The organism is Collinsella sp. wc0583 (genome assembly GCF_046116915.1).
Taxonomy (GTDB): Bacteria; Actinomycetota; Coriobacteriia; order Coriobacteriales; family Coriobacteriaceae; genus Collinsella.
This window is the reverse complement of the sequence record NZ_JBJXBN010000005.1, coordinates 114,474-172,144: the sequence shown is the minus strand read 5'-3', so window position 1 is coordinate 172,144 and position 57,671 is coordinate 114,474. Positions and strand designations below refer to the sequence as shown.

Below are 57,671 nucleotides of genomic sequence, written 5' to 3'. Positions count from 1 at the left end.
TTGGCGACGACCTCGTCAATCGCCACGTCCTCACGCTCGCCGGTAGCACGGTCCTTGAGCTCCACCGTGCCATTCTTGAGGCCGCGCTTGCCCAGAACGACCTGATACGGGAAGCCCATAAGGTCGTTGTCGGCAAACTTAAAGCCGGGACGCTCGTCACGGTCATCGACGACAACCTCGATACCCTCGGCGCACAGACCCTCGACGATTTGGTCGCAGACGGTAGCGCACTCCTCCTTCTTGGGGTCGAGCGGAATCACCGCGACCTCGTACGGGGCAACGGAGACCGGCCATACGATACCGTGCTCGTCGTTGTGCTGCTCCACGACCGCAGCAAGCGAGCGGGACACACCAACGCCGTAGCAGCCCATGATGAGCGGCTTCTCCTTGCCATCCTCGTCCATAAAGGTGGCGCCCATGGCCTCGGAATACTTAGTGCCCAGCTGGAAGACCTGAGAGACCTCGATACCGCGGGCAGCGGAGAGCGGCTTACCGCAGTGCGGGCAGGGATCGCCGGCAACGACGGTCACCAGGTCGGCCCACTCGTCGACGGTAAAGTCGCGCTCGGGGCAGGCGCCGGTAAAGTGATAATCGACCTCGTTGGCACCGCAGGCCCACTGCTTGGACTCACGCAGGCTCTCATCGCAGACCAGGCGAATACCCTCGGGTAGGTTAACCGGTCCGATAAAGCCCTTATGCAGACCGTAGGTCTGGAGCTCCTCATCGGTCATCATGCGATAGCCCTTGCCAAAGACGTGCTCAGCCTTGCAGTCGTTGAGCTCGTGATCGCCCGGAACGATAGCCACAACCGGCTTACCCTCGGCGTCAATGAGAGCCAGGGACTTGCGCGTGCCGTTCTCGGGGAACCCAAAGAACTTGGCAACAGCCTCGATGGTGCCCATGCCCGGAGTCTTGACCTTGGTGAGTGTGCCGTCGCCGGGGCCCTCGGTCACAACGACCTTGGTGCTTGCAGCCTCGTCATCGGCAGCAAAGCCGCAATCGTCGCAGTAGACCAGCGAAGCCTCGCCGGCGTCGGCCAGCGCCATGTACTCGACGGAGGTATCGCCGCCGATCTCACCGGAGTCGGCGACAACGGGCAGGGCCTTGATGTAGCAGCGCTCGCAGATGTTGGCGTAGGCCTGCTTCATCTTGTCGTACTCCTCCTGCAGGCTCTCCTGCGTGGCAGAGAAACTGTAGGCGTCCTTCATGATGAACTCGCGACCGCGCATCAGGCCAAAGCGGGGACGGAACTCGTCGCGAAATTTATCCTGGATGTGATAGAGATTCACCGGCAGCTGCTTGTAGGAACGCAGCTCGTTGCGCACCAGGGCAGTCACGGTCTCCTCGTGCGTGGGACCGAGCACGAACTCGCGTCCGTGGCGGTCATCAAAGCGCACGAGCTCCTTGCCATAGGCATCGATACGGCCGGACTCACGCCACAGCTCGGCATCGACCATGATGGGCATCATGAGCTCCTGGGCGCCGGCAGCGTCCATCTCGTCGCGCACGATGTTCTCGATCTTGCGAATCGAGCGCCAAGCAAGCGGCAGATAGGAATAGAGACCGGCGGCCTCCTTGCGAATCATGCCGGCACGAAGCAGCAGGCGATGGCTCGCAAGCTCGGCGTCGGCCGGATCCTCTTTGAGCGTCGGAGCATACAGCTTAGACATATACATTGCTCGAGTCATTTATTTCTCCTCAATAAGCTTGTCGACCTCGGCCATAAGCGCGTCGACAATTTGGTCCTCAGCTACTTTACCAATGATCTGGCCGTGCGAAAAGAGCAGGCCCTGACCTCGTCCGCAGGCAACGCCCAAGTCGGCATCAGAAGCCTCGCCGGGGCCATTGACCGCACATCCCATCACGGCGATCGAAAGCGGCGCGGAGTAGTTCTTAAGCCGCTCGGTGACCTCCTCAGCGATGGGAATCAGGTTGACCTGGCAGCGAGCGCACGTGGGGCACGAGACAATCTCGGGACCACGGCGACGCAGACCCAGCGACTGCAAAATTCCCCAGGCGACAGGCGGCTCCTCGACCGGATCGGCCGTAAGCGAGACGCGCATAGTATCGCCAATGCCCTCAGAAAGCAGAATACCCAGGCCCACAGAGCTCTTAATGGTGCCCTGGAGCTTAGTTCCGGCCTCAGTCACGCCCAAATGAAGCGGAACATGGGGGATTTCGCGCGACAGGGCACGATAGGTGTCAAGCGTCGTGGACACGCTATGAGCCTTGGCGGAAAGAACGATATTGGTAAAACCGCGGTCCTCAAAATGTTTGACGAAACGCTCGCTCGACATTACGAGCTTTTCGGGCTGCGAAAGGTCATCGCGTTCGGCGATATCCTGCTCAAGCGAACCCGCGTTCACGCCAATGCGAATCGCGCACCCAGCGGCACCCGCGGCATCGATCACGGCATCGACCTTGGCCCAATCGCCGATGTTGCCGGGATTGATGCGCAGCTTGGCAGCACCGGCCTCAACGGCACCAATGGCGAGCTTATGGTTAAAGTGAATATCGGCAACAATCGGCACCGGAGACTCCGCACAAATCATGCGAAAGCCCTCGAGCGCAGCCTCGGTGGGCACGCTCACGCGCACAACATCACAACCCGCCTGGGCAAGCGCGCGCACTTGCGCAAGCGTCGCCTGGGCGTCAGCGGTATCGGTGCAGGTCATGGACTGAACCACAACCGGAGCGCCGCCGCCTATCTGCACGTCGCCCACAAAAACGGGGCGCGTCAGCTCGCGCGGCAAAGGATGAGACAAAGACAATCCAAACACTCCCCTACAAAATAAATCGAAGGACGTCGGAACGAAGCATATAGACAAACAGCAGCGCAAAGAGCGCGATGCCGACATAGCTCACGATCGTCTGCACCTTAAGCGGCAACTCGCGACCGGCGACCTTTTGGATGATCTCGATAACCAGCTTTCCCCCGTCGAGCGGCGGAATGGGCAGCAGGTTCATAAAGCCCAGCGAAAACGAGATGAGCGCGGCAAACGTCAAGAACGTCGCAGGGCCGGCTGCCGCCGCCTGAGAAGACATGACGCTGATGCCCACAATCGAGGAGGACTGATCGAGTATCTCCATCGTATGCTGCGGCTGCAGCAGGCGCAGCACGCCCTCAGCAGTCTGCTGAACATAGGAGAACGACAAGCGCGCCGACGTAATGGGGTCCAAATGGACCACTTGCGTGGAGGCATAAACGCCCAAACGCTCGTCCTCCTTGAGCGCAACAGAGGTCATAAATTTCTTGCCGTCGCGCTGGTACTCAATGGCGATATCGTCCTGACCGGCAGCCTTGCCGATGGCATCATACACATCCATCCAGCTGGAGCACGACACGCCATCGACACTAAGAATCGTGTCGCCGGCCTCGATACCCGCCTTGGCGGCTATCGAGCCTTCTTCGACCTGACCAATCACATTGCTATCGACCGGCACCGATACGCCGGCGATAGAGTAGATGCTCATAAGCAGCAAAAAAGCCGTCAGGATATTGACGAGAATGCCCGCGAGCAGCATAAAGGCACGCTTGAGAAAACCCTGGCCCAGATAGGTATGCGAACGCTCCTGCTCAAGAAACTCCGAAGCGGCGACCGGCAGCTCCCACACATCGCCCTCGGCAGTCGCATGCTCTCGATCGAACCGACGGCCGTCAAAGGTGGTATATCCTGCAGCGTCGCGCGGCAGCGTCTGGTACCTAACCGGATAGTAGCTGGGTGAAGGCTTCTCCCCTTCCTCGTACCAAGGCGCAATGGAACCCCAGCCCAAAAGCAAGGCACAAGCCTCGAGAACGTCCTCCTCGGGCAGCTCCAGCTCGACGGAAAGGTCTGCAACCGAAACGCGACCATGACGATAGATTGCCGCAAGCACACAGTCGGCGCACGAGACATCGGTCGGGTCCATACCGCAGATAGCGGCATAACCACCCAGCAGCAGCGGCGTCACGCCAAACTTGGTACCGATGCGACGCGACGTATGATGAATGTCAAAGCGGCACGGCAGGCCCAAGAAAAACTCAGTGACGCGCACGCCGCACGCACGGGCCGCCAAAAAGTGGCCGCCCTCATGCAGAAACACGAGGACGGATAGCATCAAAAGGCCCCAAAAGACCGAGGAGAGAACGCTCAGAACAGTATCCATAAAACGAAAAGCAATCCTAACGATTAAGAGCGGGTTGCAGCGAGCACCTCGGCGGCCTTGGCGCGAGCCCACGTATCGACATCGCGAAGCTGGTCAAACGATGCGACCACCTGCGTATCGTGTGCGTCCATGCACGATTCCACGATACGGTCGATATCGGTAAACGTACAGGCATCGTGCAGGAAGGCATCGACGGCAACTTCGTTGGCGGCATTCAGCACACACGGCATGGTGCCGCCCGTTTTGCCCGCACGCTCGGCAAGCGCGAGGCAACGGAACGTCTCCATGTCGGCCGCATCGAAGGTAAGCTGCCCCAACTCACGAAAATCGATTCGAGGCGCCGGAGTATCCCAACGCTCAGGATACGAAAAGGCAAACTGGATGGGAATGCGCATATCGGACGCACCGAGATGCGCCATCACGGAGCCGTCGGCAAACTCGACCATAGAATGAATCTTTGACTGACGCTGAACGACCACGTTGATAAAGTCTAGGTCGCAACCGAACAGATGCATCGCCTCGATACGCTCCAGGCCCTTGTTCATAAGAGTAGCGGAATCGATGGTGATCTTAGCGCCCATGGCCCACGTGGGATGTGCCAGCGCATCGGCGCGTGTCACGCGATTGAGCTCGTCGCGCGTACGGCCAAAGAACGGACCACCCGAGCAAGTGAGCCAAATGCAGTGAGCCTCGCGCGGATTCTCCCCCAGATAGCACTGGTAGATGGCAGAGTGCTCGGAATCAACCGGGATAAGCTGACCCGGCTGCGCCAACGGCATCAGCAGGTCGCCACCGACAACGAGGGACTCCTTGTTAGCAAGTGCAAGACGCTTGTTCGAGGTCAGGGCAGCATGGCTCGCTTCGAGACCGGCGGCGCCCACAATAGCAACAAGCACACAGTCGACATCATCGCGACGTGCGAGCTCACAAACCGCCTGCGCACCAACACCAAGCTCCGTGCCCTCGGGCAGCTCCTGCAGTACAGCGTCCGCACCGTGGGCAGCATCGGCCACGGCAACAGCCGGAACCGAAAACTCACGGGCAAACGCAACGAGCTCAGCGGTACTGGAATTAACGGAAAGCGCCGTCACCTGCAGACGGTCGGCATGTTGACGGCAAACATCGAGCGCCTGGGTGCCGATAGAGCCTGTACAACCCAAAATTGCAACCCGCAGACGCCCATCGGGGCCGTACGTCGTCTGAAACGCCATTACAGCACGCCTCCGATCATCAAAAGCAGCTGCGCGGTAATGCAGCCAAAGATAAGCGAGTCGCTTCGGTCGAGCATGCCGCCGTGGCCAGGAATCAGATTGCCGGAATCCTTGACGCCCACGCCACGCTTGATGCGTGACTCGATGAGGTCGCCGATAACGCCCAGGATGGACACGACCACGCCGCACAGCAGCGCATAGGGCAAGCTCAGCTTATAGAAATGCGTCGCCCACAAAATGAGCCAGATGAGAACCGAGCCCAAGATGCCGCCGACAAAGCCCTCCCAGCTCTTTTTGGGAGAGATCTTGGGGACCATCTTGTGCTTGCCGATACGGCTGCCCACGATGTAGGCAAACGAATCGGAGACCCAGAGAGACGCGCAAACACCCACCGAAAGCAGGGCGCCGGCAAAACCGGGCACGGCATCGCGCAGCAGCACGATGGCCGACAGCATAAAACCGGTGTAGATGGGACCCATGAGTGTCACAGCCACATCGGATATGCGGGTACGCGACGAACAGACATACCAAATACCCACCGCAAGCATCAGAGCAAAAAGCAGGGCATTCAACAGCAGCGAGTCGCCCAACGCCGAGAGCGGAAAGAGCACGGCGGCAGCGATACCCAGGCGCTCATTGGCCACCTTGCCATCGAGCTTCGTCATGCGGAAAAACTCATAGCAGCACAGGCCGCTCATGACGGAGACGAAGATGGCAGTGGGAACGATACCCAAAACCAGGCAGAGAATAAATACGACAGCGTAGACGATACCTGCGGCGGCGCGGGTAATAAAGCCGGCCAACCACGAAGTCGCAGCCGCGCCGCTCTTGGCGGAAGGCGCCTTGGGAGTTGACGCCTTGGGACGATCGGACACGATTAAGCCTCCTCGGTCTTGCTCAGTCCACCAAACCTACGGTCGCGGCCCTGATAGGCCAAAATGGCGTTGACAAGACCCCAACGATCAAAGTCGGGCCAATAGGTATCGGTGAAATAAAACTCGGAATAGGCAACCTGCCACAGCAGATAGTTCGAAAGGCGAAGCTCGCCGGAGGTTCGAATCACAAGCTCCGGATCGGGTAGCCCAGCGGTATACAGGTGCGAAGCAACCATATCATCGTCGATAGCGGCCGGATCGATCTTTCCGGCAGCGGCATCGAGCGCGATCTGACGGACAGCACGGGTGATCTCGGCACGGGCTCCGTAGTTGACGGCAAGTGCCAGCGTCATGCCGGTATGGTCGGCACACTCGGCAAGACCTCGCTCAAAGACATCGCGGGTCTTCTTGGGCAGTGCGGAAATATCGCCCAAAAAGACAACGCGCACGTTTTCGCGCTTAAGCAGCGGCAGCTCATCGATAAACGTCTTAGCAAACAGATGCATTAAAACGTTGACCTCATGCTGCGGACGATTCCAGTTTTCGGTGGAAAACGCATAGGCCGAAAGGACGTCGACGCCCAAACGCACGCATGCGGTAATGATCTCGCGCAGGGAGACGATACCGGCCTTGTGTCCCTCGGTGCGGGCAAGACCGCGCGCCGTGGCCCAGCGACCGTTACCGTCCATGATGCACGAAATATGATGCGGAATCTTATTGAGGTCAAGGTCGGAAAAACCGACGCCCGCAGGGGCGTCGGCAAAGTACTCGACCAGTTTTTTCTCGTCGTATTGCACCTTAGATCTCCATGACCTCGGCTTCTTTTTCCTTCAGAAGCTCCTCAACCTTGGCAACATACTCATCGGTATACTTCTGGACCTTGGCCTGCTCGCGACGGACATCGTCCTCGGTGAGCTCTTCGTCGCGCTCGAGCTTGTTGTTAAAGTCGCGACGGATGTTGCGAATGGAGACCTTGGCCTGCTCGGCATACTCGCGGCACTCCTTGACGAGCTCGCGACGACGCTCCTCGGTGGGAGCCGGGAACGGCAGGCGCACGACGGTACCGTCAGAGTTGGGAGTAATGCCCAGATCGGAAGCGCTGATAGCCTTCACGATTGCGTTGACGAGCGCCTTGTCCCAGGGCTCGATAAGCAGCATGTGAGCCTCGGGGGTCTTAACGGCGGCAACCTGGGTAACCGGCGTGGGAACACCGTAGTAATCGACCGAAATGTCGGACAGAATGTTAGCGTTGGCGCGGCCCGTGCGAACCTTGGAGAAGTTGTGCTTGAGGGACTCGAGCGACTTGTCCATGTGGGCGGTGATGTTCTCTGCCATGCTTAATCCTCCTGATAGACGAGCGTGCCGACGGGCTCACCCGAAAGCGCGCGCTTGACGGTGTCCTCGCCATCGATGTTGAGGACCAAAATCGGCATACGGTTATCCTGGCACAGTGCCGTAGCCGTGGAATCCATAACCTGCAGACCGCGGACGAGAACCTCGTGATAGGTAATCTTGTCAAAACGGACGGCATCGGCACACTTGACGGGATCCTTGTCGTAGATGCCGTCAACCTTGGTGGCCTTAATCAGAATCTCGGCACCGATCTCGCAGGCACGAAGAGCCGCGGCGGTGTCAGTCGTAAAGTACGGATTGCCCGAACCGGCGGCAAAAATAACGACATTGCCCTTGGAAAGGTGGTTGATGGCGCGACGGCGAATATAGGGCTCGCAGATCTCGTTCATCTGGATAGCGCTCATCACGCGGCAGGGAACATCGTTATGCTCGAAGGCATCCTGCAGGGCGAGCGCATTCATTACGGTTGCAAGCATGCCCATGTAGTCGGCCTGGGCGCGATCCATGCCACCGGCAGCGCCGGCCATGCCACGGAAAATGTTGCCGCCGCCGACAACGACGCCGACCTCATGGCCAACGGCGAGCAGCTCCTTGACCTGCTTGGCAAGATGGTCGGTAACCTTAGGGTCGATGCCATATTGACCGTCGCCCATCAGTGCTTCGCCGGAAAGCTTAAGAAGCACGCGTTTATATCGGATGTCGGACAAAGCGATCCTCCTTTAATTAGACTCTCAATATGATAGCAAAGGCTCTGATAAGAGCCATGAAAAAGCAGGCTGTGAGTAAAACCCACAGCCTGCTCATTACCAGCTACAAGAGCTTATTTACTCGCCACGGACCAGACGGTCGAACGCAACGACGGTAATGGTGTCACCGAGCTCCTTGGAGACCTGCTCAGCGTACTTCTTGATGGTGAGGGAGCTGTCCTTGATGAACTCCTGCTCGGTGAGCACGGACTGCTTGTAGAACTTCTCCAGACGGCCAACAGCCATCTTCTCCTGGATAGCCTCGGGCTTGCCGGACTCGGCAGCCTGAGCCATGTAGATCTGCTTCTCGTGCTCGACGGTCTCGGCCGGAACCTGATCGCGGGTAGCGCAGATCGGGGCGACGGCGGCAACCTGAAGGGCGACGTCGTGAGCAAAGGTCTTGAAGGACTCTGCCTGAGCGGTCTCGGCCTTCTCGAAAGCGAACTCGACGAGGACGCCGATCTTACCACCCATGTGGATGTAAGAAGCGAGAGCGCCGTTCTCGACCTTGCGGGCGGCGAAACGAGAAATCTTCATATTCTCGCCCATGATGTGAATCATCTCGGTAAGCTCGGAGGAAACGGTCTCCTCGCCCATCGGCTTCTCGAGCAGAGCGTCGACGTCAGCCGGCTCGGTGGTGGCGACAACCTCAGCGACCTTGGAAGCAAAGCCGGTGAACTTGGCGTTGGAGCCGACGAAGTCGGTCTCGCAGGAGAGCTCGAGCAGAGCGCCGGTCTTGCCATCCTCGGAGACGAACGCGGCGACAGCGCCCTCGTTGGTCTCACGGCCAGCCTTCTTGGCAGCCTTGGCGAGGCCGTTCTTGCGCAGAACGTCGACAGCGGCGTCCATGTCGCCGTCAGCCTCGACGAGAGCCTTCTTGCACTCCATCATCGGGGAGTCGGTCATCTCGCGGAGCTGCTTGACCATAGCGGCAGTAATCTGGGCCATTGTGGTTCCTTTCAAAGAGATGAAAAAGACTTAAATAGGACTGATTTACTCGGCCTTGGGCTCGGCGGCCATCTCGGCCTCGGAGACCTGCTCCTTGCCGGAGCCAGCGAGGCAGGCGTCGGCCATGAGCTCGCACATAAGGGTGACAGCGGAGATGGCGTCATCGTTGCAGGGGATGCCGTACTCGACCTCGTCGGGATCGGAGTTGGTGTCGATCAGGGCGACGACGGGGATGTTCAGGCGCTGGGCCTCCTTGATGGCGTTCTCCTCGCGCTTGGTGTCGATGACGAAGAGAGCCTGGGGCAGACCCTTCATGTCGCGGGCGCCACCGAGGTTGGTCTGGAGCTTAGCGAGCTCCTTGCCGAGCACTGCCTGCTCCTTCTTGGGCAGCACTGCCATGCGACCGTCCTCGACCATGGCCTCGAGCTCCTCCATGCGGTTGATGCGGGAGCGGATGGTGACGAAGTTGGTCAGCATGCCGCCGAGCCAACGCTGGTTGATGTAAGGCATGTTGGCGCGCTCAGCGGCGTTCTTAACGGCCTCCTGAGCCTGCTTCTTGGTGCCGACGAACAGCACGTTGCCGCCCTTGGCGACGTTCTTGACGAAGGTGTAGGCCTGATCGGCGTCAAGGATGGTCTGCTTGAGGTCGAGGATGTAGATGCCGTTGCGCTCACCGAAGATGTACGGCTTCATCTTGGGGTTCCAGCGACGGGTCTGGTGACCGAAGTGGCAGCCGGCCTCGAGCAGGGTGCGGATATTAATCTTGGTAGCCATATTAAACCTCCTGTGGTTTGCCTCCGCGCGGGGTCATCCTCCAAAACCAACCCGGACATGTGCTACCAAAGCCCGGGCACCACGGTATGAAGTAGCCGCGCGTGCGTGATAAAAACCTGTTGCCGTGAAGCAACCCGATGAATGATAGCAGGATTGCCTCTTCCTGCCAACCCGCAATCAAAACCACACACCTCGGTGCGCGCGGGAGGCCCTTCTCCTACTCGCCGCGGGGGTGTGCCTGACTCACGGCGCGCTTGAGTCGGTCGGGCGTGAGGTGCGTATAGATCTGCGTCGTGGACAAGCTCGCATGCCCCAGCAGCTCCTGAACCGAGCGCAGATCCGCGCCGCCCTCGAGCAGGTCGGTCGCAAAGGTGTGGCGCATCGCATGCGGGGCGATGTCGGCAGGAATGCCGGCAAGTGCCGCAAGCATGTGGAACCGCCTCCTCAGCATGGCGGCACTCATGCGGTTTCCGCGCGCCGAGATAAACAGCGGATGCACGCCGTTCGCACTATCGACACGCTTTGCCTGCACAAGGAGATGTGGCCTCCCCTCCTCGATATAGCGGCGAGTCGCCTCGAGAGCGCGCCGATAGAGGGGCACGATACGCTCCTTGCTCCCCTTGCCCCAAAGTCGCAACGTTCGCTCGGACCAAGCAATGGACTCCACGTTGAGCGCCGCGAGCTCGGAGATTCGCGCGCCGGAGGCATAGAGCAGCTCGAGCATCGCCGCATCGCGCAGCCCCGCAGGCGTCGAGATGTCGGGGGCCTTGAGCAACGACTCGACTTGCCGGGTCGTCAGCACACTGGGAAGATCGCGCGGCAGTTTGGGCGAGGATATCGCCGAGACCGCATCGCCCTCAACGATTCCCTCGGCAGCCATCCACCGATAGAGCGAGCGAATGGCAGACAGATGCGCCGCAAGGGTCCGAGCCGCCACCTGGCCACGCGACAGCTCGGCCAAATAGGAACGAACGGTCCGTACGTCGGCGGCGCGTGCGTCGACGTCCTCGCGTTCGCACCACGCGGCGAAGCGCTCGAGTCGCGAGGCGTAGGCGGTTACCGTATTGGGGGCGAGCCCTTCGACACGTGCAATGTAGGCAATGAACGAGTCAACGGCATCGTACAGGTCAAAAGCTATGACCTCTCGCCTCCAAACAGATCGGAGCGCGTTTCCAGATAGGCATCCAAGGCCTTGAGGGCGCGATCCGCGTAGGCCTGGTAGCGATCGCGCTTGCTGCGACGCTTGCCGTCCTCGAGCGGCGGTACGAGGCCAAAGTTAACGTGCATGGGCTGGTAGCCCACCGTAGCCGGATCGGTCGCATAGCCCACGAGTGCGCCCAGGGCGCCCACACGCGGCAGCTCGACGCCCACGACACCGATAGCCTCGGCATAGGTATTGAGCGCGGCGAGCAGACCCGTCGCCACGGCCTCCATGTACCCCTCGGTACCGGTAATCTGGCCGGCAAGACGCACGCTCGTGCCGGGCACGGCAAAGGTGCCATCGAGCACGTGCGGCGCATCGACAAAGGTGTTACGGTGCATGACGCCGTAGCGGAAGAACTCAGCGTTCTCCAGGCCGGGAACCATATGGAAGACGCGCTTCTGTTCGCCGAAGGTCAGGTTGGTCTGGAAGCCAACCAGGTTATAGGCGGTCTTCTCCTTGTTCTCGGCGCGCAGCTGAATCGCCGCCCAGGGACGGCGACCGGTGCGCGGGTCGGTGAGCCCGACGGGCTTCATGGCACCAAAGCGGATGGCATCCTTGCCCGTGCGCGCAACCTCCTCGGCAGGCTGGCAGGCTTGGAACAGGTCCCCGCCCTCAAAATCCTTGAGCACCACGCGATCGGCCGTGGTGAGCGCCTCGATAAAGGCCTCGTACTCTTCCTTGTTGAGCGGGGCATTCAGATAGTCGCCGCTCCCCTGTTCCTCGTAGCGCGACTGCGAGAACAGAACGTCCATATCGAGCGTCGAGGCATCGACGATCGGTGCGGCCGCGTCAAAGAACGCCAGGGCGTCACCGCCGACGAGCTTCATGACCTCCTCGCTCAATGCCGGCGAGCACAAGGGGCCCGCGGCGATAACCACATGGCCCTCGGGGATCTGGGTGACCTCACCGTGGACGACCTCGATATTGGGGCGGGCGGCAACCTCGGCCTCGACGAGCTCGGAAAACTTGACGCGGTCGACCGCCAGGGCGCCGCCAGCGGGAACGGCCGCGCGATGAGCGCAATCGAGCAGCACCGAACCCATGCGCTCGAGCTCGGCCTTCAGCAGGCCGGCGGCGGAATCGGGACGGGTCGACTTAAACGAATTGGAGCAGACGAGTTCCGCCAAGTGATCGGTATGGTGGGCAGGAGAGCTCACCTGCGGGCGCATCTCGCACAGCTTTACGGCGAACCCGCGATCTGCCAGCTGAATCGCGCATTCCGATCCCGCCAGACCGCCACCGATAACCGTCACCTGATCAAACAGCATCTGCAAACACCTTTCTAATTGACACGTTTTCCATTGTGACCGAAGGGCGTCTGGGCGTGAAGGGCAAACTTGGAGGGCGCATACCTTCCATCCATCATGCGCTCGATGAGGCCCTCGAGTTCGAGCGAGCCCAGGAGCTTGAGCACACCGACGGCATCGAGGGAGACGAGTGTGGCGATGTCTTCGACCTTGAGCGGCGAGGCGATGAGCGCATGCATCACGGTCTGCTGCGTGGGGTCCAGGTCGGCGATGCCGGGCGCATCGGGACGCGAATAGCGCAGGGTACCGTAGATTCGAGAGATGGCCATCTCGATGGACTCCTCGTCAATAATGCAGCAGGCCCCGTTGGCAATGAGGTAGTTGGTCCCGCGCGACTCGGGAGACAAAATGGAGCCCGGCACGACAAGCAGCTCGCGTCCCAAGTCCATGGCGGCCTCGGCTGTAGAAAACGTTCCGGATGGCATGCCGGCCTCCGATACAAAGAGCGCCTGCGACAGCGCGGCGATCACGCGGTTGCGGCGCGGGAAGGCAAACTTGCGCGGCCCCATGCCCCACGGCGAGATCGACACGACCGCGCCGCCCGTATCGATCGTGCGCGCGATGAGCCCCGCACTCGAGCGCGGGTAGACCACGTCGGCGCCGGTCCCCAGTACCACGACATGCCTGCCCCCGGCGTTGACCGCGGCCCAACCCGAGGCCTGGTCGCAGCCGACCGCACCGCCCGAGACCACCGTCACCCCCGCCTCGACCGCAACTTTCGCGGCCAGTTCTGCCACGGCCAGGCCGTACGGCGAGGCCTTGCGAGCGCCGATGATGGAGAGCGCCGGCGTCGAAAGCACCTCCGGGTCGCCACGCACGAACAGCGTCTGGGGTACATCAGAGAGCTCCAAAACGGTATCTGGATACAACGCATCACCGGGATGCAGCTCAAAAGTCTCCTCACCCATCACTGATCCCTCCTTCCCTGGTACATCGCCGCCTCGAGCACGTGGTCTTGCGTCACCCGCTCGCTTTCTGCGACATCGGCAATCGTGCGCGCGATGCGAACCAGGCGCACGATGCCGCGCCCCGTGAGATGAGTGCGTTTCGACAGGCCAAGTACGCATTTCTCGGCGGCCTCGTCAAGTGCAAAGGTCGACACGACGCCGTCAATGGACCGTGACTCATCGTGCTCGGCCTCGGCATCCGCATCATCCATACGGGACTCGCGCCAGGCACGAAAAGCCCGACCGCGGACAACGTAGTCGCGCAGCTCGGCCGACGACATGCCCTCGGCGCCCTCGATAATCACCTGCGGATCGGGGCGGGTCACATCGAGCATCAGGTCGATACGGTCGGCCAAGGGACCGCGCAGCTTGGACCGGTAGCGCTCGACCATCGATGCCGAACAGCGACACGGGACCTCGCGATCGCCCAAAAAGCCGCAGGGACAGGGATTGCTCGCCGCAAGCAGCTGAAAGCGCGAGGGAAACGTAAAGGCGCCATCGACGCGCACGATCCTGACATAGCCGCGCTCGATTGGCTGACGAAGCGTCTGCAACACACCGGTGGGAAACTCGGCAAGCTCGTCCAAAAAGAGCACGCCGCCATGGGCAAGGCTGATCTCGCCCGGATGCACCGGGCGCCCCCCGCCAATAAGGCCCGCTGTCGAAATGCTGTGATGGGGACTTCGAAACGGCCGATGCCCCGCAAGCAGGCCATCGATATTCTCACCCAAGACCGAATGGATACACAGCGCCTCTTGCTGATCCTCGACGGAAAGCTCGGGCAAGATACCCGTCATGCGGCGCGCAAGCATGGTCTTGCCCGATCCCGGAGACCCGATCATAAGCAAGCCCAGCTCCCCTGCCGCCGCAAGCGCTATGCCGCGCTTGGCGACCTCCTGCCCCAACACGTCGGCATAATCGAGCTCGGGCTCAAAGGTGGCCTCGAGCACTTCAGAATCCAGATAGTGCCGAGCTGCCTCGCCCATACCGTGGGCAAGCTGCGACAGATGATCGATAAAACCGCAATCGACCCCCGCAAGCGGAACATGCTGGTCGGACCTGCCGGCGATAAAAGAAAGCCCCATGTCGCGAGCCAGCAGCTGGAACGCCACCTCGCCCTTGACGGGAAACACCGTGCCATCCAAGCCGAGCTCGCCGGCAATGAGGCAGCGGTCGAGATTGTCGCGGGGAATCTGCCCATCGGCCGCAAGCACCGCAATGGCTATCGGCAGGTCAAAGCCGCTACCGGTCTTTCGGATATCACCCGGCGCCAGATTGACCGTAATGCCCGAGCGCGGTATCTCGAATCCGGCAGAGCGCATCGCGCAGCGAATGCGCCCACGCGACTCCATGACCTCCATACTCGGGATGCCGAGCATCTGGATGCCCGGGATGCCGCCCGCAAGCGAAACCTCGACCGTGACGGGAATCGCCTCGACGCCGCGGATGCAGGCAGCGTGGACGGCAAAGGTCTCGAACGCCATCACGACACCTGCCAATCGAACGCGTTGTACTGGTGCTCGATCTCGGCGATATGCCCGCCGCGAATGGTGACGCCCACGGCATCGAAGCGGATCGCCTTGAGCGGATAATGCTCCATGAGGTAGCAGCTCGCGATGCGACGGTAGCGCCGCTGCTTTTGGGCATTCACCGCCTCCTCAGGAAACACCCGCGTGTCACAATCCAGCGCAACACGCCTGGTCTTGACCTCGGCCATCACCACCACATCATCAAGCTCGTCGAGCAGCACCAGGTCGGCCTCGCCCTCCGAGCATCGATAGCCTTGTTCCAGCAATGCATAGCCGCGCTCGTTAAAGTAATCGATAGCGATAAGCTCGCCCAGCATACCGAGCTCGCGAGGACTGAGCCACTTGATAAACTCAGGCGTGATCGACCCACAATCGAGCTCCCCTTCTTCCCAACGCTCCTTGAGCTGCTGCGTCTTGCTCATTTTGCCTGCGGCACACATGGGGTCTCCTTTCCCACTCCCTGCATTGCCTCGATAATGAGGGCAGGTTTCATGCGGGTAAGTACCGGAAGCAAACCGAAAACCAACCAAATGCCGACAAATGAGGGGCCGCGCGCAACAATAGCGTTGCACGCGGCCCCTACCAGCAGGTTTATAGAACCCTTAAGGTCCCAGTCTCCACAATTGGCCTAAAAAAGGCGCTCAGTCTGCAGAAAGTTTCCGCAAAAGCTCACACGGTGCAGCGGAGAAAGACCATGTTTGCGAATGGCCTCAATGTGTTCGGGGCTCGCATAGCCTTTCGATTCGGCCAAATGGTACTCGGGATACTCGGCATCGTACTCGACCATCATCTCGTCACGCGTGACCTTTGCCATGATGGATGCCGCGGCGATACAGGCGATCTTGGCATCGCCCTTGACCACGTCGCGCTCATGGGGCACGGCGCCCAGGGGGTTGCCGTCCATAAGCACGCAATCGGGCTCAAGCCCCGTATCGGACACCGCACCCGCGACAGCGGCTCGAATGGCGCGGGCCATGCCCATCTCATCGATATCCGCAGGAGCGATATGGCAAAAGCCGATAGCAGTCGCCACCTCGGCAATCTTCACCGAGAGCAGCTCGCGGCGCGCCGGCGTGAGCTTTTTGGAATCATTGATGCCCCAGATGCGCGGCTCCATCGGAAGACACACGGCACACACGGTCAAGGGACCCGCTACCGAGCCACGGCCCACCTCGTCGACGCCCACGACCACGCCATCACCGCCGAGCTCATGCATAAGCTCGTACATGCCGTTGACGCGCTCGCGTTCGGAAAGTTCCTTGGCATGGCGCTTAAGGGCACGTTCGCAAGCCTTGATCACCTGCTGGCGCGGATCCTCGCGATAATGCTCCACGAGGGCGGGAATCTCCTCGAACGTGGCGCTCGCCAGTTCGCCGGCAACCTGCGATGCCGAAACCGAGCTCGTCATGTTGGCCATATCGGGGCCTCCTTGTATGCAAATCAAATAAAAAGAAGGGCCACCCGAAGGTGACCCTTTTGTCCAAACGAGTGGACAGACGCTGCGATCTTCTTAGCGCTTCTCGGGGATGCGAGCAGCCTTGCCCACCTTGTCGCGGAGGTAGTACAGCTTGGCGCGACGGACGCGACCATGACGGACGACCTCGAGCTTGGCGATCTTGGGGCTGTGAAGCGGGAAGGTACGCTCAACACCGACACCGAAGGAAATCTTGCGGACGGTGAAGGTCTCACGGGCACCGGCGCCGGCCATGCGGATGACGTCACCCTGGAAAACCTGGATGCGCTCGCGGTCGCCTTCCTTAATGCGGTAGTGAACCTTGACGTTGTCGGCAACGCGGACCTGCGGGATGTCCTCGCGGATCTGCTGACGCTCGATTGCGCGGATGTAATCCATGTGCAATTCCTTACTCTTCTAGAGGTGCCGTACCACCTTGGCCGGCACGTAGTTGAACAAACGTATTCGAGTATACACGCCACGACCTTGGCTGCAAGAACTATTTTGCCCGTGCGCAAAAAGACAAAAACACGCACTCTTTCTGCACTTATGCGCCGTCCGCAGCATCAGTCGTCGGCGTCGTCACGGTCGTTCCGGGCGCGATATAGCCGTATTCGAGCAGCACCGAAAGCGCATGCTGCTTCCAGGTGGCAAGCTCGTCGTCATTATAGTTGTCATGGACCCATTGACTCATCGCATCTTCGGCGTCTTGGGGCACCAGGTTCTGGCTGTCCGCCATCAGGTACAGGATGCCCAAGATGTCGAAGTCCTGCTTGGTCATCTCTTCCTTGTTTGATGCGCTGATGAGGCCGTGATCGATGCCGTAGCGGCAGATATCGGTCAAAACGGTAACGAGGCCTGTAGGAATCGGCGAGGCATCCTTCGCGGCAGCGGGCGCGGTGTCGTCAGTCAATGCAGCGGCATCGTCGCTCGCCGGAGCAGACTCGGCCGCGTTCGCATCGGAAGCGGCCTGCTCTCCCTGGGCAGGAGCCGTGCTATCCGTCGTTGTCGAAGAATCCCCTGCGGATGCGGCAGCCGTAACGCTCGCCGGTGTCTCCACGACGGTCGTCATCGGGTCAACGGGCGCGGGGTCGGCGACAACTTCGGCCCAATCGGAATACACGCCGTCAATAAAGGCGCGAACATGGAAGGTGCCCGGCTGCGAGATGGTCATCGTGCCGTCTGTCGCGACCGAAATGCCCTTGCTCTCGAGCTCCTGGGCCTCCCAGCTGCAGACCCTATCGACCTCCTTGCCCGTCGTGTCATATACCGTAGCCGTCAGGCCTTCGATGCCGTTGAGATTTTCCTCGACGCCGACGACGGTCTGTGCCGAGCCCTCGAGTTTGATGCTGCCGTTAAACGGCTCGGGCGCCACGTCACTAATCTTATATTTGTAGGCCGCGGCGTCGATCTCGTCATTGGTCGAGACATGCCCGTTCACGTCCACATAGGTGTCCTCGGGGATAAAGTACTTTACGTAGGCGGTGCCGGCCTTTTTACCCACCACGACTTGTTCATGGGTGACAGGGTCGGTCTGGATCTCGATGACGTCAGACTTGCATTCCTTGCCCTTTTTATCGACCACGCGCCAGTCGCCCGACGACTTCACAAAGCCGTAGTAGTCAACATCGTCCTCGTCCCTTGCGCGCACGCGATAGGAAGAGATGGGGTCTTCGTCTCCAACCGTAAGCCTTCGGGTCTTATCGGTCTGCAGCGACACGAGAATCTTGGAGATGGGCTTAATAGGCTGCGGTGTGCCCAACTGCGTATCGACCGTCACCGACTCAAACGACAGATTGGAACCCGTAATGGACATGGGATAGGTCGCGGCCATGTCATTGAGCACGTTGCACGTGCGCGGGGCGCCGCCGTTGCGCGAGGGCACCTCGCGATCGGCCAGGACCGAATTCCAATCGATGGCGCGCACCATGTGGTTGTTGGTGCGATACGACCAGCTCGTCACGTTTCCGGCGGTGGTATCGTACCCGTCGTCGCCACGATGGGCGATTGAGCGCAGGAACAGGTTCTGCACGGCATCGGTCGACTGATCGCCAAAGGTGGTGTAGAACGAGCGCTGATCATAACCGGCGGTATGGAACTCCTGCACGGCGGCGTTATCGTCGTAGCACTCGCCGTTCATGTTAAAGATGATCACGTCGAACGTCACGCCCACCGGCTGGTCATAGTCCTCGGACAGCGTCGTGGTAGAACTCGTCTGCTTGCTATTGACCTGCGTGTGCGCAGGGATCGTCATATTGACGGTAACCGACTGATTGTCCGTTGTGGTGATCGACTGTTCCTCGGTCTTGCTCGCCTCCCACAACTGGGACATCGTGGTTTCGGCCGAAAACGACGTCTCGATCTCCTCGCTCGCTGTTGCGGGCACGCCCAGCGACTCCTTGAGGCTCACCGATGCGCCCCACGAGCCGCCTTTGGAATACGATGCGGATTCAGAAGTGCTCGTGCCGACCGTCTCCTCGGTACCACGGGCGAGCGTGATGCTCTGCGAGGCGTCCTCATAGCCGACGTTAAGTGCCGAGGTAACGAGCTCCTGCTCAGTCTAAGAATCGACAAAGGAATAGCCCGGCGCGTCCTCGGGCGCACAGTTAAGCTTGTTCACGCTGTTGAGCTGCTGAACTCTAAAGTTATAGAACGCGATGCCAAAGCCATTGAAATCGTACTGGTAGGTGCCGCCGAGCTTGTCCACGCACGCGATGGTGGCATAGATGACGTCCTGCTCAGTCGTGTCTTTCGACAGTCCGTCGAGCGGCACGTATTTACGGAAATCGGAGCCCTCCAGCTTGTGACCGATACAGCCGGCGATATCGTCGGTCAAGCGCTCGTAGACCGCATTGAGGCTTTTTGCAGATGTCAGACCACTCTACTTCGATTTGTCGGCACCATCGGAATGCTCACCGTTGCCGCCCGAAAGCGCATCATAGAGATAGATGTAGTGACCCTTACCGAAATCCTTCTCAAAGCCCTTGCCGGCGTGGTCCCAATACAAAAAGTCCCCGGAGTCGTCGCCTCCACCATAGCCAAGGATGTTATAGGCTAGCGATGCCCAGTTGGGCAGCACCTTTTTGACGGCGGCCGTGTAGAACGAGACGTTGTCGTACATCGAGGTACGGCCCTCGAGCTTGCCGTCATCGATATCTACAAACGTGCAGTCGCGATCGTTGACTGTAATGGTGAGCGGGTTGACCACATCGCCATAGAGCTCGTCGCGCGAATCATCCTGAAGGGCGAAACCGGCTGTCGGCATCCCGCAAAGCGCCGTGACCGCAACGACCACCCAGCACAGGGTCATATGTGCTCCCCGACGCGCTCGTTGCAAATACCTGGTGAGGTTTTTCATCGCAGTCCTCCCGTCAGTTGACAATGTATTGAATCAACGTAAAACGCCGCCGCGTCCACAGGGGTCGCGACGGCGCGAAGGGGGGCGAAAAAGGCGCAAATGGAACGCGACTCGGTTAAGCGGAACGCTTAGCCTCGAGCTTGGCCTGGGCGGCAGCCAGGCGCGCGAGGGGTACGCGATAGGGCGAGCAGGACACGTAGTCCACATCGGCCACGTTAAACAGGCCCTTGATGGACTTGGGGTCGCCGCCGTGCTCGCCGCACACGCCAAAGTGCATATCGGGGTTGGTAGCACGACCCTTCTCGACGGCCATGCGCACCAGCTCGAGTACCGCCGAGTCGATGGTCTCGAAGGGGTTGTCCTTCAGGATCTTCTTGTGCATGTACAGAGGGATGAACTTGGCCTCGGCATCGTCACGAGAGAAGCCGAAGGTCGTCTGAGTAAGGTCGTTGGTGCCAAAGCAGAAGAAGTCGGCGTGCTGCGCGATCTCGTCGGCAACCATGCAGGCACGCGGCAGCTCGAGCATCGTGCCCACGGGAATATTGAGCTCGACGCCCTCCTCGGCGGAAACCTCGGCGATCACGCGCTCGATGACTTCGCGAGTCTGAACGTGCTCGGCCGTAATGGAAACGAGCGGAACCATGATCTCGGGGCGCGGGTCGACGCCCTCCTTGATAAGTCGAGCAGCAGCCGTGGCCACGGCGCGAACCTGCATGAGCGGCAGATCGCTAAAGACGACGGACAGGCGCACACCGCGCAGGCCGAGCATGGGGTTCGACTCGACTATGCCGTCGATACGGCGCAGGCGGGCACGCAGGGCGGCAAGCTCTTCCTCGCTGGCGCCAGCGGCTTCCTTCTTGGTGATGGCGACCTCGAGCTCACGCGGATTATCCAGGAACTCGTGCAGCGGCGGATCGAGCAGGCGAACGACCACATCGCGACCGGACATGGTCTTGAACATCGCCAGGAAGTCCTCGGTCTGAACCTTGAGCAGGTCGGCGAGGGCCTGCTGCTTCACGGCCTCATCGTCGGACAGGATGAAGCTCTGGATGATGTTCTTGCGATCGCCCAGAAACATGTGCTCGGTGCGGCACAGGCCGATGGCCTCGGCGCCAAACTCGAGCGCGAGCTCTGCGTCCTCGGGATTGTCGGCGTTGACGCGCACATGGTTGGCGTGGCCACAGGTCTCGTCCAGACGGATCTCGTCGGCCCAGGACAGGATGGTGTCCAGGTCGCCGGTGAGCTCGGCCGAAACCAGATCGGCAGCGCCGTCGACGACGATACCCTGGGTGCCGTCGATGGAGATGACATCGCCCTCATGCAGCACGCGGTCGCTGCCCTCGATGCGCACGACCTTCTCGGCGGCGTCGATATGGAAGCGCTCGACGCCGCAGACGCAGGGCGTGCCCATACCGCGAGCGATAACGGCGGCATGGCTCGTCTTGCCACCATGGCTCGTCAAGATACCCTCGGCAGCAACCATGCCCTTCAGGTCGTCGGGGTTCGTCTCCCAGCGAACCAGAATGACCATGTGGCCCTCGTTGGCGCGCGCGACGGCATCGTCGCTCGAAAACACGATCTCGCCCACGGCGGCACCAGGGCTGGCGTTGAGGCCGCAAGCCAGAGCCTCGTACTTCTTGGAGGCATCGAACTGCGGATGCAGGAGCTGGTCGAGCTGCGCGGGATCGATGCGGCTCACGGCCTCCTCGCGGGTGATCAGACCCTCCTCGACCATTTCGATGGCGATGCGCAGGGCGGCGGTAGCAGTGCGCTTGCCCACGCGGGTCTGGAGCATCCAGAGCTTACCCTGCTCGATGGTGAACTCGATATCGCACATATCGCGGTAATGATCCTCGAGTGTCAGGAACACGCGCTCGAGTTCCTCACCTGCAGACTCGAGGCCCGGAGTGGCTTTGAGGTCGGCGATGGGCTCGGTGTTGCGGATGCCGGCGACGACATCCTCGCCCTGGGCATTAACCAAAAAGTCACCATAGAACTCCTTGGTGCCGTCGGCCGGGTTGCGCGTAAAAGCGACGCCGGTCGCAGAGGTCTCCCCCTTGTTGCCAAAGGCCATAGCCTGCACGTTGACGGCGGTGCCGAGCTCGTCAGAAATGCCATGCTGCTTGCGGTAGATGCAGGCGCGCTCGTTCATCCAGCTGCCAAAGACGGCCTGGATGGCAAGGCGCAGCTGGAGCTCCGGATCGTGCGGGAAGACGGGCTTGCCATCAGGGACCTCGAGCTCGGGATACAGGGCGGCCTCGACGTTGTCGGAGAAGATGCTCTTAAAGGTCTCGACGAGCTCCTGCAGGTCTTCGGCCGAAAGCTCGGAATCGACACGAACGCCGGCGACCAAGCGGGCCTGAGTCAGGGCGTTCTCGAACAGGTCGGCGTCAACACCCATAACGACGTTGGAGAACATCTGGATAAAGCGGCGGTAGCTATCCCAGGCAAAACGCGGGTTTTGCGTCTGGGCGATGAGACCCTGGACAGAATCGTCGTTGAGGCCCAAGTTGAGGACCGTGTCCATCATGCCGGGCATGGAGAACGGAGCGCCCGAGCGAACCGACACGAGCAGCGGATCGGAGGCGTCGCCGAGCTTCTTGCCGCAGCGAGCCTCGAGGTCGGCCTCGGCGGCAACGATCTCATCAAGTGCGCCTTCGGGCCAGAGGTTGCCGGCACCGGAGTACTCGACACAGGTCTGGCAGGTAATGGTAAAGCCACCGGGAACCGGCAGGCCGATGCGGCTCATCTCGGCAAGGTTTGCGCCCTTGCCGCCAAGCACAAAGTTCATGGACTTGTCGCCCTCAGTGACACAGGTGCCCTGGGCGTCGGTTCCAAAACGGTAAACCCTCTTGCAATCGCTCACGATACTTCCCCTTCCATGCGCTCTCGCGCACGACCGTGGTGACGAATCGACCCGCCGGATGCGGGCCGTGAGGGAACTATACGGCGGACGTTGAGCGGGCTTGCGTAGAGGGCGAGGGGTTTGGTAAACGTGATAAATGCGGCGGTAAACGGTAGGTAAAGGTGGTTACCTTATGAAGATACCACTGCAAGAAAATTGCAGGTCAAATGCAAGTTCTTTGCTAAATCGCTTTACCAATATCGTGCATTATTTTTAGATAGTATTTTAAGGCCGGTGAATTTTTAGCTACCCCAATGAGTTAGCTTTGCTGACCTCGGCGGGCGGCGCGGCGGGCACGGGCTTCTTGGATTTCCATCAAATGACCGATGATCTCGGAGGCGCTCTCCTCAATCGCTTTGCCATCGGTACGCACCACAAAGCAGCCCAGACGCTTCATGAGGGCACGGGCTTCCTCGAGCTCGCTGCGCACGCTCTCGGGCTCGGCATAGGAGCCGGCGACGGCGCGAGCATAGTCATCGCCCAAGCGGCTATCGCGAATCTCAGAGATCACATCGACAGTCGAAATCAGACCAAACAACCGCATCGGGTCGACCTTGTAAATCGACTTCGGCGGCTCCATGCCATGGGCCAACGGAACATTGGCAACCTTGTAACCCTGATAGGCCAAATACATCGACAGCGGCGTCTTGGACGTGCGCGATACGCCCAGCAGCACGATATCTGCCCCCGAAAGGTCGTCGCAGCCGCGCCCATCATCGTGCTCAACGAAATACTCCATGGCCTCGATGCGATGGAAATAGCGGTCATCGGTCCTGTGAATCACGCCCGCGACGCCCTTGGGCGGCACACCGATGAGCGATGACAGCACGGCAAGTGTCGGACCGATCAGGTCGACCGAACGGATATGAAGCATGCCCAGGTAATCGAGTACGCGGGCGCGAAGCGCCGGATCGACAATGGTGTGGAACACGGCAATATCACGATGGTCCGCATCGACGCGCGGACCCACAAACGACTTGACCTGCTCCACCGAGTTCACCTTGGGCAGGCGCAAGAGACGAAAAGCCCCTTCATCAAATTGCCCGGACGCCGCAAGCACCACCTCACAAGCGGTATCACCGAGCGAGTCGGAGATAACGATAACGGTGGGACGAGCGGTGACCGGGCAATCCATGCGGGGCTCCTTTTGCGCTTACGCGCAGGCTGGCTTACTTTTTGCGGGCAAGCTCACCGATGTTGGCGATGCCGGAGAAAACGGCCTCGAAGCGGTTGAGCAGCTTAAGGCGATTATCGCGGAGCTGCTCGTCCTTGTCCATGACCATAACCTCGTCGAAGAAACGGTCGATGGGCGCGCGCAGGGCGGCCAGAGCGGCAAACGCGGCAGGATAATCCTCGGCGGCGAGAGCGGCGTCGACGGCGGTCTGAGCGGCCTCGGAGGCATCGGCAAGCGCAAGCTCGACCTCGCCCATCAGGGCGCGATCGTACTCCGCGCCCAGCTCGGGCTTGGAGATGTGCGCCGCGCGGGCGTAGGCGGTTGCCAGGTTGTCGAAGGTCTCGGCGTCGTTCTTGCGGGCCTCATCGAGGGCGGCGCAGCGGGCGAAGAAGAGCGACGGGGCAATGATGTGCACCGCGGAGACGGCGGCAACGGTGTCGGCCGGAATCTTCTCGTCGCGGGCCATGCTCACCAGACGGCCGTGGAAGAAGTCACGAACCTGCTGGGCGACCTCGGCGGCGTCGAACTCAATGCCCTGCTCGCTATAGAGCTCGAGCGCAAAGTCGATGAGCGACGTGGGGTCGATCGGCAGACGGTCGCGCAGGATGTTGATGATGCCGATGGCGGCGCGACGCAGCGCGTACGGGTCGGACGAGCCGGTCGGGGGCTCGCCGATGGCAAAGATACCCGCAATGGTATCGAGCTTGTCGGCACAGGCCACGATGCAGCCAGCGGTGCCCTCGGGCAGCTCATCGCCGGCAAAGCGGGGACGATAGTGATCGCGAATGGCGTGGGCGACCTCGTCGTTCTCCCCCATCGCGGAAGCGTAATAACCGCCCATAACGCCCTGCTGGCTCGTGAACTCAACGACGGCGTTGGATACAAGGTCGGCCTTGCACAGGTGAGCGGCGCGAGCGGCATCGGCGGCAAGGTGGGCGCCCAGATGGGCCTCGCGGGCGATGGCGAGCGCGAGCTGCTCAATACGCTCGGACTTGGCGAGCACGCTACCGAGCTTCTCCTGGAAGGCGACCTTGGCCAGACGCTCACGGAACTCGTCGAGGGAAATCTTCAGGTCCTCCTCGTAGAAGAACTTGGCATCGTCCAGACGGGCACGCACGACGCGCTCGTTGCCGTCGATCACGCGCTCGGCGTTCTCGGGCTTGCTGTTGGAGACGACCACGAACTCACGCGTGAGCTTGCCCTCGCCGTCATAGATCGGGAAGTAGCGCTGGTTGGTGAGCATGGACTCGCAGATGATCTCGTGCGGGACCTTGAGGAACTCCTCATCGAAGGTACCGACAAGCACCGTCGGCCACTCGCAGAGGTTGATGACCTCCTCGAAGACCTTCTTGGGCGTGTCGACATGGCAACCGGGGCGCGCAGCCTCGACCTCGGCGATACCGGCAAGGATGGCTTCACGACGACGCTCGGCAGAAAGCACGCCGGCGTCCTCGAGCACCTGCTCGTAGACGGCGGGGCTGGCGACCACATGGTCACCAGGGCCAAGTACGCGATGACCACGCGTGGTGTTGCCACTCGTCACGTCGGCAAACGACACGGGCACAACATCCTCGCCCAAAAGGCAGCAGATCCAGCGGACCGGACGAACAAAGGTCGCATGCTCGTGACCCCAACGCTGGCTGCGGTAGTTGGGCCACTGCAGGCCGGCGATGGTCTTCTCGCACAGAGCGGTCAGAATCGGCGTAGCCGGTGCGGAGGGAATGTTCTTCTCGGCGAACACATACTCGCGACCGTCAGTGTCCTCGCGACGGACCAGGTCCTCGGCAGCCACACCGCACTTGCGAGCGAAGCCCTGGGCGGCCTTGGTGGCGTTGCCGTCGGCATCAAAGGCAATGTTTGCCGCGGGACCACGCTTGACCTCGTGAACCTCATCGGTCGCGGTGGCGACGTCGGCCACGAGCGCAGCCAGACGACGCGGGCTCGAGATCACGCGGACCTCGCCGTGGGCCAGGCCGGCCTCGTCGAGACCCTTGGCAATCATGGTGCCAAGCTGCTTGACGGCATTGTTCAGCGGTGCAGAGGGCATTTCCTCCGTACCGATCTCAAACAGGAAATCCTTAGCGTCTGCCATGGCTTACGCCACCTCGCCTTCCTGGTCGGCATTCTCGTTGACTCCAGCGACCTCGGCCATATAGGCCTCGCAGCACGCCTTGGCGACGGCGCGGACGCGCAGGATGTAGTTAGCACGCTCGACCGCGGACAGCGCACCGCGAGCATCGAGCAGGTTGAAGGCATGGCTGCACTTCATGACGCAGTCGTAAGCGGGCAGCGGCAGCTTGCGCTCAAGGCAGGAGTGGCACTCGGCCTCGTAGTCGTCAAACTTCTGACGCATCATCTCGACGTTGGCGACCTCAAAGTTGTAGGCGCTAAACTCGCGCTCGTTCTCCAGGAACACGTCGCCATAGGTCATCGGCGTGCCATCGGGCAGATAGCTCCACACCAGGTCGTAGACGGAGTTGACGCCCTGAGCGTACATGGCGATGCGCTCCAGACCATAGGTAATCTCGACGGGCACAGGGTCGACCTCGATGCCGCCCACCTGCTGGAAGTACGTAAACTGCGTGACCTCCATGCCGTTGAGCCAGACCTCCCAGCCAAGGCCCCAGGCGCCCAGCGTCGGGCTCTCCCAGTCGTCCTCGACAAAACGAACGTCATGGTCGTTGGGGTCCAGACCGATAGCGGCAAGAGACCCCAGGTAGAGCTCCTGGGCGTTGACCGGCGAGGGCTTGATGAGCACCTGGAACTGATAGTAGTGCTGCATGCGGTTGGGGTTCTCGCCGTAGCGGCCGTCGGCAGGACGGCGGCAAGGCTGAGCGTAGCAGGTGCGCCACTCGGCGGGACCGAGCGAGCGCAGCGTGGTCGCGGTGTGGAAGGTACCGGCACCGACCTCGGAGTCATAGGGCTGCATAATGACGCAGCCCTGCTCGCCCCAGTACTGCTGGAGGCGCAGGATGATGTCTTGGAAGGAAAGCGATGAAGCGTTCATGCCTCTAATATCCCCTCGTCGAAACGATTACACGGTTAGGTACTGTACTATAGCGGTTTTTAGTCGAACTATAGCGGTTTTTAGTCGATAGTGCCGATGCGGTTGAGCGGCCAGTAGCGCACAAGCGCCACGGCGATAAAATCAGAGCGATCGACGGGACCAAAGTAGCGTGAGTCGGCAGAGTTTTCGCGGTTATCGCCCATCACCCACACGCACCCGTCGGGAACGGTGTAGGGATAGCTTACCTGAGCGCCGGGAGCCTGAACCGAAAGCGGCCAGCTCATGCCGGTCGTGTAGCCCTCGTCGAGCGCCTGGCCGTCAACGACCACCTTGCCGTCCTGAAGGTCGACCGTCTGGCCGGCCGTGGCAATAACACGCTTGACGAGAACATCGTGCTCGGAGGTGCCATCGGGGTTGTGGAACACCACGATATCGCCTTGGCTGACGGGCTGGCCGAGCTCAAGGCTCACCTTTTGCGCCAGGATCTGGTCGCCAATCTCGATCGTGGACTCCATGGACCCGGTGGGCACCACAAAGGGCTCGACCACAAACGAGCGAATCAAGAAGGTGGCGACCAATGCGATCGCGATGACCGCGATCCACTCAAAAGCGCCCCTCAACGCGGAATGCTGCGATGGAACCATTCTCACTCCTCGCTCTGCGAATACGAAGCGTCCAAAATCTCCTGCGCGTACGCACGCTCCTGGGGCGTAAGGCGCGCCGTCTCGATCAGATCGGGACGCCAGCGGCAGGTGCGCTCGATGGCGTTCTTGCGACGCCAGGCATCGACCTTGGCATGATCGCCGCTCACAAGCACCGGCGGCACGCCCTCGCCGTTGAACTCGGCGGGACGGGTGTACTGCGCGTACTCGAGCAGGCCTCCGTCCTCGGCGGTCGAGAACGACTCGTCCACATTGCTCATCTCGTCGCCCAGGGCGCCGGGAATCAGGCGTACGACGGCATCGGCAACGACCATAGCGGGAAGTTCGCCACCCGTAAGCACGTAGTCGCCGATCGACAGACGCTCATCGGCATACGCATACGCACGCTCGTCGACGCCCTCGTAGCGGCTGCATACAAACAGCAGACGCTCGCTTTTGAGCAGGCGCTCGGCCACATGCTGCGTAAAGGGTTCGCCACAGGGGGTGAAGAACACTACGATGGGCTTGGGACCCTCGGAGCTGATGGCCTCGATGGCCTCGGCAATAGGCTCGACCTTCATGAGCATGCCCTGCCCGCCGCCGTACGGCTCGTCATCGACGGTACGATGGCGGTCGTGCGTCCAGTCGCGCAGGTTATACGCCTTAAAATCAAAAAGGCCGGCCTTGCGGGCGCGGCCCAAGATCGATGTGGACATGACGGGCTCAAACATCTCGGGAAAGACCGAAAGGGTCTCGATCAGCATGTTGTCCTCCCTACTTGTCCATATCGATCAGGCCGTCCATAACGTGGACGGAAATTGTTCCTGTGTCGGGAAGATCGAGCACGACCTGCTCGATCACGGGAATCAGTACCTCGCCGTACCGATCGCCCTCAACAACCCAAACATCGTTGGCGGGCGTCGACATGATCTCGACGATCGTGCCGAGCAAACCGAAGCGCTCGTCGACCACCTCGCGACCCATCAGGTCGGTATAGGCAGCGTCGAGCGAATCGAGCTCAAAATCGTCACGATTTGCCAGCACGTAGCATCCCGTGATGCCCTCGGCGGCCGTCAAGTCGTCAATGCCCTCAAACGAGACCAGATCGCCATCGCCCGTATCGGTGACGGACACGACCGTGCAAAAGCGGTCGCGCTTGAGCGCCGGCGGCGTCAGGGCGACGCGCATACCCGGCTCTAATACAGAAGGAAGCCCCCGCAGCGGCTGCGCGAGGACCTCCCCCTTCCTTCCGTGCGGCTTGACAACACGGGCGATGTTTTTGTACTGGGACCTCAAGGTCCTAGCCCAGAACCTCTACCTCGACAGCAGTGTCGAGGCGAGCGGCCAGTGCACGGGCGAGCGTGCGAATGGCCTTGATGGTACGGCCACGACGGCCGATGACCTTAGCGACGTCATCCTCGGCGACCGAAACCTCAATCGTAGAGGCATCGTCACCATCGATGACCTCAAGGCTCACGGAATCCGGGTCGTCGACGATCTGAACAACGAGATATTCGACGAGATCGGCGATGCGATCTGAGAGCATTGCCTCACCCTCGAGCTGTGCAGCGTCAACCTCAGGCACGATTTACTCCTCGGCGCCCTCAGCGGCCTCAGCGGCAGCCTTAGCGGCCTCGGCCTCTTTGGCGAGCTGCTTCTTGGACTTCTTGACGACGGTCTCGGTCTTCTCGCCCTCGTTGGCGGCCTTGACCAGAGCAGCGACAGCGTCGGTGAGCTGAGCGCCCTTGGACTGCCAGTCAGCGATCTTCTCGAGATCGAGGTTGATGGTCTTGGGGGCGGTCATCGGGTTGTAGCGGCCAACCTCCTCGATGATACGACCGTCACGCGGGGCGCGGGAATCGGCGACGACGACACGGTAGTACGGACGCTTCTTAGCGCCGTGACGAGCAAGGCGAATCTTGACTGCCAAAGGAAACTCCTCCAACCAAGCAGCTTTAGGCTGCAACTACAAACAAACAGCTGAACATAATACGCCATCGACGCGGGCAGGTGAAGTCCGTGAGACCAACTTCTTCGGTGTAGTCGAAGGCAAATCCATATCTTAGACAAGAATTCGCGATTTGCAAGCACATCCACGCACCCCACATGAGCTGCGCGGTATACTCATGCCATGAAAAGACGCGAACATACATACGGTTATGAGGATGCTGCGGGCGTCACGCCGCCGCCCTGGACGGGGCCGGCGGTGGGCCTCATGGATCTCGATGCGTTTTTTGCGAGCGTGGAGATGCTCGATCATCCCGAGTGGCGCGGCAAGCCGCTCATCGTGGGTGGCGATGCCGATTCTCGCGGCGTCGTGTCCACCTGCTCATACGAGGCGCGTCGCTTTGGCGTGCACTCCGCCATGCCCTCGGCCGAGGCACGGCGCCTCTGTCCGCAGGCCATTTGGACGCATGGGCATTTCGATCGCTACCACGAGGTCAGCGCACAGGTCATGGCGATTCTCGCCGACGAGACCCCGCGCGTTGAGCGCGTATCCATCGACGAAGCCTTTATCGATATCACACCGGGTCGCTTTGCACCCGAGGACCCGCTGCTGGTTGCGCGGCGCATAAGCGACCGCGTCGCAGCGCTGGGAGTGACCTGCTCAATTGGCGTAGGCTGCAACAAGACGGTCGCAAAGATCGCAAGCGAGCGGGACAAGCCGTTTGGGCTGACCATCGTGCGCCCCGGAACCGAGCAGCGCTTTTTGGCTGCGCTGCCGGTATCTGCCATGAGCGGCATCGGGAGATCGGCCGAGGAGCGGCTGCGCCGCATGCGCATCTACACGCTCGGCGAGCTGTCACGTGCACCGGAATCCACCTTGGCCTGTATTTTTGGCATCAACGGCGAACGCATGCGCCAGCGTGCGCTGGGACTCGAACTCTCCGAAGTCACGAGCCTCGATGAAGAGCGCGAGGTCAAGTCGGTCAGCAATGAACGCACCTTTGCGAACGATTTAACTGAGCGTGGGGACATCGAAGCGGCGATTGCGCTATTGGGAGAGTCAGTGGGACGCCGTCTGCGCCGTCAGGGACTAACGGGCGCCACGGTGACGCTCAAACTCAAGTATTCGTATGGAAACGGTCGCTCGGCACAGCGCCGGCTGCCCCATCCGACCGACGATGAGAACATCTTCGTGGCAGTGGCGCTCGAACTGCTCGACAACATCTGGCAGGAAGGGATGCATGTGCGCCTGGCGGGCGTCGGCATGAGCGACTTCGACCATCAGGGCGGTATCCAGACCGACCTGTTCTGCGAAATCGACGACCGCGGAGCCCAATCCAGCGACCGTCGCGACCTCTCGGTCGCCATCGACGCCGTCCGAGACAAGTTCGGCGACACCGCCCTATCCTTCGGGCGCCAATCCCGCTTCAACGATTAGTCCCTTAGACAAAAAGAAAGCCGGGCAGCTGCGAATGATGCAGCTGCCCGGCGAACGGTAAAGGTTAGCTAAAAAGCCCGTCCCAAATGAACTACTAAAGGAGGTCAAGGGAAAGCTGGGGGGCGTCGCCCCAGAGCTTTTCGAGACGGTAGAACTCGCGCGCCTCAGGAGTGAAGACGTGGACGACAACCGAACCGTAGTCCATGAGCATCCAGGTCTTCTGCTCGCGGCCCTCGATGGAAAACGGGTGCTCGCCGCAAGCCTCGGCGACCTTCTCCTCAATCTCGTCGACGATGGAATCAACCTGACGGTTATTGGTGCCGGTAGCGAGGACAAAGTAGTCGCACACATCGGAAAGCTCGGTCAGGTCGAGCACTTGCACGTCCTCGCCTTTCTTGTCGTAGGCGGCCTGCGCGGCGGCGCGGGCGACATCCTCGGCGGCAACACCGCTCGCGGAAAGCGTTGCGGCAGTGCGATCGGACGTGGCAACGAAGCTCTTGTGCTCCACACCTTCAAGAATCTGCTCGTCGGTCATGGTCTCGTCGGCCATGGAATACCTCTTTCTAGACAGCCCGAACTAGCGCAGCTGGGCGTAATGGTTGTAAATCGTAATAGCCGTGGGATAAAGATAACGCCCGGTCTGGATCACATAGACCAGACCCTGCGCAAAACAGGAGAAGAACAACTCGTCGAGCGAGGACTTCCCCACCATCTTGCGCAGCGCATGGGCATAATCACCGTGGCGATTGGGTTCGATGGCATCGGCCACAAAGACCACCATATCGAGCGGCGTCATGTCGCAAGCGCCCACGGTGTGACGGTCGACAGCCTGAAAGACCGCCGGCGACAGCTCGGGAAAAAGCTGCGGAAGCTCATAGGCGGCAACCGGGCCATGCAAAAGCGGCGTCGCGGCAGACGGAGAGCCGGCAATCTTAATGCCGTAATGCAGAGCGCGCGTGACCAGCTCGTCGTCGGAGAGCACTTTATCCCAGTCATGGATCAGGCCAGCGGCAGCGGCATCAAAGCGGTTGACACCGTACACCTCGGCTAGGTGCAACGCAGTCTCGGCAACCCCGAGCGAATGCACGTAGCGCTTACGCTTATCCTTCATGCGCACATCGAGCAACTCGTGGATGCGCGTCAAGAGCGCGCGCTCGTCGTCCTCAAACTGATCTTCTACCGACAACGTTCTCCCCCATCAATCAAAATCGTCTTGCCCAAGATCGGCATACAGGCCGCGTTTACGGATATAGCCGAGCACGGACTCGCTCGTAAGATAGCGCACGCTCATGCCGCGAGCAACCCGCTTGCGAATGTTGGTCGAGCTAATCGCCAGCGCCGGGATCTGGATATACCGCACGTCAAACGGCAGGCCCGACTCTTTGATTCGCGCCCGGGCCGTATCGATGTCAAAGCCGGGACGCGTCGCAGCAATAAAGGTTGCCAGTTCGGCAATCTCATCTGCATTGTGCCAGGTCACAATATCGATAATCGCATCGGCACCCGTAATAAAGTAAAGCTTCACCTGTGGCGGGTAAAACTCGCGAAGGGCACGCAGCGTATCGGCTGTGTAGGTGACACCGGCACGATCGATCTCGAAGCGGCTTGCCAAAAAGGCCGGGTTCGCGGCGGTCGCGAGGACCGTCATGGCATAACGGTCCTCAGCAGGCGTCACCGGTTTGTCGAGCTTAAAGGCAGGAGAGCCGGCCGGCATAAAAAGCACGGCGTCCAAGTCGAGTGACTCGCGAGCCTGCTCGGCAGTAACCAAGTGCCCGTAATGAATCGGGTCAAAGGTGCCGCCCATAATGCCGAGCCTAAACTCCTGTCCGTCCTCTATGGGAAGCTCGGGCAGACCGATTCCACCGCGCAGCGACATGGCTTACTCGCCCTCCGGGGTCTCGACGTCTTCCGCAGCAACAGCGTCATCGGTACCGTCAATGGCATCCACCGCGTCGACAGCCTCCAAGCTATCGTCCGCGACATCCTCGACATCAACGACCTCGACGGCGACGTCCTCGCTACCGTCCTCAAGCTCGTCCTCGAACTCCGAGAAGTCCTCGGCGCCCTCAAAGTCAAAGGCGCGCTGACAAATGCGAACCTCGTCGCCGGCGCGGCAACCGGCCTTTTCGAGCGCATCGTCAACACCCATGCGGGAAAACTTATGCTGCAGATAGATGACGGCCTCCTCATTTTCCCAGTCGGTCTGGATAACCAAGCGCTCGATGGCGCGACCGACCACGCGGAAGGCATGAGGCTCTTCTTGGACAATACGGAACCGCTTCTCGCGCTGCAGGCGGCGACGCTCCCACTCCTCGTCGCGCGAATCGACCGGCTCATCAGAGACCGCCAGCTCAGCGCGGAGCTTGGCCACCTGCTCGCCCACGGCAAGCATCAACGTGTTGAGACCGGCACCCGTCACAGCGGACACGGCAAAGAACATATGCCCGTCGTCGAGCGCCGCACGCTTAAGGTCGGCAATCTTGTCGGCCGTGCCCGGCGCATCGCACTTGTTGGCGACGACGATCTGCGGACGCTCCGAAAGCTCAGCGCCATACTGCTCAAGCTCACGGTTAATAATGCGATAGTCCTCAACCGGATCGCGATCCTCAAACCCGCCCGTCATGTCAACGACATGCATGATCAAGGCCGTGCGCTCAATGTGGCGCAGGAACTGATGGCCCAGGCCACGACCCTCGCTCGCGCCCTCGATGAGACCGGGAACGTCGGCAACGACGTAAGAATATTCGCCGGCACGCACCATGCCCAGATTGGGCACAAGCGTGGTAAACGGGTAGTCGGCAATCTTGGGACGGGCAGCGCTCATACGCGCGATGAGCGAGGACTTGCCGACCGAGGGAAAGCCCACAAGCGCGGCATCGGCCATGAGCTTCATCTCGAGCTCGATCCAGTGCTCCTCAGCCGGCTCGCCGAGCTGGGCAAACGCGGGCGCGCGACGCACCGACGTCACAAAGTGAGTGTTGCCCAGACCGCCAGCACCACCGGGCGCCACGACAACGCGCTCGCCGTCGTGCACCAGGTCGGCAATCTCGAACATCGGGGTCTGCGTCTCGGGATCGAGCTCGCGGACTACGGTGCCCATGGGGACTTTCAAAATCAGGTCCTCACCGCTTTTGCCGTTGCGGCGGGCACCCTGGCCATGCGTTCCGCGCTCGGCACGGAAGTGATGCTTAAAGCGGTAATCGATCAGCGAGGACAGCTGAGCGTCGGCCTGAATGACGACGTTGCCGCCACGACCGCCGTCGCCGCCATCGGGGCCGCCCTTGGGAACAAATGCCTCGCGCCTAAACGACATGCATCCGGCTCCGCCGTCGCCGCCGCAAACGTTAATTCGGCTGATATCGGTGAACTGTGACAACAGAATCGCCTCCTACAAAAAAGAGGGAGACCCTTGAATCCTAAAACTCAAGTGCCTCCCACATATGTGCTCTATGAAGGGTGAATTACGCGTTCGCGAGCGGGCGTACGCTGACCCTGTGCTTGATACCCTTGTGGAACTCAACGGTACCGTCGACCAGCGCGAACAGCGTGTCGTCCTTGCCACGGCCAACGTTCTCACCCGGGTGGATGTGCGTGCCGTGCTGACGGACGAGAATCGTGCCCGTGGTTACCGTCTGGCCGGCATAGCGCTTCGTGCCAAGGCGCTGACCGCGGGAGTCACGGCCATTACGGGAGGAACCGAGTCCTTTTTTGTGTGCCATTGTGTATACCTACTCTTTCGTTACGAGTGTAATCTACTCGGCGACGGGAGCCTCGGCAACAGCCTCAGCCTCTGCCTTGACAGCCTTCTTGGCGCGGGAGGTAGCCTGAACCTTCACGATCTTCAGCTTGGTGAGCTGCTGACGGTGACCCTTCAGACGACGATAGCGCTTGCGCTTGTGGAACTTGAAGACCAGCTGCTTCTCGCCCTTGAACTGCTCAACGATCTGAGCGGTAACCTTGGCCTTGGCCAGCTTGTCGGGATCGGTGACGATCTTCTTACCATCGTTGAGGAAGATAACCGGCAGGGTGATCTTATCGCCCTCATTGCCCTCGATCTTCTCGACGGTGATGACATCGTCGGTGGCGACCTTGTACTGCTTGCCGCCCGTGTTAACGATTGCGTACATGTTTACTTGCCCTTCATGCATCAGTTAGTGCAACAGCCGAATATAGTAGCAGGCGATAATACCCCCGTCAACGAGTATGTGGAGCAAATCCACAAGTTCGCACAGGTATGGGGCTGACGAGTCGGCCCTCGTCGTCCTCGCATGCTTGATTCTGACGCTCGACATCGTAGGAGCAGATGGTCACGAGGTCTTGCATACCGGTGGAAACGATAGGTGCATCGACGCCCGGGGTCAAGCCCTGCAACAAAACATCAGCGGCAGAAAGCAAAATTTCCGGACGCATGGAGCCCTCGTTGTCGGCATGGGTGTCGAGCGTGAGCACCAGATGGTCCGGGCGCTCCCCTGCCGTGAGCTCATAGCCCACGAGCGTGTGGTCAAGGTCTAGGCGTTTGCTCTTCTTACCACGCGCGTAGTCGATGCCGTGGCCCGCGCGCAGCGTATCGATAGCACGACGCACCTCGTCGGCGGAGGCCGGTGCCTCAGGGTCAAGATGCAGGTCGATACGATAGGACAGACGCGTGAGCTGCGCCGTCAGCGCCGGTGTGCGCACGTCGATGTATGCCGCCTCGATGGGGGCCAGATCGGCCGGAGATGCCGCCGCCAGGCGCTCAAACGCCTCGTCGAGCGCGACGAACTCGGTCATAAACAGGTCATACCACTCGCAAGTCGACGACGTGCCAACCGGCAGCGCCGACGAAAAGCCCACGCGCATGTGCGGAGAGAAGCCCTGCGTCACGGCATAGGGCAGCCCCGCGCGACGCACGATGCGCTCAATGGTATGAATCACTTCGAGATGACCCAGGTACTTAAGGCGGTCGCGCTTGCCATAGCGAACGCGAAGCCTAAAGAGCGTGGGGTTGTCGGTCAGGCGCTCACTCATGCGCGATCACCCACCAATACGTTCTTGGCATGGAGCGTGGGGCAGATTCCGCAACCGGTGCACGACGTGCGGGTGCAGTCGGGCGTCGTGACGCCCTCCAGCGAGCGGCGGTATTCGCGCTCGAGGAAGCCGCGCGAGCAACCGGGGCTAACGTGCTCCCAGGGCAGACGCCAGTCCAGCCCATAGGGCAGGTGCACGAGCTCGTTGAGGTCGATGCCGTTTTTGGCCGCCGCCTCTTTCCAGTTATCGAGCGAGAAATGCTCCACCCAGGCGTCAAAACGCGAACCGGCACGCCAGGCATCGATGATGACAGGCGTCATGTCACGGCCGGCGCGAGACAGCGCGGCCTCAACGAGCGAGGTCTCGGCATCGTGGTAGTGCACGCGGACCGCACGGTTGCGAACGCTCGTGATGAGCAGCTTTTGGCGACGCTTGACATCGTCGTAATCGAGCTGCGGGCACCATTGGAACGGCGTGGCGGCCTTGGGGATAAACACCGACACCGAGATGGATACCGAGATGGAGCCGCGGCGCGCCTTGGGAACCACGGAGCGGCCAAGCTCGAGCACATGGTCGGCCAGGTTGGCGATGGCCACGATATCCTCGTCGCGCTCGCCGGGAAGGCCCATCATGAAGTAGAGCTTCATGCGGTTCCAGCCCGCCTCGAAGGCCGCCTTGGCCGCACGGTCCAAGTCCTCCTCGGTCACATTCTTGTTGATGATGTCGCGCATGCGCTGACTGCCGGCTTCGGGGGCAAACGTCAGGCCGCCCTTCTTTTCGCCAGCGACCGACTCGGCCATATCCACGCCAAACGAATCCAGGCGCTGTGAGGGAATGGACACGCGAATACCCGTATCTTCCAGACGGCGGTTGAGCCTGCCGAGCACATCGCGGATGCATGAGTGGTCGGTGGTCGAGAGCGAGGTGAGCGACACCTCGTCATAGCCGGTCTTCTGCAGGCCCTGGATCACCGAGGACACAATCTGGTCGGCCGAGCGCTCGCGCACCGGACGATAGGTCATGCCGGCCTGGCAAAAACGGCAGCCGCGGGCACAGCCGCGCAGAATCTCGATAGACAGGCGATCGTGGACGAGCTGCGCGTAGGGCACGCACGACTGCGACAGCGGATTGGTAGCGCCAAAGTCCTCAACGACGCGCTTATAGACTACCGGCGGGACGTCCTTGCCTTCGCGCGGCACGGTGTAGCCATGCGGCGAGCAGGGCTCGTCATAGCGCACCTCATACAGAGACGGCACATAGGTACCGGCGACCGTCGCGAGCTGCTCGACAATCTGAGCGCGCGAGACGCCCTCATCGCGCAGGCGACGATGCAGCTGGCAAACCTCGAGCAGCGACTCCTCGCCCTCACCGATCAGGATGGCATCGAAGAAGGCCGCATACGGCTCGGGGTTATAGACCGAGGGGCCACCGGCGACGATGATGGGATCGTCCTCGGTGCGGTCGGCCGCAAGCAGCGGAATGCCAGCGAGATCGAGCGCCTCGAGAAAGTTTGTCACGGCCATCTCGTGCGGCACATGCATGCCGACGATATCGAACGAGGCCACAGGCGCCGCGCCCTCGAGCGACAGCAGCGGAATCCCCGCCTCGCGCATGGCATCGCCCATATCGGGCCACGGCACATAGCCGCGCTCGCAGGAAATGCCCTCGGCCTGATTGAGGATGTTATAGAGAATGGCGATGCCCTGGTTGGGCAGACCGACCTCATACACGTCAGGGTAGATCATGCAGCAGCGGTAATCGGCATCGGCCTTTGAGAGCGTACCCCACTCGTGGTCGATATAGCGACTCGGCTTTTCGACCTTGGCGAGCAACGGCTCGATCAGATGAAAACAGTCTTGGTATGGAACGCGCAAAAGAAACCCCTAAGCAGCGAGATCGGATGCATCCTCGAAAGGACTCATGGGACGGGTGGCACCGGCGACCGTGGTCACCAGGTCGCGGACGCGCGAGAACGTGGCGGCAGCCACCTCGTTGGCACGGCTGTAGTCGATGTCGCGCTCATACAGCGAAACGAGCGCACGGCCCATACCATAGGTTCCCGCGGCGGCGGTCAGCGCCTTGACGGCAAACCCGATATGCGGCGTCTGCTTTACCAGGGCGCGGGTGACGGCGCGGAGCACCAAGCCGCCGGCAAGCACGCCCGCGACCTCATAACCGCGCTCGGGCTTAATGCCGCGTCCAAAGATGGCCGCCAGCTCAAAGAGCATGCCCACCTGCGCCAGCGCCATAACGGGATAATCGGCCCCCGGCAAAAACACCAGCGCACCCGTCGCCATATTGGTAAGCGCGCACGAGGTGATGATGCGGTTGGCGGCGGCGATACGCATAAAAGCAAAGTTCGCCGCAAAGGCCGTCTCCTTGTCCGTGCGATCAAGAATCCAGCGGGCAAGCGTCTCGAGCAGATACGTCTTATCGGTAGCCGCCACCGCGCCGAGCATGGACGTGGACTCCTGGATAAAAGGCACCTCGACAGCAGACTCGGCCAGCACGCACACGGGGGCGCCGGCAATCACAAGCTCCTGTACAGCGCTCTCCAGACGGTCGGATCCGCACGAAAGGACCAGCACCACGTCGGTATCGGTCTTGGGGACGATACGGTCCTCACCCAGGCGCTCAACGCGCACAATGCCAGACGTCGTCTGCGGCACGAAGGCATCGCGCACCGTCTCGACCAAAAAACGCGAGGCAGACGAATCGAGGTAGACGGACACGCGAACCGGCGTGTCGGAATCCTTCTTGGTGGTCGCGCCCATCTTAAAGACGCGGGTCAGCTTGTCCACGGGAATCTTCATAGCAAACCCCTCCAGCGGTTACGCGGCGCCCGAACGATGCCGCCATATGGATTGTACGATACCCACCGTCAGCAACTGGATCATCATCGAGGACGAACCGAAGCTAATGAACGGCAGCGGAATACCGGTGATCGGCATCATGCCGATGCACATGCCGATGTTCTCGAAGGTCTGGAATGCCCACATGCCGACGATACCCACGCATGACAAGCGTAGGAACAGAGACTCACACTTAAAGGCGACGCGAATCGTCGAGAACATGAGCAGCACGTACAGGCACAGCAGCAAAAAGGAGCCGCAGAAGCCAAAGGTCTCGGACAAAAAGGCAAAGACGAAGTCGGTGTGGAACTCGGGCAGAAAGCCACCGGCAGACTGCGTCGCATGGCCCAGACCTTTACCGAAAAAGCCACCCGATCCAACCGCGATGAGCGATTGCTGCAAGTTGTAGGCATCGTCCGAATCGGCATTATCGGGGTCGATAAAGACGGTCAGTCGGTTCATCTGGTACTGCTTGATCAAAACGTCATGGCCCAAAAGAGAATCGAGCACCGAATCGAGCGCCAGGATGAGCGCCACCAAACCCACGAGCAGAGCCAAGGTCGACAGCACCCATTCGCGGCGCGCACCGCTCATGCAGATCACAACGGCACCCGACACCAACACGACCAGGCCCGAACCCAGGTCGCCCATGGCGACGACGGCCAAAAACGGAACGGAGAGCATGCCGCAGAGCTTAATGTAGTCGCGAGCGGTATCGATGCGGCCGTTGTACTGCGAACCAAGCGTGGCGATAAAGAAGATCGTGATGAGCTTGGCGAGCTCGACCGGCTGAAAGGTAAGACCGATACCGGGAATCTTGATCCAGCCCGTCATGCCCAGACCGCCCGTATAGGACAGACCCGGAATCTTGGGCGAGAAAATCACAATGAGGTCGATGACGAGCAGCGCCGTCGAGAAGTTAGAGATGCCGCGCAGATCGGTACGCCAGACGAGCACCGCAAGCACCGTACCGATGCCGATGCCCAACAGGTGACGCGAGAATGAGGCGTCGGCCTTAAACTGCGAGGCCGACCAAATGATGATGGCGCCATAGGCTACGAGCGCCAAGGTTGCCAGCAGCACGCCGACGTGCACCTTCTGGCGAAACGTGCCGCGCGAGGCCGAAAGCTGCTTGTTGACACGGTCCAGGCTGCTGCGGGAACCGGTTTTAGTTGAGCGGAACAGGTCCGCCGGCGAAAAATCCATCGCAACCTCCTATCGAACCGAGGAATCGCCCGTGGCAGAAGATGTGTCAGGCTCATCATAGATGGCGCCGAGCACATCGCGCACGACGTGCAGCGCGGTATCGGAGCCACCACCGCCCTGTTCCAAGACAGTGACAATCACGTACTTGGGCTCATCGGCCGGCGCGTAGGCGCAAAACCACGCGTAATCGTCCTCGCCGCTCTTCTCGCCCGTGCCGGACTTGCCGTAGACCGTGGGGGTCAAGGAGTTAAAGTGCGCGGCAGTCGAAGTCGACGCCGAGTAAATCACATCGTGCATGCCGTTACGGACCAGCGCCAGGTCGGCATCGCTATTGATATGGGCCTCCAGGCGCTTCTTTTTGCCCTTGCCGTTGTACTTGTAGGCATCGCCGTCGCCATCACGCGACACCGCCGACAAGAAGACGTGGGGCACGTACTGTTTGCCGCCGTTGGCGAGGCCCATGTAGGCACACGCCATCTGCAGCGGCGTCACCAAAATGTCGCCCTGGCCGATAGCGATGTTAGTCATATCGCCGGCATTCCACTTGCGGTCCTCGGCCGAGGCGTCGGTAAAGTACGACTCTTTCCACTTGGCGTCAGGAATGCGGCCCGTTCCCTCGCTTGGCAGATCGATGCCGCAGGTCTTGCCCAGGCCCCAACGGCGAAAGACCTCCTGCAGGCCCTCGGGATGCTGGTCGTTGTAGAAAAACGCCTTGCCCATATCGTAGAACACGGGGTCGCACGAGTTGGCGATACCGGACTGCAGCGTCATAGTGCCGTGACCGGAATGCAGCCAGCAGTACTTACCCCATGACTTGCCCAGGCCCGTCCAATAGCCCGTGCAGTTCGTGGTCTGGCCTGAGGTATAGGTTCCAAACTCAAGACCGGCCAGAGCCGAGAGCGGTTTGATGGTCGAAGCCGACATATACTGGCCGCTAATGGCGCGGTTGAGCAGCGGATGCGAACCCTTGTCGTCGTTGAGCTCGGTCCACACGTCGTTGGAAACGCCGCCGATGAACACCGACGGATCAAACTTGGGCTCGCTCGCCATACCCAGAATCTCACCATTGTTGGGATCGAGGCACACCACGGCGCCGTTGCCGGCATCGCTATGACCCGTGGTCTTGGCAAGCTCAATGGCATTCGCCAGAGCCGTCTCGCAGGCCTGTTGAATCTTAAGATCCAGCGTAAGCTTAATGTCAGAACCGGCCTTGGCGGGAACGGCGCCGGCTTGACCGGTCACGTTACCCGAGGCGTCAACTTTCACGGTCTGCTCACCACGAATGCCCTGCAGCAGATTTTCGTAGTAAATCTCTACGCCCGCCTGGCCCACAATATCGCCCGATTGATACGAGATCTGGCCAGCCGCGCTATCGCTGCCGTCCGACGACTTCTTGTTCTGCGCCTCGAGCTGCTCGGAGGTAATGGTGCCGGTATAGCCCAAGATATGGCAGGCGGTCTCGCCATACGGGTATTGGCGCTCGGTGCGCTCGGCGATCTTCACACCGGGAAACTCACCGGCGTGCTCCTGGATGTAGGCGACAGTAGAGCGGCGCACGTCAGTCGCGATCGTATGCAGGCTCTGCGCGCCTTCGGAATTGTCCTGGATATTGCGTAGCACCGCGATATACGGCATGCCGAGCACGTTGGCAAGATGACGCACCAGTACCTTGTCATCGGCAAGGTCACGATAGGCGACGACGGCGAGCGAAGGGCGATTTTGCACCAGCGCGACGCCGTTGCGGTCCAAGATGCGGCCACGCACGGCAGGCGTGGTAACGGTACGGGTCTGATTGCTCTTGGCCTGCTTGTCGTAGTAGTCCGACGAGACCATCTGCATGCCCCACAGCTTAACGGCAAGCGCGGCAAACATCGCACCCACGCCCGCGGTGAGGATGGAAAAGCGGCCCTTAAAGGCCGTAGCGGCCGTATTGCCCTCGCCCTCGGTGGCGCGCGGGGCCGTTCCATGCTGCGTGTCGTAGGTAAAGCGGGAGTCGCCGCGGCGCATGATGACCAGCGCGACCACAATGGCCACGACCAGCACGATACCGGCGACAACAACCGTCAACTGGGAAGACATCTACAGGCCTCCCCTATTTGAGCTTACGGGTCTTGGGCTTAAAGCGCATACCCGACTGACGCCCACCGCGCGCGGAGAACCCATAGCCAGACTGCGGCGCAACGCCGGACATCAAAAACGGAACGGCGACCAGACCGGTCAGAATCGAGGACGGCAGGGCGTGTCCAAAGATCGCCACGACAAAACTCGATTCCAGTCCCATAAACAGCAAGATAATGCTGTAGATCACGTTAATGGCAAGCGCAAAGGCGCCCACCGTGATGCCGCGAGCGCTCGGGGTGCCGCCCGTCTGACCGGCGGCACTGTGTGTCAGGGCAAAGCTGCCCACTGTCAGCAACAGCGACATCACGCCCACCGGCACGGCTGCCGACAGGTCGTAGAACAGGCCGCTGCAAAAACCGCAGATGACGGCCCGCGTGGGATCGCCCGAAAACACACTCAGGCACACCAGGATAATCATAAAGTTGACGCGACCGCCCGCGATGGAGATCTGCGGCGCCAAGCCCGCCTGCAGCAGGACGCAGACAATGGCGGCAATCGCAAAAGTGCGGGAGCCAGTCCCCTGTTCGTGTAGATCCATGGACATGCCTCCCTATTCGCTCGAGCCCGAGTCAGTCGTGTCGAACGCATCGGAGCTTTCATCCGAGCTTTCGTCTTTGGACTTGGTGGCCGCATCGCGCGAGGTGCCCTGCGGCGTACTGTTGGCGCTGCTCACATCCTCGTCCGAAGCCGACTGCTCATCGGTCAGCGACGTAATGACCAGCACTTCCTCGTTGTTTTCGGCCGTTGTCTGGGCGCGCACGACGATGGTGTAGTACACATCGTTGGCAGACTTCTCCACCGACGAGACCGTACCGAGCGGCAGGCCCTTGGGGAATACGCCGCCGATGCCCGAGGTCACGATGATGTCGCCCACCTTCACGTCGGAATCGACACTCACGTGCTCCAGGCGCAGGGTACCGTCGGGCTGCCCCTGCAGCATACCCTGAGCGCGCGTATCCTGCACCATGGCGGACACGCCCGAGTTCTCATCACTAATCAGGCGGACGGTGGAGGTCTTGGCCGAAACCTCGATAATCTGACCGATGACACCGGCAGAACTCGTCACGGGCATGTTGATGGTAAGACCGTCGGCAGAGCCTTTGTCGATGGTAACGGTCGAGGTCCAGGCATCGCCCGACGCGCCGACAATGCGAGCCGCGGTGGACTTGAGGTTGTAGGTCGACTGAAGACCGACCAGGCTCTCGAGTCGCTCGGCGGTCTTTTGAGCCTCCGAGAGCTCGGCAACCTTTGACGTCAGGACCTCGTTTTGCTTCTTAAGCTCGTCGAGGGTGTCTTGCGAAGCCGTAAGGTTTGAGAACACGTTTCCGATTGCGTTAAAGGGCGCGGCCACAGCCGAGCCCACAAAACGCACCGGCGAGGTAATCGTCGTCACGCCAGAACGCACGGCATGAATCGGTCCCGCCTCGCCCTCGCGAATGTAAAACGTAAGCAGCAGCACCGAAATTACGCTGAAAACAATCAACGGGCGCATACCCGTTGATTGTCGCTTGGTATTCAGATTTGAAGAGAAACCCGAAGATCGTGCCAAATGGAATCCACCTTTTGGAAATTAAGCATTGGTCTGGACGAAGCCACCGTCAAACGCGTTGGCCTCGAGCACGCGGGCGCAGCCGTTGACGACGTTGTCGAGCGCCGTAGGGCTGACGTTGACCGAAACGCCGGTCTCGTCGCGCAGACGCACGTCGAGGCCGCGCAGCAGCGCACCGCCGCCGGTCAACAGGATGCCGTAGTACATAAGATCCGAGGCAAGATCGGGCGGCGTGGCGTCGAGGGCGTCCTTGACGGCCTTGGCCATCTCGTCGAGCGGCTTATTGAGCGCGCGACGAATCTCCTCGCTCTCGATGCGCACGGTCTTGGGCAGGCCCGTGATCACGTCGCGGCCGTTGACCTCGACGTCGAGCTCATCCTTGAGCGGCACGGCAGAACCGACCTTGATCTTGATGTCCTCGGCCGTGCGCTCGCCGATAGCCAGGTTATAGGCATCGCGAACGTGGGTAAGGATGGCCTGATCAAACTCGTCACCGGCAATGCGGATGGACTGCGACACGACGATACCGCCCATGGCGATAACGGCGACCTCGGTGGTACCGCCACCGATATCGATGACCATGGAGCCAGTGGGCTCCTCGACAGGCAAGTCGGCGCCGATGGCAGCGGCCATGGGCTCCTCGATCAGGTATGCCTGGCGGGCACCGGCCTGGATCGTAGCCTCAAAAACGGCGCGCTTCTCGACCGACGTGACACCGGAGGGGACGCAGACGACAACGCGCGGACGCGGGGTCCACGGATAGCGCTTCTCGGACGCCTTGTCGATAAAATAGCGAAGCATGGCCTCGGTAACGTCGAAGTCGGCGATGACGCCGTCCTTAAGGGGACGAACGGCCACAATGTTACCGGGCGTACGGCCGAGCATGCGCTTTGCCTCGATACCGACAGCCAGGATGCGCTCATCGTTCTTGTCGATGGCGACAACGGAGGGCTCGCGAATGACGATGCCCTTGCCGCGCACGGAGACAAGCGTGTTGGCGGTGCCGAGGTCGATGGCAAGATCGCCCGCATAGCTACCGAAGAACATATCCATCAAAGAAAACAACGCAACTCCTGATGTGTTGGATGATTGCTGGAAAACTACTAGCCCATCATACTAGCGCAAGCCCGGCACCTCACTTGCGGTGAAGCACCGGGCAGCGCCAAATCTCATAAGGTCACTACTGGTTGTCAGCAGCCGAGAGATCGATGTCGAGCGAGGAGACGGCCCAACCGATATGGTTGTCGGAGCGCACGAACTTGACGGTGTACTCCTGCTCGCCGCCCTTGGACAGCGACGCCTTGACCTTGGCGGTGGTCTCGGTCATAGACTGGTCCATGCCCTCAATGGAGACGGTGGCGCCCTGCGGAATCGAGGAAATGATCATCGACTTGGCGTCCTCGGACAGGCTGGAGGCCAGGCAGGACTCGGCCTTGGCGGTATCGCCGTCACCGGCAGCCTGGAACAGGTCGGTGACAACAGACTCCTGCGAGGGAAAGCCCAGGCCGCGCGTGTAGGCAAAGCCAAGACCGCCTGCGGCAATGACGATCAGCAGAAGCAGCACCAAGAAAACCTTGAGGCCCGTGTGGCGATGGCGACGACGGACCTTGGCCTCCTTGCGGTCCTGCTGAACCATCTCGGACTCGGACAGGGTGAAGAAGCCGGTGTCCGAGGGGTCGGGCATAAATTGACCGGTAGCACCCGTGGGGTCGAGCGGGTCGACGGCGGGAGCATCCATCGCGGGAGCCGGCGCCGTGGCCATGGCCGTCTGGGCCGAAAGAGCAGCGAGGGAATCGTGCACGCGGGCAAGCTCGTCGGCCTGCTCGGGCGTGAGCTGGTAGATACCGTCGGCGGTGGCGGCGTTAAAGGCATCGAGCGCGTCAGAGGGACGACCGGCGGCAGAGAGCGCCTGGCCCATGCCGGCGTTAAGCGCACGCGCGTCATCGCGCGGACCGGCAAAGTCGATGGCCGTGCGGTAGGTCTCTACGGCGTCTGCCGGACGGCCGAGCTTAATGAAGCAGCGGCCAAGATCGCCAAGAGCGGCGGCGGGAGCCGGGTTGGCACCATCGATGGCGGCCTGACGGAAGGCAGTACCGGCGTTGGCATAATCGCCCGACTGGAACAGGGCGTTGCCCAGACCCAGATAGGCCTTAAACGGCGTGGCATAGGATGCATCCTGCGTTGCAGCGGAGAAAGCCTGGGCTGCGGTCACATAGTCACCCACGGCAGCAAGCGCCTTGCCGCGGTTGGTAAGCAGCGCGCCGCGCTTGCCATAGGTACCGTCGTTGAGGGCGGCGGCGTAGGCCTCGGCGGCCTCGGCATACATGCCCAGGTGCATCAAGGCGTTGCCGCGCAGATGGTCGGCCTCGCCCATAATCTCGCTGGGGGTCTTTGCCGCACCGAGCATCTGGGCGGCAGCGGAATAATCACCCGCGCGATAAGCGGCGCGGCCCTGTTGGATCAGCTGGCTATTCAAGGAAGTCCCCTTTACTCGTGAACGATCTCGACGTGGACGATCTCGTCGCCGGCACGCAGCTGCGAGATGACGTCGAGGCCCTCGACCGTGGTGCCAAAGACGGTGTAGCCGGAGTCGAGGTTATGCTGAGCGCCCAGGCAGAAGTAGAACTGCGAACCCGCGGAATCGGGATCCATGGAACGTGCCATGGCAAGCGCGCCGTCGACGTGGCTGTTACGCGGGTTGGTAGCGAACTCGCCCTTGATGCAGTAGCCGGGGCCGCCGGTACCGGGCATGCCGTCGGGGCCCTCAAGACCGGCGGCGACATCGGCGCCGGACATATCGCGGGTATTGGGGTCGCCGCCCTGGATCACAAAACCGGGCACATAGCGATGGAATTTAAGGCCGTCGTAAAAACCCATCGTGGAAAGCTCGCAGAAGTTCGCCACGTGGATGGGGGCGCCCTCGCCGTCAAACTTGACCTTGATGGTGCCCTTCGACGTCTCGATCACCGCGCACTCATCGCCGGCAAGCTGATACTCGGGCGTGTAGAGCTCTTTCTTAAAACCAAACATGTGGTTCCTTCCTCGTGCGTTTAAAGCATATTTGGTCAAATTGTAGCAATAAGCACGGGCTTCCATCAATTGCGCACGCAGGTTATGCCGCCGGAGGGCAACAAATTACGAACGTTGCTGCGGTCTCCATGCGCTCACGTTGGCGTCGTACTGGTTAAGCGCGCTGTTGCCGCCTTGTGCGATGGGCGCCAGGATCTCGCTCTGACGGGCGCTCAGCGACTCGCCGTCGGGAATGGACAGCGAGATATCCCAGCTCTGGCAGATCACGTCGACACGCTCGTACATCCACTGGGCAAGCTGCTTTAGATGATCGATGTCCTCCGCATAGACGGTGTCGTCCTGAACCTTGAGGTTATTGAGCTCATCCTGGGTCTTTTTAATCTGATCGCGCAGGGCATAAGCGCTCTGCGACAACTCCTGGCGGGTGGAGAGCGGCGTACGCAGATAGCCGTTATTAAACGAATCGATGACCTCGCCGATCTGATCATCGTCGCTGTACGACACGATGGTCTGGTACAGGCCATCGAGCCTGGCGTAGAGCTGGTCGTCGGTTAAGACGGTCTCCTCCTGAACGACCTCGGACGCATCCTCTTGCTTGGACTCTTTCTCGGTGGCCTCGCCCTTTTGGCGCGACGGGAAGGTGGTCTTGGCGGCCCGGCCAAACTGGTCGTAGAAGCCGGGCATGACGCCCATAGGATCGGCAGTCACAAACCAATACGCACCACCGCACACGGCGGCGAGCACCGCGATGACGATAAGCGGTTTGGGGATATGGCGCTTGTGCTTGTGATAGGCATCCTCGTCGGGATGGACCTTGCGCTTGGCCTTTTGCTTTTTGGGCTGGACATCATCGCGCAGGGACACCGGTGTGGGGATATCGACCTTGGGGATGCCAAAGTCCTTATCGAAGGCAGGCAGCACGCAGGTCTCGTTGGGGTCGGCGGCATCCGAGAGCACCGCGGCGGCAGAGGCCGGCGCATGGGGCACCTCGGTATCGATCTGCTCCTGCGTCAAGCGCGGAAAGCCGGCCGTGCGGCCTGCTGCCAGATCGGATGCAGCCGCGTCTTTGGAAAGGATGCCCGGGGCGGGGCGCCCGCACTTGGGACAGGTGCGATCATGCGGGGACAGGCGTGCGCCACAACCATCGCAGAATACGAACTCGGTATGCTCGGGACCGTCGCCCGGACCAACGTATGCGTTGCAATAGGGGCAGAACGAGGCGCCGTCCTCTATGGTCTTAAGGCAATGCGGGCAGATCACGGCTTCCTCTTTTCGGAGCAATTCATACAGTCGAAGTTAGAGCATAGCATCGCCACGCCCCCACAGGAGCAAGGCACCAATTCAACATCGCCAGAAAAATCATCCCCGGGGCGACTGGGACTAGGCTTTATTTGCGGGCTTTTTCTTCTTGCTCGGCATCGAGACCTTAATGCCCTGGGCGGACTTGGTCACACGCGAGCGAGTGACGCCCGTGCCCTTCTTTTTCTTGGGCTGGGCCTTTTCCACACCCTCGAGCGCGCGAACCTCGGCCTCGCGAGCGGTGCGCTCCTCACGGCGCTGCGCCATATCGGCGGCGACGCGCTTGGCAAAACGTTGGGCAGTTGAGCCCGTCGAGCTCACCTTGCCGCCACCGCGACCCAGACGGACGCGAACGCCACGGCCAAAGCCGGTGGCAGCATGGCGACGACGCGGCTCGAGCGAATCCATCATCGTGGCGAGCTTAAAGAACACCGTGCAGGTAAAGACGACGATCGCCAGTAAGATAACGGCCTCGCCCATCGACAGGTTGGCGATGGACAGCAGCTCCGGGAATCCGATAACACCCGCCAGGATGCCGACGACAACAAATACAAAGAGCACCACGCGCAAGGGTGTGAGCGGCTGCGAGATGCGCCAGATCAGGCTCACGCTCGCCGCGCACGACGTAAGCAGGCACATGGTCGAAAGCGTGAGCTGGTTAAAGCCGAACACGCGCGCCACAAAGATATCGAGCGCCGCAGCCATAATAACCGCCAGCGACGCCGGCAGCGCACGCTTGAGCACGTTGGTCAAGAATGACCCCTTCACGCGGGCGTTGTTGGGCTCCAAACCCAGCACAAAGCCCGGCGCGCCGATGCAGAAGAAATTGATGAGCGTCATCTGGATCGGCTCGAAGGGATACGGCGGAAACGCGATACACAGTGCCGCCAAGCCCATCGAGAACAGCGTCTTGGTCAGAAACAGCGCCGCAGAGCGCTGCAGGTTGTTGATGGAGCGACGGCCCTCGGCCACCACGGCGGGCATCGAGGCAAAATCGTTGTCGACCAGCACGATTTCGGCCACGTTGCGCGCGGCATCGGAACCGGCGGCCATGGCCACGGAACAGTCGGCTTCCTTGAGCGCCAGCACGTCGTTGACGCCGTCGCCCGTCATGGCAACGGTATGGTCGCGACGCTTGAGCGCCTGCACGAGTTCGCGCTTCTGTTGCGGGGTCACGCGACCAAAGACGTGATAGCGGTCAACCGCCGCATCAATCTTGGACGGCGTATCGAGCGTCGTGGCGTCGACGTAGGCATCGGCCCCCGGAACGCCCACCACGCGCGCAATCGACGACACCGTGCGTGGGTCGTCGCCGCTAATCACGTTGAGGGTCACGCCCTGCTCGTTAAAGTAGCCGATGGTCTCGGCGGCCGAGGAGCGGATCTCATCGCGAATGGTCACAAAGCCCACAGGCTCTGCCTCGCCCAACATATCGCCGTCGGGCGTAAAGCCGTCCACACGGGCCACCACAAGCACGCGGCAGGTATCGGCGAGCTCGGCCACACGGTTCTCGACCTGCGCAAAGGCGCGCTCCGAAAGCACAAATTGCGCCGCGCCCATCACATAGGAGCCCTGCGAAAACGACGCACCGCTCCACTTTTTGGACGACGAGAACGGAATGACAGACAGCGGCTCGGACACCTCGACCGGACGATCGGCGTAGTAGTTGAGCAGCGCCTGGCAGGTCTCGTTGGCATCTGCCGAGGTCGCACGTGCCACGTTGGCAAGCGCAAAATCGAGCACCGTGGTCTCGACGGGGACAGATACCTCGCTCTCCCCCGCGCCCATGCCAACGCCCTCAACAGGCAGCGGGTAGGTACCCTCGACCTCCATACGGCCCGAGGTAATGGTGCCCGTCTTGTCCAGGCACAGCACGTCGACGCGCGCGAGCGTCTCAATGCAGTAGAGCTGCTGCGCGAGTACCTTGCGGCGCGCCAGACGCACCGTGGCGATGGCAAGCACCGACGAAGTCAGCAGCACCAGGCCCTGCGGAATCATGCCCAAAAGAGCGCCCACCGTAGACAGCAGCGCCGACGAAGGCACGCGACCGGCAAGCAGCTCGGAAAAACACCACGAAAGCGCGCTATCGCCCGGCGTACCGGCGGCATCCCACAGCTCGCTCACGCTCGAGGCAAAGAGCGCCAGGCCGAGCGGAATCATAATGAGGCTCGCAAAGCGCACGATGGCGTTGAGCGCATTCATGATCTCGGAATTGACCTTTTTGACGTACTTGGCCTCGTTGTTGATCTTGGCCACGTAGTTGTCGGCGCCAACATGGATCACGCGGGCGCGCAGCAGGCCCGAGTCGATAAAGCTGCCGCTCATGAGCTCGGAGCCGGGCTGCTTTTTGATGAGATCGCTCTCGCCCGTCAGCAGGCTCTCGTTCACGAGTGCCTCGCCCGAAACCACCACGGCGTCGGCCGGAATCTGGTCACCGCGCCCCAAGCGGATGATGTCATCGAGCACGATCTGGTCCAAGTCGAGCTCTACCTCGGCGCCGTCGCGCACCGCGATGGCCTTCTTAGAGGTGAGCAGCGTAAGCTTATCGACCATCCGCTTGGAGCGCATGGACTGGATGACGCCAATTGCCGTGTTCAAGAACACCACGAACAGGAACGTCAGGTTCTTAAACGAACCGGTCAGCAACACCAAAATCGCCAAAACCACGTTGATCAAGTTAAACAGCGTGCAGAGGTTCTCGATGATGAGCTCGCGGACCGACTTGGTCTTGAGTTCCATGTTGCGGTTGATCTTACCGGCGGCGATGCGCTCCTCGACCTCGGCGGTCGAGAGTCCGTGCTCGATATCCGTTGCTGCCATACCTTGTCCCATCACGTCGCGTCGGTATAAGAAAACCGCCCGGACCATGCGAGGTTCGGACGGTCTTACGTTCGAGGGTGCCCCATGTTGGATTCGAACCAACGGCCTTCTGCTCCGGAGGCAGACGCTCTAATCCCCTGAGCTAATAGGGCGAACGGTTGGCATTATACCCAAGTGCGCCACGGGCTAACAAAAGAATAGAAAAAGCTTTGCAATTACGTGGGAGACGCGGCGCAGAGGCTCACCTTAGAACGCAAAAGTGAAACAATTAGTATAAACTCTCATGCACATATATAACGGCTCGCGATGCGGGCCGTTTTTGCAAGAGCTATCCATCGAGGTGAGAGGCACACCATGATTGCGATTTTAAAGCAGAGCGCCAGCGACGAGGCCGTCGGCCATATCGTCAGCTGGATTGAGAAGAAGGGTCTCAAGACCGACGTCTCGCGCGGCGAGAACGAGACCATCATCGGCCTGGTGGGCGATACGACCAAGATCGACCCGTTCTTGCTCGAGTCCATGGATGTCGTCGAGCGCGTGCAGCGCGTCTCCGAGCCCTTTAAGCGTGCCAACCGCAAGTTCCACCCTGAGGACTCCGTCATCGACTGCGGCCACGGCGTCAAGATCGGCGGCGACCAGTTCCAGGTCATCGCCGGACCCTGCTCCGTCGAGGGCGAAAACCTCATTCGCATCGCACGCCGCGTAAAGGCCGCCGGCGCCACGATGCTGCGCGGTGGCGCCTACAAGCCCCGCACCTCCCCTTACGCCTACCAGGGCATGGGTCCCGCCGGCCTGGACCTGCTATGCGAGGCATCCGCCGAGCTCGACATGCCGATCGTCACCGAGATCATGGACCCGCGCGACGTGCAGGTCTTCTTGGATAAGAAGATCGACGTCATGCAGATCGGCGCCCGCAACGCGCAGAACTTCCCCCTGCTCAAGGAGGTCGGCAAGACCAAGACCCCGGTCCTGCTCAAGCGCGGCATGTCCGGCACCGTCGACGAGTTGCTCATGGCTGCCGAGTACATCATGAGCGAGGGCAACGACAACGTCATCCTGTGCGAGCGCGGCATTCGCACCTTCGAGACCCGCACCCGCAACACCTTCGACCTCAACGCCGTGCCGGTGCTGCACCACCTATCGCACCTGCCCGTCGTCGCCGACCCCAGCCACGCCACCGGCTACACCCGCTATGTCGAGCCCATGGCGCTCGCCGCGACTGCCTGCGGCGCCAACGGTCTGGAGATCGAGGTCCACGACGACCCGAGCCACGCTTGGTCCGACGGTGCTCAGGCCCTCACCCCCGACCAGTTCGACGACACCATGCGCCGCATCCGCGCCATCCGCGAGGTCGTCTGCCAAGAGACCGTTCAGGAGTAACCCATGGGTACGGTGAGAAACGCACGCGTTAACCAGGGTGGCCCCAAGTGCGCCGGCATCGTGGGCCTGGGCCTCATCGGCGGCAGCTTTGCCCGCGGCTATGCGCAGGCGGGCGTCCGCGTGCTGGCCTGGGACCCCGATGACGACGTCATGACGGCCGCCAGCATGGGCACCGTTGCCGGCGAGCTCAACGACAAGACGCTCGGCGAATGCGACATCATCGTCCTGGCATGCTACCCCGAGGCATGCATCGAGTGGCTCGAGGCCCACGCTCAGGCGCTCGCCGACGCCACCGACACCGATGCCATCATGGGCCCCGTGGTGATCGACACCGTGGGTGTGAAGGGCATCGTGTGTGAGCGGGCCTTTGAGCTCGCACGAGAGCACGGCTTTTACTTTGTGGGCGCACACCCCATGGCGGGCACCCAGTTCTCGGGCTACGCCCATTCCAGCGCCGACCTGTTCCAGGGCGCACCGCTCGTGCTCGTTCCGCCTGCGGTAGACGATGCTCTTAAGCTGGAGCTCTTGGGCCAGGTTCGCGAGATGGTGCGTCCCTTGGGGTTTGGCAAGTTCAGCGTGACCACCGCCACCGAGCACGACCGCGTGATCGCCTTTACGAGCCAGCTCGCGCACGTGGTGTCCAACGCTTACGTAAAGAGCCCCACCGCCCAGGTCCACCACGGCTTCTCTGCCGGTAGCTACCGCGACCTCACGCGCGTGGCCCACCTCAACCCGCAGATGTGGTCCGAGCTCATGATTGACGACGCCGACGCGCTTGCCTTCGAGATCGACCATCTGATCGATTCGCTCGGCGCCTACAGCCGTGCGCTCAAGAACCGCGACCAGCGTTATCTTGAGAATCTCCTTGCCGAGGGCGATCGCATCAAGCGCGCACTCGACGACGAGAGCGCCCACTAGACCACCCATCACGCCAGGTCGAAAGGACCATAGCTTATGGCGATTACCATCGATATCGACACCGCACGCCCCTACCAGGTACACGTGGGCACGTTTTTGCTGGAACAGGCAGGGCCACTCGTTCGCGCCACCGCCGGAGGCACCCGCGCCGTCATCGTGACGGACACCAACGTGGGCCCGCTCTACCAGATGCCCGTTAAGCAGAGCCTGGAGGCGTCAGGCTATGAGGTAAGCATTTGCACCTTCGAGGCCGGCGAGGCACACAAGCGCGGCGAGACCTACGTTGCCATTCTTGAGTTTGTGGCCGAGCACGAGCTTTCGCGCTCCGACGTGATCGTGGCGCTCGGCGGCGGCGTCGTGGGCGACGTAGCCGGCTTTGTGGCCGCCACCTACATGCGCGGCTGCAAGTTTGTGCAGATCCCCACGAGTCTGCTCGCTATGGTGGACTCGTCGGTGGGCGGCAAGACGGCCATCGACCTGGCTGCCGGCAAGAACCTAGCCGGCGCCTTTTGGCAGCCAAGTGTTGTCATCGCTGACGTGGGATGCCTTGCCACCCTCACGCCCGAGCAGTTCGCCGACGGCTGCGGCGAAGTCGTCAAGCACGCCGTGATCGCCGACCCCGAGCTCTTCGCCGAGCTGGAGAAGACCCCGCTCACGCTTGAGCTGCTGAACCGCGACGTGGCCCGCGTGGCGCTCATAATCGCCCGCAATATCGACATTAAGCGCGCCGTGGTCGTTGCCGACGAGCGCGAGACCAACCAGCGAAAGCTGCTCAACTTTGGGCACAGCGCCGGACATGCCGTCGAGGCCTGTAAGCACTTTGAGCTGGGACACGGCAACTGTGTGTCGATCGGCATGGGTATCATCACGCGTGCGGCCGCCCTACACGGCGTTTGCGACGCCGAGCTGCCTGACCGCATCGAAGAGCTCTGTGCCCGTCATGGCCTCAAGACCCGCTGCGAGCTTTCGGCCGACGCTATCTTTGCCGAGGCGCTGCACGACAAAAAACGCGCCGGTGACACTATCGACCTGGTGATGCCGCACGGCATTGGTCGCTGCAGCATCGACCGCACGCCGCTTTCCACCTTCCATGATTTAATTGCCGAGGGCCTCGGCCAGAAGGGAGACGCATCCGCATGCTAGCCCGCATCATCCCCTCCCCGCTCAAGGGCACCGTCCCCGCCATCGCATCCAAGTCGATGGCGCATCGTCTCATCATCTGCGCCGCACTTGCCAACGGCGAGACGCACGTCACTTGCAACACCACCTGCGCCGATATCGAAGCCACGGTGCGCTGCCTCACGGCGCTGGGCGCCCGCATCGAGACCGTCGAGGACGGCTTCCAGGTCCATCCCACTATGAAGAGTATTGAGTTTGGCCTGCTCAAGGCACTTGCCGGCGGCACGCTCGACTGCGGCGAGAGCGGCTCCACGCTCCGCTTTATGCTGCCCGTCGCCTGCGCGCTGGGAGCAGAGGCAACCTTTGTAGGCCAGGGCCGCCTGGGCGCCCGCCCGCTCTCCCCGCTTTCCGACGAGATCATTGCCGCTGGCTGCGACCTGCAGGGTCTGGGCGGTTTTCCGCTCAAGACAAGCGGCCGCATGCGCCCGGGCACCTTTATCCTGCCGGGCAATGTGAGCTCGCAGTACATCTCCGGCCTGCTGCTGGCAGCCCCGCTTCTGGCCCAGCCCTCCTGTGTGCAGGTGACCGGCCTTATCGAGAGCCGACCCTATATCAACCTGACCATCCAGGCCATGAAGGCCTTCGGCGTCGAGGTCAACGTCGAGCGTATCCCCGCCAAGGACGGTCAGCCCGAGATCACGAACTTCCGCGTGAACAGCGGCTCGTACCGTACGCCTGGCAACGTGGCTGTCGAGGGCGACTGGTCCAACGCCGCCTTTTGGCTGTGCGCCGGCGCCATCGGTACCGACCCCATCACCGTCGAGGGCGTGTCGCTTAGCTCCGCGCAAGGCGACCGCAACGTGCTTGCCGCGCTCTCGCGCTTTGGCGCCCGCATCGTGCGCTCCACCAACGCCGCCACCGTGCAGTCCGACAAGCTCGCCGGCTTTGAAATGAGCGCGCACGACATCCCCGACCTGGTGCCCGTAATCTCGTCCGTGGCATCGTTGGCGCAGGGTCGCACGTTCATCCGCGATTGCGCCCGCCTGCGCATCAAGGAATCCGACCGCCTAGCCACCACAACCCATGAGCTCACCGCACTGGGCGCGCAGGTGCGCATTGCCGGCGACGACCTCATCATCAAGGGTGTCGACGCCTTTACCGGCGGCGAGGTCGATTCGCACAACGACCACCGCATCGCCATGATGGCCGCCATCGCTGCGAGCCGCGCCACTGGCGAAGTCGTGATCCACGGCGCCGAGGCCGTCAACAAGTCCTATCCTGATTTCTTTGACCACTACCGCCTGCTGGGCGGCAAGGTCACGCTCGAGGAGGAATAGCATGTCCTCGACCTTTGGCAACGTCTTGCATCTGAGCATCTTTGGCCAGTCGCACTCCCCTGCTATCGGCTGCTCACTCGATGGCATTCCCGCCGGTATCGCCGTTGACCAGGAGCAGCTGCAGGCCTTTTTGGACCGTCGCGCCCCCGGCCGCGACGAGACCGCGACCAAGCGCCGTGAGGCCGACGCCGCGCATATCATTGCCGGTGTGGTCGATGGACACACTACCGGCGCACCCATCGCCGCGATCATTGAGAACACCAACACACGCTCCAAGGACTATTCCGAGCTGCGCTGCAAACCCCGCCCCGGGCACGCAGACTTTCCGGCGCGCGTGAAGTACCACAACATGCACGACGTCGCCGGCGGTGGGCATTTCTCCGGACGCCTGACGGCCCCCCTATGCATCGCCGGCGGCATCGCACTGCAGGCGCTCGAGGCCCGTGGCATCAAGGTCATGGCGCATGTCGCGCAGATCGGCGGCATCTCGGACCTACCCATGGACGACATGGTCTATCGCGAGGCCGACCGCAAGGCGATCCTCACGAACGATCTGCCCTGCATTGACGCCGCCGCAGCCGACCGCATGCGCGAGGAAATCCTAGCCGCGCGCGACGAGCTCGACAGTATCGGCGGCATCGTGGAGTGCGGCATCTACGGGCTTCCCGCGGGCATCGGCGACCCCATGTTCGACGGCATCGAGAACCGCATAGCGCAGATCGCGTTTGGCATTCCCGCCGTAAAGGGTGTGGAGTTTGGCATGGGCTTTGCCGTGGCCGCCATGCGCGGCAGCGAGAACAACGATCCGTACCGCGTTGATGCCGAGACCGGCGAGATTGCGGTCGAGTCCAATAACGCCGGCGGCATCCTGGGCGGCATTTCCACGGGCGCACCCGTCATGTGGCGGATGGCCGTAAAGCCGACGCCCTCCATCGGTCGCGAGCAACAGACCGTGGACATGGACGCCATGGAAAATGCCGAGCTCTCGGTCCATGGCCGCCACGATCCCTGCATCGTCCCGCGCGCCGTCCCCGTAGCCGAAGCAGCCGCCGCCCTCGCCATCTGGGACGCCCTCCTCGAGGACGCCGCCCAGCTCTAACCCGCCTCACCTGGGTTGCCTGTCAACTCAGCCGTTACGTGAAAGGGGCCTCCATGGACCTTGCCGATATTCGCCAGGTCATCGATGGCATCGACACCACCCTGCTCAACAGCTTTGTCGAGCGTATGGACATTGCCACCGAAGTCGCCAAATCCAAGATCGAGATGGGCAAGGCCGTCTTTGACCCCGCCCGCGAACGCTCCAAGCTCAACAATCTCGCCAGCCGCGCACCCGAGCGCTATGAGGCCCAGACCATCACTCTGTTCCGCCTCCTCATGAGCATGAGCAAGGCCGAGCAGCAGCGCTACATCAACGAGCTCAAGGGCATCACGGTGTCGCAAAAGGCCCGCGCCACGGCCGCAGCCTTTGACACGCCCTTCCCCCAGACGGCCACTGTCGCCTGCCAAGGCGTCGAAGGGGCCTACAGCCAGATCGCCGCGTGCAAGCTCTTCGACGTGCCGGATATTGCGTTCTTTGAGACCTTCGAGGGCGTCATGCGCGCCGTGCGCGACGGCTTTTGCGAGTTTGGCGTGCTGCCCATCGAAAACTCCACTGCCGGCTCGGTCAACGCCGTCTACGACCTGCTCGCACAGTTCGACTTCCATATCGTGCGCTCGCTTCGTCTCAAGATCGATCACAACCTGCTCGTCAAACCCGGCACCAAACTCGCCGACGTGTGCGAGGTCTACAGCCACGGCCAGGCCATCGCCCAGTGCGCCGGCTTTATCGAGGCCCACGGTCTGCACGCCACCAAGTACCCCAATACCGCCATGTCGGCCGAGATGGTCGCCAACTCCGAACGCACCGACGTCGCCGCCATCGCCTCGCGCAGCTGTGCGGCGCTCTACGGCTTGGAGGTGCTGGAGCCCAACATCCAGGACTCGGACAACAACTACACGCGCTTTGTCGTCATCAGCCGCGAGCCGCGCGTCTACCCCGGCGCCAACCGTACCTCGCTTATGATCACCACG

The 57,671-nt window shown here is 61.4% G+C and carries 54 protein-coding genes and 1 tRNA gene (2 of these 55 cut by a window edge); 7 read left to right on the top strand and 48 right to left on the bottom strand.

The genetic code is table 11. The annotated features are described in order from the left end of the window. From ACKUUJ_RS05960 to rpsP, 29 genes are all read right to left on the bottom strand, one after another. Positions 1-1,688, bottom strand: the 5' portion of a protein-coding gene (locus ACKUUJ_RS05960) for a proline--tRNA ligase (RefSeq protein WP_368238421.1). Its footprint begins 34 nt before the window's first position; 1,688 of the gene's 1,722 nt are visible here — the first part of the coding sequence; it begins with the start codon at positions 1,686-1,688; the stop codon falls past the left edge of the window. Then, the gene (gene ispG, locus ACKUUJ_RS05955) at positions 1,689-2,765 is read right to left on the bottom strand and encodes a flavodoxin-dependent (E)-4-hydroxy-3-methylbut-2-enyl-diphosphate synthase (protein ID WP_409065028.1); all 1,077 of its coding nucleotides are present in this window, start codon (positions 2,763-2,765) and stop codon (positions 1,689-1,691) included. It abuts the gene before it with no gap. A gap of 19 nt (positions 2,766-2,784) precedes the next feature. Continuing rightward, positions 2,785-4,146, bottom strand: coding sequence for a M50 family metallopeptidase (locus ACKUUJ_RS05950; protein ID WP_409064987.1), 1,362 nt, complete (start codon positions 4,144-4,146; stop codon positions 2,785-2,787). A gap of 23 nt (positions 4,147-4,169) precedes the next feature. Next, positions 4,170-5,357 (bottom strand): 1-deoxy-D-xylulose-5-phosphate reductoisomerase, encoded by a 1,188-nt coding sequence (gene dxr, locus ACKUUJ_RS05945; protein WP_409064986.1) that lies wholly within the window; start codon positions 5,355-5,357, stop codon positions 4,170-4,172. Beyond that, complete coding sequence (locus tag ACKUUJ_RS05940; protein ID WP_409064985.1) at positions 5,357-6,232, bottom strand: phosphatidate cytidylyltransferase; 876 nt, start codon at positions 6,230-6,232, stop codon at positions 5,357-5,359. Before ACKUUJ_RS05940 ends, dxr begins: the two co-directional genes overlap by 1 nt. Before the next feature lie 2 nt (positions 6,233-6,234). After that, a complete protein-coding gene (locus ACKUUJ_RS05935) occupies positions 6,235-7,029 on the bottom strand; it encodes an isoprenyl transferase (RefSeq protein ID WP_409064984.1) in 795 nt (264 codons plus the stop codon). A gap of 1 nt (position 7,030) precedes the next feature. Further along, positions 7,031-7,567, bottom strand: a complete 537-nt coding sequence (gene frr, locus ACKUUJ_RS05930) for a ribosome recycling factor (RefSeq protein WP_347478512.1) — start codon at positions 7,565-7,567, stop codon at positions 7,031-7,033. Positions 7,568-7,569: 2 nt separating this feature from the next. Next, positions 7,570-8,292 (bottom strand): UMP kinase, encoded by a 723-nt coding sequence (gene pyrH, locus ACKUUJ_RS05925; protein ID WP_409064983.1) that lies wholly within the window; start codon positions 8,290-8,292, stop codon positions 7,570-7,572. 117 nt (positions 8,293-8,409) lie between these two features. Further along, entirely contained in the window at positions 8,410-9,279 is an 870-nt protein-coding gene (tsf, locus tag ACKUUJ_RS05920; RefSeq protein ID WP_409064982.1) for a translation elongation factor Ts, read from the bottom strand. 45 nt (positions 9,280-9,324) lie between these two features. Next, positions 9,325-10,053, bottom strand: a complete 729-nt coding sequence (gene rpsB / locus ACKUUJ_RS05915; protein ID WP_409064981.1) for a 30S ribosomal protein S2 — start codon at positions 10,051-10,053, stop codon at positions 9,325-9,327. Positions 10,054-10,270: 217 nt separating this feature from the next. Next, complete coding sequence (locus tag ACKUUJ_RS05910; RefSeq protein WP_409065027.1) at positions 10,271-11,179, bottom strand: tyrosine recombinase; 909 nt, start codon at positions 11,177-11,179, stop codon at positions 10,271-10,273. 8 nt (positions 11,180-11,187) lie between these two features. After that, on the bottom strand, positions 11,188-12,525 hold the full coding sequence (trmFO, locus tag ACKUUJ_RS05905) for a methylenetetrahydrofolate--tRNA-(uracil(54)-C(5))-methyltransferase (FADH(2)-oxidizing) TrmFO (protein WP_409064980.1): 1,338 nt from the start codon (positions 12,523-12,525) through the stop codon (positions 11,188-11,190). Between the two features lie 14 nt (positions 12,526-12,539). After that, a complete protein-coding gene (locus ACKUUJ_RS05900; RefSeq protein WP_409064979.1) occupies positions 12,540-13,472 on the bottom strand; it encodes a DNA-processing protein DprA in 933 nt (310 codons plus the stop codon). Beyond that, entirely contained in the window at positions 13,472-14,995 is a 1,524-nt protein-coding gene (locus tag ACKUUJ_RS05895; RefSeq protein WP_409064978.1) for a YifB family Mg chelatase-like AAA ATPase, read from the bottom strand. Before ACKUUJ_RS05895 ends, ACKUUJ_RS05900 begins: the two co-directional genes overlap by 1 nt. Next, entirely contained in the window at positions 14,995-15,480 is a 486-nt protein-coding gene (locus tag ACKUUJ_RS05890; protein ID WP_409064977.1) for a YraN family protein, read from the bottom strand. Before ACKUUJ_RS05890 ends, ACKUUJ_RS05895 begins: the two co-directional genes overlap by 1 nt. A 188-nt stretch (positions 15,481-15,668) precedes the next feature. After that, positions 15,669-16,457 (bottom strand): ribonuclease HII, encoded by a 789-nt coding sequence (locus tag ACKUUJ_RS05885; protein WP_409064976.1) that lies wholly within the window; start codon positions 16,455-16,457, stop codon positions 15,669-15,671. Positions 16,458-16,550: 93 nt separating this feature from the next. Next, positions 16,551-16,892: a 50S ribosomal protein L19 gene (gene rplS / locus ACKUUJ_RS05880; RefSeq protein ID WP_117583231.1), complete on the bottom strand. Its 342-nt coding sequence runs from the start codon at positions 16,890-16,892 to the stop codon at positions 16,551-16,553. Between the two features lie 148 nt (positions 16,893-17,040). Beyond that, positions 17,041-18,903 carry a hypothetical protein gene (locus ACKUUJ_RS05875; RefSeq protein WP_409064975.1) on the bottom strand — a complete coding sequence of 621 codons (1,863 nt, stop codon included), beginning with the start codon at positions 18,901-18,903 and terminating at the stop codon, positions 17,041-17,043. A 150-nt stretch (positions 18,904-19,053) separates the two neighbouring features. Beyond that, positions 19,054-19,329, bottom strand: coding sequence for a hypothetical protein (locus tag ACKUUJ_RS05870; RefSeq protein ID WP_409064974.1), 276 nt, complete (start codon positions 19,327-19,329; stop codon positions 19,054-19,056). A gap of 45 nt (positions 19,330-19,374) precedes the next feature. Further along, positions 19,375-19,803, bottom strand: coding sequence for a hypothetical protein (locus ACKUUJ_RS05865; protein ID WP_409064973.1), 429 nt, complete (start codon positions 19,801-19,803; stop codon positions 19,375-19,377). Between the two features lie 163 nt (positions 19,804-19,966). After that, complete coding sequence (ppdK, locus tag ACKUUJ_RS05860) at positions 19,967-22,717, bottom strand: pyruvate, phosphate dikinase (RefSeq protein ID WP_409064972.1); 2,751 nt, start codon at positions 22,715-22,717, stop codon at positions 19,967-19,969. Between the two features lie 298 nt (positions 22,718-23,015). After that, a complete protein-coding gene (locus tag ACKUUJ_RS05855) occupies positions 23,016-23,891 on the bottom strand; it encodes a pyruvate, water dikinase regulatory protein (RefSeq protein WP_409064971.1) in 876 nt (291 codons plus the stop codon). Positions 23,892-23,925: 34 nt separating this feature from the next. Then, on the bottom strand, positions 23,926-26,022 hold the full coding sequence (glyS, locus tag ACKUUJ_RS05850) for a glycine--tRNA ligase subunit beta (protein WP_347478521.1): 2,097 nt from the start codon (positions 26,020-26,022) through the stop codon (positions 23,926-23,928). A gap of 3 nt (positions 26,023-26,025) precedes the next feature. Beyond that, positions 26,026-26,937 (bottom strand): glycine--tRNA ligase subunit alpha, encoded by a 912-nt coding sequence (locus ACKUUJ_RS05845; protein WP_006236091.1) that lies wholly within the window; start codon positions 26,935-26,937, stop codon positions 26,026-26,028. 80 nt (positions 26,938-27,017) lie between these two features. Next, positions 27,018-27,581: a signal peptidase I gene (lepB, locus tag ACKUUJ_RS05840; RefSeq protein WP_409064970.1), complete on the bottom strand. Its 564-nt coding sequence runs from the start codon at positions 27,579-27,581 to the stop codon at positions 27,018-27,020. Between the two features lie 2 nt (positions 27,582-27,583). After that, positions 27,584-28,342, bottom strand: a complete 759-nt coding sequence (gene trmD, locus ACKUUJ_RS05835) for a tRNA (guanosine(37)-N1)-methyltransferase TrmD (RefSeq protein ID WP_409064969.1) — start codon at positions 28,340-28,342, stop codon at positions 27,584-27,586. A 10-nt stretch (positions 28,343-28,352) separates the two neighbouring features. Next, on the bottom strand, positions 28,353-28,874 hold the full coding sequence (gene rimM, locus ACKUUJ_RS05830; RefSeq protein WP_195621714.1) for a ribosome maturation factor RimM: 522 nt from the start codon (positions 28,872-28,874) through the stop codon (positions 28,353-28,355). A gap of 4 nt (positions 28,875-28,878) precedes the next feature. After that, a complete protein-coding gene (locus tag ACKUUJ_RS05825; RefSeq protein ID WP_171021534.1) occupies positions 28,879-29,124 on the bottom strand; it encodes a KH domain-containing protein in 246 nt (81 codons plus the stop codon). Between the two features lie 42 nt (positions 29,125-29,166). Then, positions 29,167-29,508 carry a 30S ribosomal protein S16 gene (gene rpsP / locus ACKUUJ_RS05820; protein WP_022094749.1) on the bottom strand — a complete coding sequence of 114 codons (342 nt, stop codon included), beginning with the start codon at positions 29,506-29,508 and terminating at the stop codon, positions 29,167-29,169. Between the two features lie 201 nt (positions 29,509-29,709). Here rpsP and dinB point away from each other — a divergent pair, with 201 nt between their 5' ends. Next, positions 29,710-30,963, top strand: coding sequence for a DNA polymerase IV (gene dinB / locus ACKUUJ_RS05815; protein ID WP_409064968.1), 1,254 nt, complete (start codon positions 29,710-29,712; stop codon positions 30,961-30,963). A gap of 94 nt (positions 30,964-31,057) precedes the next feature. Here the strand turns inward: dinB and rsfS are convergent, their stop codons facing one another. The 19 genes from rsfS to ACKUUJ_RS05720 all read right to left on the bottom strand — a co-directional run bounded on the left by rsfS (position 31,058) and on the right by ACKUUJ_RS05720 (position 50,999). Next, complete coding sequence (gene rsfS / locus ACKUUJ_RS05810) at positions 31,058-31,513, bottom strand: ribosome silencing factor (protein WP_409064967.1); 456 nt, start codon at positions 31,511-31,513, stop codon at positions 31,058-31,060. A 27-nt stretch (positions 31,514-31,540) separates the two neighbouring features. Next, a complete protein-coding gene (gene yqeK, locus ACKUUJ_RS05805) occupies positions 31,541-32,149 on the bottom strand; it encodes a bis(5'-nucleosyl)-tetraphosphatase (symmetrical) YqeK (protein ID WP_409064966.1) in 609 nt (202 codons plus the stop codon). Between the two features lie 12 nt (positions 32,150-32,161). Continuing rightward, positions 32,162-32,839 carry a nicotinate-nucleotide adenylyltransferase gene (gene nadD / locus ACKUUJ_RS05800; protein ID WP_347478527.1) on the bottom strand — a complete coding sequence of 226 codons (678 nt, stop codon included), beginning with the start codon at positions 32,837-32,839 and terminating at the stop codon, positions 32,162-32,164. A 3-nt stretch (positions 32,840-32,842) separates the two neighbouring features. Then, complete coding sequence (gene obgE / locus ACKUUJ_RS05795; RefSeq protein ID WP_409064965.1) at positions 32,843-34,339, bottom strand: GTPase ObgE; 1,497 nt, start codon at positions 34,337-34,339, stop codon at positions 32,843-32,845. A gap of 85 nt (positions 34,340-34,424) precedes the next feature. Continuing rightward, the gene (gene rpmA, locus ACKUUJ_RS05790; protein ID WP_006236075.1) at positions 34,425-34,682 is read right to left on the bottom strand and encodes a 50S ribosomal protein L27; all 258 of its coding nucleotides are present in this window, start codon (positions 34,680-34,682) and stop codon (positions 34,425-34,427) included. Between the two features lie 33 nt (positions 34,683-34,715). Then, positions 34,716-35,090 (bottom strand): 50S ribosomal protein L21, encoded by a 375-nt coding sequence (gene rplU / locus ACKUUJ_RS05785; RefSeq protein ID WP_117786063.1) that lies wholly within the window; start codon positions 35,088-35,090, stop codon positions 34,716-34,718. A gap of 67 nt (positions 35,091-35,157) precedes the next feature. Beyond that, positions 35,158-35,970, bottom strand: a complete 813-nt coding sequence (locus ACKUUJ_RS05780) for a TIGR03936 family radical SAM-associated protein (RefSeq protein ID WP_409064964.1) — start codon at positions 35,968-35,970, stop codon at positions 35,158-35,160. Then, positions 35,967-37,844, bottom strand: a complete 1,878-nt coding sequence (locus ACKUUJ_RS05775; RefSeq protein WP_409064963.1) for a TIGR03960 family B12-binding radical SAM protein — start codon at positions 37,842-37,844, stop codon at positions 35,967-35,969. The genes ACKUUJ_RS05780 and ACKUUJ_RS05775 overlap by 4 nt, the downstream gene beginning before the upstream one ends. 9 nt (positions 37,845-37,853) lie before the next feature. Next, positions 37,854-38,783 (bottom strand): YcjF family protein, encoded by a 930-nt coding sequence (locus ACKUUJ_RS05770; protein ID WP_409064962.1) that lies wholly within the window; start codon positions 38,781-38,783, stop codon positions 37,854-37,856. 18 nt (positions 38,784-38,801) lie between these two features. Beyond that, positions 38,802-40,028 (bottom strand): FtsW/RodA/SpoVE family cell cycle protein, encoded by a 1,227-nt coding sequence (locus ACKUUJ_RS05765; RefSeq protein WP_409064961.1) that lies wholly within the window; start codon positions 40,026-40,028, stop codon positions 38,802-38,804. Positions 40,029-40,037: 9 nt separating this feature from the next. Continuing rightward, positions 40,038-42,107, bottom strand: coding sequence for a penicillin-binding protein 2 (gene mrdA, locus ACKUUJ_RS05760; RefSeq protein WP_349125285.1), 2,070 nt, complete (start codon positions 42,105-42,107; stop codon positions 40,038-40,040). 13 nt (positions 42,108-42,120) lie between these two features. Beyond that, on the bottom strand, positions 42,121-42,687 hold the full coding sequence (locus tag ACKUUJ_RS05755) for a hypothetical protein (RefSeq protein WP_409064960.1): 567 nt from the start codon (positions 42,685-42,687) through the stop codon (positions 42,121-42,123). 12 nt (positions 42,688-42,699) lie between these two features. Next, positions 42,700-43,641 (bottom strand): rod shape-determining protein MreC, encoded by a 942-nt coding sequence (gene mreC / locus ACKUUJ_RS05750; RefSeq protein ID WP_409065026.1) that lies wholly within the window; start codon positions 43,639-43,641, stop codon positions 42,700-42,702. Between the two features lie 78 nt (positions 43,642-43,719). Beyond that, entirely contained in the window at positions 43,720-44,751 is a 1,032-nt protein-coding gene (locus ACKUUJ_RS05745) for a rod shape-determining protein (protein ID WP_006236061.1), read from the bottom strand. A gap of 127 nt (positions 44,752-44,878) precedes the next feature. After that, positions 44,879-46,174: a tetratricopeptide repeat protein gene (locus ACKUUJ_RS05740; RefSeq protein ID WP_409064959.1), complete on the bottom strand. Its 1,296-nt coding sequence runs from the start codon at positions 46,172-46,174 to the stop codon at positions 44,879-44,881. An 11-nt stretch (positions 46,175-46,185) separates the two neighbouring features. Next, positions 46,186-46,728 carry a peptidylprolyl isomerase gene (locus tag ACKUUJ_RS05735; RefSeq protein WP_006236059.1) on the bottom strand — a complete coding sequence of 181 codons (543 nt, stop codon included), beginning with the start codon at positions 46,726-46,728 and terminating at the stop codon, positions 46,186-46,188. Positions 46,729-46,833: 105 nt separating this feature from the next. Next, positions 46,834-47,988, bottom strand: a complete 1,155-nt coding sequence (locus ACKUUJ_RS05730) for a zinc ribbon domain-containing protein (protein ID WP_409064958.1) — start codon at positions 47,986-47,988, stop codon at positions 46,834-46,836. A 120-nt stretch (positions 47,989-48,108) separates the two neighbouring features. Then, complete coding sequence (locus ACKUUJ_RS05725; RefSeq protein ID WP_409064957.1) at positions 48,109-50,847, bottom strand: HAD-IC family P-type ATPase; 2,739 nt, start codon at positions 50,845-50,847, stop codon at positions 48,109-48,111. 78 nt (positions 50,848-50,925) lie between these two features. Continuing rightward, positions 50,926-50,999, bottom strand: a tRNA-Arg gene (locus ACKUUJ_RS05720). A 202-nt stretch (positions 51,000-51,201) separates the two neighbouring features. On the opposite strand from ACKUUJ_RS05720, the gene aroF reads away from it, so the two are divergent. The 6 genes in view from aroF to pheA are tightly spaced (at most 53 nt apart) and all read left to right on the top strand, a layout consistent with a single transcriptional unit that may run on beyond the window. Further along, complete coding sequence (gene aroF / locus ACKUUJ_RS05715; RefSeq protein WP_349125289.1) at positions 51,202-52,227, top strand: 3-deoxy-7-phosphoheptulonate synthase; 1,026 nt, start codon at positions 51,202-51,204, stop codon at positions 52,225-52,227. Between the two features lie 3 nt (positions 52,228-52,230). Next, positions 52,231-53,145 carry a prephenate dehydrogenase gene (locus ACKUUJ_RS05710; RefSeq protein WP_409064956.1) on the top strand — a complete coding sequence of 305 codons (915 nt, stop codon included), beginning with the start codon at positions 52,231-52,233 and terminating at the stop codon, positions 53,143-53,145. A 36-nt stretch (positions 53,146-53,181) separates the two neighbouring features. Next, positions 53,182-54,288 (top strand): 3-dehydroquinate synthase, encoded by a 1,107-nt coding sequence (aroB, locus tag ACKUUJ_RS05705; protein ID WP_409064955.1) that lies wholly within the window; start codon positions 53,182-53,184, stop codon positions 54,286-54,288. After that, a complete protein-coding gene (gene aroA, locus ACKUUJ_RS05700; protein ID WP_409064954.1) occupies positions 54,282-55,601 on the top strand; it encodes a 3-phosphoshikimate 1-carboxyvinyltransferase in 1,320 nt (439 codons plus the stop codon). The genes aroB and aroA overlap by 7 nt, the downstream gene beginning before the upstream one ends. Before the next feature lies 1 nt (position 55,602). Beyond that, entirely contained in the window at positions 55,603-56,700 is a 1,098-nt protein-coding gene (gene aroC, locus ACKUUJ_RS05695) for a chorismate synthase (protein ID WP_347478540.1), read from the top strand. Positions 56,701-56,753: 53 nt separating this feature from the next. Beyond that, positions 56,754-57,671, top strand: the 5' portion of a protein-coding gene (pheA, locus tag ACKUUJ_RS05690) for a prephenate dehydratase (RefSeq protein WP_409064953.1). The gene runs 228 nt beyond the window's last position; the window shows 918 of its 1,146 coding nt (coding positions 1-918); it begins with the start codon at positions 56,754-56,756; its stop codon lies beyond the right edge, outside the window.

What these genes read in the sequence shown, in the direction of transcription:
- ACKUUJ_RS05950 (WP_409064987.1), bottom strand. Translation starts at nt 4,146, where the DNA reads ATGGATACTGTTCTGAGCGTTCTCTCCTCGGTCTTTTGGGGCCTTTTG.
- dxr (WP_409064986.1), bottom strand. Translation starts at nt 5,357, where the DNA reads ATGGCGTTTCAGACGACGTACGGCCCCGATGGGCGTCTGCGGGTTGCA.
- frr (WP_347478512.1), bottom strand. Translation starts at nt 7,567, where the DNA reads ATGGCAGAGAACATCACCGCCCACATGGACAAGTCGCTCGAGTCCCTC.
- tsf (WP_409064982.1), bottom strand. Translation starts at nt 9,279, where the DNA reads ATGGCCCAGATTACTGCCGCTATGGTCAAGCAGCTCCGCGAGATGACC.
- rpsB (WP_409064981.1), bottom strand. Translation starts at nt 10,053, where the DNA reads ATGGCTACCAAGATTAATATCCGCACCCTGCTCGAGGCCGGCTGCCAC.
- trmFO (WP_409064980.1), bottom strand. Translation starts at nt 12,525, where the DNA reads ATGCTGTTTGATCAGGTGACGGTTATCGGTGGCGGTCTGGCGGGATCG.
- ACKUUJ_RS05900 (WP_409064979.1), bottom strand. Translation starts at nt 13,472, where the DNA reads ATGGGTGAGGAGACTTTTGAGCTGCATCCCGGTGATGCGTTGTATCCA.
- ACKUUJ_RS05895 (WP_409064978.1), bottom strand. Translation starts at nt 14,995, where the DNA reads ATGGCGTTCGAGACCTTTGCCGTCCACGCTGCCTGCATCCGCGGCGTC.
- ACKUUJ_RS05890 (WP_409064977.1), bottom strand. Translation starts at nt 15,480, where the DNA reads ATGTGTGCCGCAGGCAAAATGAGCAAGACGCAGCAGCTCAAGGAGCGT.
- ACKUUJ_RS05885 (WP_409064976.1), bottom strand. Translation starts at nt 16,457, where the DNA reads ATGGCCAACATGACGAGCTCGGTTTCGGCATCGCAGGTTGCCGGCGAA.
- rplS (WP_117583231.1), bottom strand. Translation starts at nt 16,892, where the DNA reads ATGGATTACATCCGCGCAATCGAGCGTCAGCAGATCCGCGAGGACATC.
- ACKUUJ_RS05865 (WP_409064973.1), bottom strand. Translation starts at nt 19,803, where the DNA reads ATGACCCTGTGCTGGGTGGTCGTTGCGGTCACGGCGCTTTGCGGGATG.
- ACKUUJ_RS05855 (WP_409064971.1), bottom strand. Translation starts at nt 23,891, where the DNA reads ATGGATTGCCCGGTCACCGCTCGTCCCACCGTTATCGTTATCTCCGAC.
- glyS (WP_347478521.1), bottom strand. Translation starts at nt 26,022, where the DNA reads ATGGCAGACGCTAAGGATTTCCTGTTTGAGATCGGTACGGAGGAAATG.
- ACKUUJ_RS05845 (WP_006236091.1), bottom strand. Translation starts at nt 26,937, where the DNA reads ATGAACGCTTCATCGCTTTCCTTCCAAGACATCATCCTGCGCCTCCAG.
- lepB (WP_409064970.1), bottom strand. Translation starts at nt 27,581, where the DNA reads ATGGTTCCATCGCAGCATTCCGCGTTGAGGGGCGCTTTTGAGTGGATC.
- trmD (WP_409064969.1), bottom strand. Translation starts at nt 28,342, where the DNA reads ATGCTGATCGAGACCCTTTCGGTCTTTCCCGAGATGTTTGAGCCCGTC.
- ACKUUJ_RS05825 (WP_171021534.1), bottom strand. Translation starts at nt 29,124, where the DNA reads ATGCTCTCAGATCGCATCGCCGATCTCGTCGAATATCTCGTTGTTCAG.
- dinB (WP_409064968.1), top strand. Translation starts at nt 29,710, where the DNA reads ATGAAAAGACGCGAACATACATACGGTTATGAGGATGCTGCGGGCGTC.
- rsfS (WP_409064967.1), bottom strand. Translation starts at nt 31,513, where the DNA reads ATGGCCGACGAGACCATGACCGACGAGCAGATTCTTGAAGGTGTGGAG.
- nadD (WP_347478527.1), bottom strand. Translation starts at nt 32,839, where the DNA reads ATGTCGCTGCGCGGTGGAATCGGTCTGCCCGAGCTTCCCATAGAGGAC.
- rpmA (WP_006236075.1), bottom strand. Translation starts at nt 34,682, where the DNA reads ATGGCACACAAAAAAGGACTCGGTTCCTCCCGTAATGGCCGTGACTCC.
- rplU (WP_117786063.1), bottom strand. Translation starts at nt 35,090, where the DNA reads ATGTACGCAATCGTTAACACGGGCGGCAAGCAGTACAAGGTCGCCACC.
- ACKUUJ_RS05780 (WP_409064964.1), bottom strand. Translation starts at nt 35,970, where the DNA reads ATGAGTGAGCGCCTGACCGACAACCCCACGCTCTTTAGGCTTCGCGTT.
- ACKUUJ_RS05770 (WP_409064962.1), bottom strand. Translation starts at nt 38,783, where the DNA reads ATGAAGATTCCCGTGGACAAGCTGACCCGCGTCTTTAAGATGGGCGCG.
- ACKUUJ_RS05765 (WP_409064961.1), bottom strand. Translation starts at nt 40,028, where the DNA reads ATGGATTTTTCGCCGGCGGACCTGTTCCGCTCAACTAAAACCGGTTCC.
- mrdA (WP_349125285.1), bottom strand. Translation starts at nt 42,107, where the DNA reads ATGTCTTCCCAGTTGACGGTTGTTGTCGCCGGTATCGTGCTGGTCGTG.
- ACKUUJ_RS05755 (WP_409064960.1), bottom strand. Translation starts at nt 42,687, where the DNA reads ATGGATCTACACGAACAGGGGACTGGCTCCCGCACTTTTGCGATTGCC.
- mreC (WP_409065026.1), bottom strand. Translation starts at nt 43,641, where the DNA reads ATGCGCCCGTTGATTGTTTTCAGCGTAATTTCGGTGCTGCTGCTTACG.
- ACKUUJ_RS05745 (WP_006236061.1), bottom strand. Translation starts at nt 44,751, where the DNA reads ATGGATATGTTCTTCGGTAGCTATGCGGGCGATCTTGCCATCGACCTC.
- ACKUUJ_RS05735 (WP_006236059.1), bottom strand. Translation starts at nt 46,728, where the DNA reads ATGTTTGGTTTTAAGAAAGAGCTCTACACGCCCGAGTATCAGCTTGCC.
- ACKUUJ_RS05725 (WP_409064957.1), bottom strand. Translation starts at nt 50,847, where the DNA reads ATGGCAGCAACGGATATCGAGCACGGACTCTCGACCGCCGAGGTCGAG.
- aroF (WP_349125289.1), top strand. Translation starts at nt 51,202, where the DNA reads ATGATTGCGATTTTAAAGCAGAGCGCCAGCGACGAGGCCGTCGGCCAT.
- ACKUUJ_RS05710 (WP_409064956.1), top strand. Translation starts at nt 52,231, where the DNA reads ATGGGTACGGTGAGAAACGCACGCGTTAACCAGGGTGGCCCCAAGTGC.
- aroB (WP_409064955.1), top strand. Translation starts at nt 53,182, where the DNA reads ATGGCGATTACCATCGATATCGACACCGCACGCCCCTACCAGGTACAC.
- aroA (WP_409064954.1), top strand. Translation starts at nt 54,282, where the DNA reads ATGCTAGCCCGCATCATCCCCTCCCCGCTCAAGGGCACCGTCCCCGCC.
- aroC (WP_347478540.1), top strand. Translation starts at nt 55,603, where the DNA reads ATGTCCTCGACCTTTGGCAACGTCTTGCATCTGAGCATCTTTGGCCAG.